The sequence below is a fragment of the Paenibacillus naphthalenovorans genome (assembly GCF_001465255.1).
Taxonomy (GTDB): Bacteria; Bacillota; Bacilli; order Paenibacillales; family NBRC-103111; genus Paenibacillus_G; species Paenibacillus_G naphthalenovorans.
Map to the genome: position 1 here is coordinate 1,950,615 of NZ_CP013652.1, position 56,634 is coordinate 2,007,248.

The 56,634-nt window shown below is 48.4% G+C and carries 59 protein-coding genes and 2 pseudogenes (1 of these 61 cut by a window edge); 11 read left to right on the forward strand and 50 right to left on the reverse strand.

Annotated elements, in window-relative coordinates; all coding sequences use genetic code 11:
• From IJ22_RS09705 to IJ22_RS09770, 15 genes and pseudogenes are all read right to left on the reverse strand, one after another.
• Window positions 1–769, reverse strand: partial view of a Ger(x)C family spore germination protein gene (locus tag IJ22_RS09705; protein ID WP_082660755.1) — the 5' portion only. 485 nt of this gene lie to the left of the window's left edge; only the first 769 of its 1,254 coding nucleotides appear in the window; its start codon is at window positions 767–769; its stop codon lies off the left edge, out of view.
• Complete coding sequence (locus IJ22_RS09710) at window positions 676–2,172, reverse strand: spore germination protein (protein WP_145862526.1); 1,497 nt, start codon at window positions 2,170–2,172, stop codon at window positions 676–678. The genes IJ22_RS09705 and IJ22_RS09710 overlap by 94 nt, the downstream gene beginning before the upstream one ends.
• Window positions 2,173–2,304: 132 nt before the next feature.
• Window positions 2,305–2,457, reverse strand: a complete 153-nt coding sequence (locus tag IJ22_RS26335; protein WP_160327370.1) for a hypothetical protein — start codon at window positions 2,455–2,457, stop codon at window positions 2,305–2,307.
• Between the two features lie 18 nt (window positions 2,458–2,475).
• A pseudogene (locus IJ22_RS09715) lies at window positions 2,476–2,940 on the reverse strand (5'-nucleotidase); the annotation flags it as partial.
• 188 nt (window positions 2,941–3,128) lie between these two features.
• Complete coding sequence (locus IJ22_RS09720) at window positions 3,129–3,323, reverse strand: hypothetical protein (protein ID WP_062408667.1); 195 nt, start codon at window positions 3,321–3,323, stop codon at window positions 3,129–3,131.
• A gap of 104 nt (window positions 3,324–3,427) precedes the next feature.
• Window positions 3,428–5,083, reverse strand: coding sequence for a chemotaxis protein CheW (locus IJ22_RS09725; protein ID WP_217634691.1), 1,656 nt, complete (start codon window positions 5,081–5,083; stop codon window positions 3,428–3,430).
• 28 nt (window positions 5,084–5,111) lie between these two features.
• Window positions 5,112–5,891, reverse strand: coding sequence for a ParA family protein (locus IJ22_RS09730; protein WP_201023610.1), 780 nt, complete (start codon window positions 5,889–5,891; stop codon window positions 5,112–5,114).
• Window positions 5,892–5,929: 38 nt separating this feature from the next.
• Window positions 5,930–8,176, reverse strand: coding sequence for a chemotaxis protein CheA (locus IJ22_RS09735; RefSeq protein WP_082660757.1), 2,247 nt, complete (start codon window positions 8,174–8,176; stop codon window positions 5,930–5,932).
• A gap of 61 nt (window positions 8,177–8,237) precedes the next feature.
• On the reverse strand, window positions 8,238–9,068 hold the full coding sequence (locus IJ22_RS09740) for a CheR family methyltransferase (RefSeq protein WP_062410930.1): 831 nt from the start codon (window positions 9,066–9,068) through the stop codon (window positions 8,238–8,240).
• Window positions 9,069–9,084: 16 nt separating this feature from the next.
• A complete protein-coding gene (locus tag IJ22_RS09745; protein ID WP_160327372.1) occupies window positions 9,085–9,483 on the reverse strand; it encodes a response regulator in 399 nt (132 codons plus the stop codon).
• A gap of 14 nt (window positions 9,484–9,497) precedes the next feature.
• Window positions 9,498–10,949: an Hpt domain-containing protein gene (locus tag IJ22_RS09750; protein ID WP_062408671.1), complete on the reverse strand. Its 1,452-nt coding sequence runs from the start codon at window positions 10,947–10,949 to the stop codon at window positions 9,498–9,500.
• A 55-nt stretch (window positions 10,950–11,004) separates the two neighbouring features.
• On the reverse strand, window positions 11,005–12,114 hold the full coding sequence (locus tag IJ22_RS09755) for a protein-glutamate methylesterase/protein-glutamine glutaminase (RefSeq protein ID WP_082660759.1): 1,110 nt from the start codon (window positions 12,112–12,114) through the stop codon (window positions 11,005–11,007).
• 47 nt (window positions 12,115–12,161) lie between these two features.
• Window positions 12,162–13,649 carry a chemotaxis protein CheW gene (locus tag IJ22_RS09760; protein WP_062408672.1) on the reverse strand — a complete coding sequence of 496 codons (1,488 nt, stop codon included), beginning with the start codon at window positions 13,647–13,649 and terminating at the stop codon, window positions 12,162–12,164.
• Between the two features lie 18 nt (window positions 13,650–13,667).
• Window positions 13,668–15,608 (reverse strand): methyl-accepting chemotaxis protein, encoded by a 1,941-nt coding sequence (locus IJ22_RS09765; RefSeq protein ID WP_062408673.1) that lies wholly within the window; start codon window positions 15,606–15,608, stop codon window positions 13,668–13,670.
• A gap of 119 nt (window positions 15,609–15,727) precedes the next feature.
• Window positions 15,728–15,955, reverse strand: a complete 228-nt coding sequence (locus tag IJ22_RS09770; RefSeq protein WP_054819425.1) for a hypothetical protein — start codon at window positions 15,953–15,955, stop codon at window positions 15,728–15,730.
• Window positions 15,956–16,582: 627 nt separating this feature from the next.
• Here IJ22_RS09770 and IJ22_RS09780 point away from each other — a divergent pair.
• On the forward strand, window positions 16,583–17,146 hold the full coding sequence (locus tag IJ22_RS09780; protein WP_062408675.1) for a site-specific integrase: 564 nt from the start codon (window positions 16,583–16,585) through the stop codon (window positions 17,144–17,146).
• Between the two features lie 437 nt (window positions 17,147–17,583).
• Here IJ22_RS09780 and IJ22_RS26035 read toward each other — a convergent pair.
• The 6 genes and pseudogenes from IJ22_RS26035 to IJ22_RS09810 all read right to left on the reverse strand — a co-directional run.
• Window positions 17,584–17,679 (reverse strand): annotated as a pseudogene (locus IJ22_RS26035) (IS6 family transposase); the annotation flags it as partial.
• The gene (locus IJ22_RS09785; RefSeq protein WP_137669695.1) at window positions 17,645–18,457 is read right to left on the reverse strand and encodes a diguanylate cyclase; all 813 of its coding nucleotides are present in this window, start codon (window positions 18,455–18,457) and stop codon (window positions 17,645–17,647) included. The pseudogene IJ22_RS26035 and the gene IJ22_RS09785, both read right to left, overlap by 35 nt.
• Window positions 18,458–18,471: 14 nt before the next feature.
• A complete protein-coding gene (locus IJ22_RS09790) occupies window positions 18,472–18,822 on the reverse strand; it encodes a hypothetical protein (RefSeq protein WP_235594294.1) in 351 nt (116 codons plus the stop codon).
• A 276-nt stretch (window positions 18,823–19,098) separates the two neighbouring features.
• Window positions 19,099–20,094 (reverse strand): 2-hydroxyacid dehydrogenase, encoded by a 996-nt coding sequence (locus IJ22_RS09795; RefSeq protein ID WP_054819421.1) that lies wholly within the window; start codon window positions 20,092–20,094, stop codon window positions 19,099–19,101.
• Between the two features lie 14 nt (window positions 20,095–20,108).
• A complete protein-coding gene (gene larE, locus IJ22_RS09800) occupies window positions 20,109–20,951 on the reverse strand; it encodes an ATP-dependent sacrificial sulfur transferase LarE (protein ID WP_062408677.1) in 843 nt (280 codons plus the stop codon).
• Between the two features lie 230 nt (window positions 20,952–21,181).
• Window positions 21,182–21,664, reverse strand: coding sequence for a glutathione peroxidase (locus IJ22_RS09810; RefSeq protein WP_054819420.1), 483 nt, complete (start codon window positions 21,662–21,664; stop codon window positions 21,182–21,184).
• A gap of 157 nt (window positions 21,665–21,821) precedes the next feature.
• Here IJ22_RS09810 and IJ22_RS09815 point away from each other — a divergent pair, with 157 nt between their 5' ends.
• Window positions 21,822–23,123 (forward strand): AAA family ATPase, encoded by a 1,302-nt coding sequence (locus tag IJ22_RS09815; protein WP_062408679.1) that lies wholly within the window; start codon window positions 21,822–21,824, stop codon window positions 23,121–23,123.
• A gap of 21 nt (window positions 23,124–23,144) precedes the next feature.
• The gene (locus tag IJ22_RS09820; RefSeq protein WP_062408680.1) at window positions 23,145–24,851 is read left to right on the forward strand and encodes a vWA domain-containing protein; all 1,707 of its coding nucleotides are present in this window, start codon (window positions 23,145–23,147) and stop codon (window positions 24,849–24,851) included.
• A gap of 184 nt (window positions 24,852–25,035) precedes the next feature.
• On the opposite strand, the gene IJ22_RS26700 is transcribed toward IJ22_RS09820, so the two are convergent.
• The 6 genes from IJ22_RS26700 to IJ22_RS09845 form a co-directional block, all read right to left on the reverse strand.
• Complete coding sequence (locus IJ22_RS26700; RefSeq protein WP_335338484.1) at window positions 25,036–25,131, reverse strand: putative holin-like toxin; 96 nt, start codon at window positions 25,129–25,131, stop codon at window positions 25,036–25,038.
• 129 nt (window positions 25,132–25,260) lie between these two features.
• Window positions 25,261–26,358 carry a DUF3900 domain-containing protein gene (locus IJ22_RS09825; RefSeq protein ID WP_062408681.1) on the reverse strand — a complete coding sequence of 366 codons (1,098 nt, stop codon included), beginning with the start codon at window positions 26,356–26,358 and terminating at the stop codon, window positions 25,261–25,263.
• Window positions 26,359–26,492: 134 nt separating this feature from the next.
• Window positions 26,493–26,660, reverse strand: a complete 168-nt coding sequence (locus IJ22_RS09830; RefSeq protein ID WP_062408682.1) for a XapX domain-containing protein — start codon at window positions 26,658–26,660, stop codon at window positions 26,493–26,495.
• Between the two features lie 227 nt (window positions 26,661–26,887).
• Window positions 26,888–28,372, reverse strand: coding sequence for a tripartite tricarboxylate transporter permease (locus IJ22_RS09835; protein ID WP_062408683.1), 1,485 nt, complete (start codon window positions 28,370–28,372; stop codon window positions 26,888–26,890).
• 9 nt (window positions 28,373–28,381) lie between these two features.
• Entirely contained in the window at window positions 28,382–28,831 is a 450-nt protein-coding gene (locus tag IJ22_RS09840) for a tripartite tricarboxylate transporter TctB family protein (RefSeq protein WP_062408684.1), read from the reverse strand.
• Window positions 28,832–28,901: 70 nt separating this feature from the next.
• Window positions 28,902–29,981 (reverse strand): Bug family tripartite tricarboxylate transporter substrate binding protein, encoded by a 1,080-nt coding sequence (locus IJ22_RS09845; RefSeq protein WP_062408685.1) that lies wholly within the window; start codon window positions 29,979–29,981, stop codon window positions 28,902–28,904.
• Between the two features lie 445 nt (window positions 29,982–30,426).
• Between IJ22_RS09845 and IJ22_RS09850 the strand changes: the two genes are divergently transcribed.
• A complete protein-coding gene (locus tag IJ22_RS09850) occupies window positions 30,427–31,026 on the forward strand; it encodes a YitT family protein (protein WP_062408686.1) in 600 nt (199 codons plus the stop codon).
• Between the two features lie 91 nt (window positions 31,027–31,117).
• On the opposite strand, the gene IJ22_RS09855 is transcribed toward IJ22_RS09850, so the two are convergent.
• Entirely contained in the window at window positions 31,118–31,717 is a 600-nt protein-coding gene (locus tag IJ22_RS09855; protein WP_062408687.1) for a biotin transporter BioY, read from the reverse strand.
• A gap of 124 nt (window positions 31,718–31,841) precedes the next feature.
• Here IJ22_RS09855 and IJ22_RS09860 point away from each other — a divergent pair, with 124 nt between their 5' ends.
• The 4 genes from IJ22_RS09860 (at window position 31,842) to IJ22_RS09875 (ending at window position 35,286) form a co-directional block, all read left to right on the forward strand.
• Window positions 31,842–32,675, forward strand: a complete 834-nt coding sequence (locus tag IJ22_RS09860) for an energy-coupling factor ABC transporter ATP-binding protein (protein ID WP_062408688.1) — start codon at window positions 31,842–31,844, stop codon at window positions 32,673–32,675.
• A complete protein-coding gene (locus IJ22_RS09865) occupies window positions 32,666–34,360 on the forward strand; it encodes an ATP-binding cassette domain-containing protein (protein ID WP_062408689.1) in 1,695 nt (564 codons plus the stop codon). Before IJ22_RS09860 ends, IJ22_RS09865 begins: the two co-directional genes overlap by 10 nt.
• Window positions 34,361–34,374: 14 nt before the next feature.
• Window positions 34,375–34,827, forward strand: coding sequence for a DUF1284 domain-containing protein (locus tag IJ22_RS09870; RefSeq protein ID WP_062408690.1), 453 nt, complete (start codon window positions 34,375–34,377; stop codon window positions 34,825–34,827).
• Window positions 34,828–34,974: 147 nt separating this feature from the next.
• The gene (locus IJ22_RS09875; protein WP_062408691.1) at window positions 34,975–35,286 is read left to right on the forward strand and encodes a hypothetical protein; all 312 of its coding nucleotides are present in this window, start codon (window positions 34,975–34,977) and stop codon (window positions 35,284–35,286) included.
• A 95-nt stretch (window positions 35,287–35,381) separates the two neighbouring features.
• Here IJ22_RS09875 and IJ22_RS09880 read toward each other — a convergent pair whose 3' ends face one another.
• The 11 genes from IJ22_RS09880 to IJ22_RS09930 all read right to left on the reverse strand — a co-directional run bounded on the left by IJ22_RS09880 (window position 35,382) and on the right by IJ22_RS09930 (window position 44,832).
• A complete protein-coding gene (locus tag IJ22_RS09880) occupies window positions 35,382–36,539 on the reverse strand; it encodes a DUF418 domain-containing protein (protein ID WP_062408692.1) in 1,158 nt (385 codons plus the stop codon).
• A gap of 170 nt (window positions 36,540–36,709) precedes the next feature.
• Complete coding sequence (locus tag IJ22_RS09885) at window positions 36,710–36,937, reverse strand: hypothetical protein (RefSeq protein ID WP_062408693.1); 228 nt, start codon at window positions 36,935–36,937, stop codon at window positions 36,710–36,712.
• Between the two features lie 122 nt (window positions 36,938–37,059).
• A complete protein-coding gene (locus IJ22_RS09890; protein ID WP_062408694.1) occupies window positions 37,060–37,701 on the reverse strand; it encodes a TVP38/TMEM64 family protein in 642 nt (213 codons plus the stop codon).
• Window positions 37,702–37,848: 147 nt separating this feature from the next.
• Window positions 37,849–38,313: a hypothetical protein gene (locus tag IJ22_RS09895; protein WP_062408695.1), complete on the reverse strand. Its 465-nt coding sequence runs from the start codon at window positions 38,311–38,313 to the stop codon at window positions 37,849–37,851.
• Between the two features lie 156 nt (window positions 38,314–38,469).
• Complete coding sequence (locus IJ22_RS09900) at window positions 38,470–39,033, reverse strand: SLOG family protein (RefSeq protein WP_062408696.1); 564 nt, start codon at window positions 39,031–39,033, stop codon at window positions 38,470–38,472.
• Entirely contained in the window at window positions 39,030–40,295 is a 1,266-nt protein-coding gene (larA, locus tag IJ22_RS09905) for a nickel-dependent lactate racemase (protein WP_062410932.1), read from the reverse strand. The genes IJ22_RS09900 and larA overlap by 4 nt, the downstream gene beginning before the upstream one ends.
• A 101-nt stretch (window positions 40,296–40,396) precedes the next feature.
• The gene (locus IJ22_RS09910; RefSeq protein WP_062408697.1) at window positions 40,397–41,476 is read right to left on the reverse strand and encodes a 2-keto-3-deoxygluconate permease; all 1,080 of its coding nucleotides are present in this window, start codon (window positions 41,474–41,476) and stop codon (window positions 40,397–40,399) included.
• A gap of 408 nt (window positions 41,477–41,884) precedes the next feature.
• A complete protein-coding gene (locus tag IJ22_RS09915) occupies window positions 41,885–42,493 on the reverse strand; it encodes a superoxide dismutase family protein (RefSeq protein ID WP_235594295.1) in 609 nt (202 codons plus the stop codon).
• 69 nt (window positions 42,494–42,562) lie between these two features.
• On the reverse strand, window positions 42,563–43,243 hold the full coding sequence (locus IJ22_RS09920; RefSeq protein ID WP_062408698.1) for a GNAT family N-acetyltransferase: 681 nt from the start codon (window positions 43,241–43,243) through the stop codon (window positions 42,563–42,565).
• A gap of 21 nt (window positions 43,244–43,264) precedes the next feature.
• Window positions 43,265–44,125 (reverse strand): carbon-nitrogen hydrolase family protein, encoded by an 861-nt coding sequence (locus IJ22_RS09925; protein ID WP_062408699.1) that lies wholly within the window; start codon window positions 44,123–44,125, stop codon window positions 43,265–43,267.
• Window positions 44,122–44,832 carry a class I SAM-dependent methyltransferase gene (locus IJ22_RS09930; RefSeq protein WP_062408700.1) on the reverse strand — a complete coding sequence of 237 codons (711 nt, stop codon included), beginning with the start codon at window positions 44,830–44,832 and terminating at the stop codon, window positions 44,122–44,124. Before IJ22_RS09930 ends, IJ22_RS09925 begins: the two co-directional genes overlap by 4 nt.
• Before the next feature lie 279 nt (window positions 44,833–45,111).
• Here IJ22_RS09930 and IJ22_RS09935 point away from each other — a divergent pair, with 279 nt between their 5' ends.
• Window positions 45,112–47,262 carry a DNA topoisomerase III gene (locus tag IJ22_RS09935; protein WP_062408701.1) on the forward strand — a complete coding sequence of 717 codons (2,151 nt, stop codon included), beginning with the start codon at window positions 45,112–45,114 and terminating at the stop codon, window positions 47,260–47,262.
• Window positions 47,263–47,364: 102 nt separating this feature from the next.
• On the opposite strand, the gene IJ22_RS09940 is transcribed toward IJ22_RS09935, so the two are convergent.
• Together IJ22_RS09940 and IJ22_RS09945 are read right to left on the reverse strand one after the other, a co-directional pair.
• A complete protein-coding gene (locus IJ22_RS09940) occupies window positions 47,365–47,664 on the reverse strand; it encodes a hypothetical protein (protein WP_062408702.1) in 300 nt (99 codons plus the stop codon).
• Between the two features lie 6 nt (window positions 47,665–47,670).
• Window positions 47,671–48,579 carry a TIGR01777 family oxidoreductase gene (locus IJ22_RS09945; RefSeq protein WP_062408703.1) on the reverse strand — a complete coding sequence of 303 codons (909 nt, stop codon included), beginning with the start codon at window positions 48,577–48,579 and terminating at the stop codon, window positions 47,671–47,673.
• 139 nt (window positions 48,580–48,718) lie between these two features.
• On the opposite strand from IJ22_RS09945, the gene IJ22_RS26540 reads away from it, so the two are divergent.
• On the forward strand, window positions 48,719–48,868 hold the full coding sequence (locus IJ22_RS26540) for a hypothetical protein (RefSeq protein WP_201023611.1): 150 nt from the start codon (window positions 48,719–48,721) through the stop codon (window positions 48,866–48,868).
• A 457-nt stretch (window positions 48,869–49,325) separates the two neighbouring features.
• Here IJ22_RS26540 and IJ22_RS09955 read toward each other — a convergent pair whose 3' ends face one another.
• The 5 genes from IJ22_RS09955 to purT all read right to left on the reverse strand — a co-directional run bounded on the left by IJ22_RS09955 (window position 49,326) and on the right by purT (window position 52,823).
• Window positions 49,326–50,129 (reverse strand): alpha/beta hydrolase, encoded by an 804-nt coding sequence (locus IJ22_RS09955; RefSeq protein ID WP_054818249.1) that lies wholly within the window; start codon window positions 50,127–50,129, stop codon window positions 49,326–49,328.
• 33 nt (window positions 50,130–50,162) lie between these two features.
• Window positions 50,163–50,504, reverse strand: a complete 342-nt coding sequence (gene ytxJ / locus IJ22_RS09960; protein WP_062408704.1) for a bacillithiol system redox-active protein YtxJ — start codon at window positions 50,502–50,504, stop codon at window positions 50,163–50,165.
• Window positions 50,505–50,527: 23 nt separating this feature from the next.
• Entirely contained in the window at window positions 50,528–51,031 is a 504-nt protein-coding gene (locus IJ22_RS09965) for a metallophosphoesterase family protein (protein ID WP_062408705.1), read from the reverse strand.
• A 226-nt stretch (window positions 51,032–51,257) separates the two neighbouring features.
• Window positions 51,258–51,527: a hypothetical protein gene (locus IJ22_RS09970; protein ID WP_054818248.1), complete on the reverse strand. Its 270-nt coding sequence runs from the start codon at window positions 51,525–51,527 to the stop codon at window positions 51,258–51,260.
• Between the two features lie 117 nt (window positions 51,528–51,644).
• The gene (gene purT / locus IJ22_RS09975; protein WP_062408706.1) at window positions 51,645–52,823 is read right to left on the reverse strand and encodes a formate-dependent phosphoribosylglycinamide formyltransferase; all 1,179 of its coding nucleotides are present in this window, start codon (window positions 52,821–52,823) and stop codon (window positions 51,645–51,647) included.
• A 178-nt stretch (window positions 52,824–53,001) separates the two neighbouring features.
• On the opposite strand from purT, the gene IJ22_RS09980 reads away from it, so the two are divergent.
• Window positions 53,002–53,337, forward strand: a complete 336-nt coding sequence (locus IJ22_RS09980; protein ID WP_054818247.1) for a winged helix-turn-helix transcriptional regulator — start codon at window positions 53,002–53,004, stop codon at window positions 53,335–53,337.
• Window positions 53,338–53,452: 115 nt separating this feature from the next.
• On the opposite strand, the gene IJ22_RS09985 is transcribed toward IJ22_RS09980, so the two are convergent.
• The 4 genes from IJ22_RS09985 to IJ22_RS10000 form a co-directional block, all read right to left on the reverse strand.
• On the reverse strand, window positions 53,453–54,190 hold the full coding sequence (locus IJ22_RS09985) for a YhcN/YlaJ family sporulation lipoprotein (protein ID WP_054818246.1): 738 nt from the start codon (window positions 54,188–54,190) through the stop codon (window positions 53,453–53,455).
• A gap of 76 nt (window positions 54,191–54,266) precedes the next feature.
• On the reverse strand, window positions 54,267–54,767 hold the full coding sequence (locus tag IJ22_RS09990; RefSeq protein WP_062408707.1) for a hypothetical protein: 501 nt from the start codon (window positions 54,765–54,767) through the stop codon (window positions 54,267–54,269).
• 24 nt (window positions 54,768–54,791) lie between these two features.
• Complete coding sequence (locus IJ22_RS09995; RefSeq protein ID WP_062408708.1) at window positions 54,792–55,442, reverse strand: trimeric intracellular cation channel family protein; 651 nt, start codon at window positions 55,440–55,442, stop codon at window positions 54,792–54,794.
• Window positions 55,443–55,448: 6 nt separating this feature from the next.
• Complete coding sequence (locus IJ22_RS10000) at window positions 55,449–56,528, reverse strand: Gfo/Idh/MocA family protein (RefSeq protein ID WP_062408709.1); 1,080 nt, start codon at window positions 56,526–56,528, stop codon at window positions 55,449–55,451.
• Window positions 56,529–56,634: the final 106 nt, after the last annotated feature.

The window sequence follows — 56,634 nt, forward strand, 5'->3', positions numbered from 1 at the left end:
CTTCTTTATAACTCAAATATCCGATCAAGTTTAGTTTTTCATCAAAAATAGCTCTGCCGCCAAGCCGAATGGCTGAGCTGTCTTTATTCCGGACAATTTCAACCGTCGGTACTGTCGGACTTTCCTCATCGCCACTTGCTGCCATAAGAAAATCCGCTAAGGTTGTGGTTGCGGAAACGGCTTCCAGACGAATTTTATGTGCAGCGATGGCAGGTACCTTCTCAAACGGGTAAGAAACGTTTAAAAAATGGTTAGCCGTCTCCCCTTTAACAACAAATATATCGCTTCTAAGTCTGACATCCGGATTTCTGCTGTATTCATCAATCAGTTTTGAGATCCCATGCCTGGCCAATTTTTCTCCGATAAAAATCGACCTTCGGTGACCGCCGAAGACGGTTCGGGAAAGCTTGTTTTGAATTCTTCGAGATACATCCATTAAATTTTTTCCCTTTGCCGTTTCAATAAAATAGGCTTTTTCCGGTCCGCTTTTTCCGTCACTGCTTAACTTAGAAGGCAAAATAAACTGAGCGCTTCCGAAATAAGTTCCATCGTCGGATAAATCCATGCCCCATCCAAGTAAAATGGCAAGATCGTTTAATTCCTTACGGTCCCAGCATCCTGTTATCACAATGGAAAGCAAGCTTAATAGAATCAACAGCTTCTTTTTCATTCTACTTATTCCTCTGTTCCTGAGCCTGGTTTTTGATTCTCTGGAATTCGTTTTTTGTTGCGTCCGCTCACTAAAGAAGGGCGATATTGCAGACTCCATCGCGGCGCACGTATTAATACATCCTTCATGTTTGCCGGGATCTGCGGAGCTAACGGACTCATATAAGGAACTCCAAACGAACTCAGACAAACTAGATGGATTAATATGCAAACCGCTCCAATCATTACGCCAAACAGTCCAAGGGTCCCCCCCAAGATGAGCATCGGAAAGCGAAGCAGCCGATAAGCTGTTCCAAGATTGTATCGCGGGATAGCAAACGATGCTATCCCTGTCGTTGCCACGACGATAACCATAGGTGCAGAAATAATCCCTGCTTCTACGGCAGCTTGTCCAATAACAAGCGCACCTACAATGCTTACAGCTGAACCTATCGGTTTGGGAAGTCGAATGCCCGCTTCGCGCAATCCTTCAAACATAAATTCCATCATCAGCGCTTCAACAGCAGCAGGAAATGGTACCCCATCTCTGGCAGCGGCAATGCTGATTAACAAATTGGTTGGAATGAGCTGTGGATGAAATGTAGTGGTTGCTACGTATAGCGAGGGAAGAAATAAAGCAATGTTTAACAATAAATAACGAAGCCAACGAACGAAGGTAGTATATATAAACCGCTCGTAATAATCCTCCGACGCTTGAAGTCCAGCCCAAAACGTCATGGGAACAAGCAATGTAAATGGAGTGTTATCTATGATGATGGCCACTTTTCCTTCGAGAAGTCCCGCGCATACAATATCAGGCCGCTCGGTATTTTGCACCTGAGGGAAGGGGGAATAAGGAAGATCTTCAATAAAATCCTCGATATAACCGGAATCCACTACCCCATCGATTTGTATGCGTTTGATTCTCTTGCGGACTTCCTCGAGCACGACATCCTGCACGATCCCCTCGATATAGGCAATGACAATATCCGTCTTTGAGAATTTTCCAACCGAATAGGTTTCCATCTTGAGTTTTGAACTTCGAATTCTCCTGCGTATAAGCATCGTATTGGTCCGAAGCGTTTCAGTAAAGCCGTCCCGCGGCCCACGAACAGTGCTTTCTGTAGTCGGCTCTTCAATACCCCGCTTATCGAATCCTTTCAAATCAGCTATAATGGCCTGGTTTTCTCCATCCACAAGAATAGCCGCATCGCCTTTTAAAACATGATCCACCAGATCGTTCAAACATGAAGCCATTTGAACTTGAGCAACGGCAATAAGCCTCTCATCGATGACAAACCTAACATCTTGAAGAATCCCTTCAAGGAGCGGTTTTAAAACAACTTCTTCCAGTGTTTTGGTATCACATAACCCATCGACATAAATCAGCAATAGATGTTTATTGTCGTTTAATCTTATCGGACGAAATATAACGTCAGTACAATTCCGAAATATTTCTTTCAAGCTTTTTTCATTGACGGACAGATCTTCGGACAACATCTGGCTTGGGATATCGGATTTCATTTCGACCACCTTGATTTGAACGCTTTTTTTTAAAAACAGGTGATACCAACCATGCTTTGTTTTCTTGCATAATTTACCCATTTATATGGCAATTATTCACCTGAAAGCGCCGGTGAGCATGAACCCGTATTCTCACAAAACATCCTCAAAAATGGCGGTTACCCTGCTCTCGGGCAAATACTTCAGCAGGAAGGGTTTCATCTGCCGGAAGCTTTCGATCGTTTCTCTGCGGTAGTCCCGTCCTTGGGAACTGTTTGTCGACGCCTCCCAGAAAGAACGCCTCATCCACTCTTATATCCAATGATCTTCATCATCATCAATAAAGTCCGTCGGATAAATGCAGCCTGCCGGAAACCCGCGTTCAACCGCTTCTTTCACATCCGCCGGATTTCCGGATAAAAACAGCGAGGCATTAAATGCCTCCATATATTGAAACGGATTTCTTCCTGCAACAAATACGGCTCTGCTGATGGGAAGCTTGTAATGCTCTATCGACTTGAATACACGCAGCCCGGTATCCGGATCATTTCGCGATAGCAGCACGACTTCCACGGGCTGGTCTTCGGCAGTCGCACCATTCATGCTTAAAAGCCTTTTGATTAACGGGAATGCGACTCCTGTGTTTAGAACATCCGTTTCGTGTTCTCTTTGATATTGTCTATATTCATCTTCGCCCCTGGTTCTAAATACGCTGTCCGATTCGGTTAAATCAAACAGCGCACTGGAAGCTACGGCGGTAACGAATTTATCTTCGATTTGATATGGCATAGGGTTCTCCTATACTGGATTTAATCTTTCACTGATATTGCGTAGCCCGATCCGATATCCTTAAAATAATAAAAACATCAAGTTATTTAAACCTGATGTCTTAGAATCCATTGTTCTATGTCCACTTCTTAATATACGCCTTCAGCTGTCTTTAGTCCCGGATATTTTGGAGTTCAATCATTGTGCTCTCACTTTTCCGATGTTTCGGTTTGTTCGGGTTTTACCCACTCCGGATATTCAACCTCCAATTTACGGAGGATTTCCTCAATTTCTTCCGCTGTGAGGATTTCCTCAATTTCTTCCGCTGTGAGGATTTCCTCGATTTCTTTCCGTTGAAGAGTTTCCTCGAATTTTTCCGGTTTAAGAGTTTCTTTTTTTTCCATATTAAAGCCTCCCTGCAATTAATCATAGACTTGGATACCGAACCATAAAGACATCCGCAGATCGAGTAAGCGGCTGCTTTGAAAAAACAAGAAATTCTTTACTCTTATCCGATGGCAAAATCAAGGACCGCCGCCAGATCAATAATCAGAATGCTTCTTTGCCCTTCGTTCAATTTCGCAATTTCATGGATATACTTCTTTTTATTCCCGGCATCTAACGCTCCGGTACAATTTTCAAGAAGCTCCCTATGAACCATAATGACTTCTGTAACGGAATCGATAATGATACCTATACGTTCTTTTTGGTATTCAACAACCAAAAGCTTGGAACTCTTTCTTATTGAAGTTATCCCAAAAAATGTTCTCAAATTTAAAACAGGCATGATATCCCCTTTTCGGTTTACCATTCCGTCGATGAAGTCGGGAGCCCCGGGGAAGCTGTAAATTTCATCAATATTGATCACTTCACATACAAAATCGATGTTTATGCCATATTCTTCGTTATCTATTCTAAAAGCTACAATCTGCTCCTGATCCAAATATAAATTCCGCGGCCTTGCTTGGTTAGAAACGTTTCCGCTTTCTCCGCATACCTGATTCTCAAAGCGAAATGCTTTCAAATCGTTACAGGGTACTATCTTGTATGGGTCAAGAGCCATAACAACCTGTTTCCCATCATTGATATGGGCAAATTCACGTATAAACTGCATTTCGGCATATGGAATCACATGATGAGGTTGGTAAAAAAGATTATTGGGAACTCGCGCCACTTCCGACACTTTATCGACAATCATCCCATAGGAAATATCGCCGGCATCAACAACAATAATTCTGGTCGATTCATCAACCCCGCAATGCCCGGTCCCCAAGAGCTTGGCGAGATTAATTACCGCAAGAAGATGGTTCCTTACAGAAATAACGCCTTCCACATAGGACGGAGAATGGGGAACGTTTATAAGCTCAACATATCGCAGGATTTCTTTGACGTTTCTGACGTCGAGGGCATATTGCTCTCCGCCGATAAGGAAAATGACCAACTCTACTTCGTCTACATGATGTGAGCCCGGAGAAAAAGACTCCGCACGATCCAATGCGTTGCCGCTCATCAAATCTTTATTCAACTGTTCGAATTTCACAACGTTCTCCGCATCTAAAACCATAATGATGCTTTTTCCGTTATCTCCCAAGACAATTCCGCCAATTTCCCGGCTTTGATTATTCTTTAGGTTGGCCGGCGGCTCCAAAATAGATGAAGCCTTAAGGCTAATCACTTCGGAAATCCTATCAGTTACAACTCCTACATTTCTGCCATGAATGTCAGTAACGATAATCTTGCTGTCATCGTTGAATTCCTTCTCTGGCAAATATAAACACCTGCGAATGTCGACAACGGGCAGAATGCTGCCCCTTAGGCTACACAAGCCTGCGACATGCGCAGGGGCATGGGGAACCTTCCTTATGCCGTCAACCTTTATGATTTCTCTTACATGCTTCAGCCTGAACGCAAACTGTTCGGCTCCCACCCGGAAAACAACTAACTCAACATCGCCAACCTCTACGTTATGTAAGACTTCACCGCTTGCCTGATTTTGAAAATCCCCTTCAGCAAACGCCAAAAGCGCTTCTTCCGGACGGGATGGCAGCGTCCCCCCTATATCTTGTAGTTGCAGCATATCCGTCGGCTCGTCAATCCGAGCGGCGACTGGATCTTTATCCGCTTTTTCCGCCTTTTCCTTTTTTCTTCTCATTTCATTTTTCATCTTTTCCAAATTCGATTGGTCCTTTTTACTATGGCTCTTCCCGGGCATTTCTGCTTATCACCTTTTTAACGATGCTCAGAAACTGCTGTGCAGATTCATCATCATATTCAAAAACAGTTTTCCCCAGTTTCCCTGCCTCTGCGATCTTTACCCTGCGAGGGATGGGTTCGGTCAGCAAATGATCGTTCGAAACAAATTCCTTCAATAACGCTAAGTTTTCTTTGGAATCATTGGTTCTCTGATCAAACATGTTGGGCACAATAAGCTTTATCCTATCGGTGTTCAGCCTCATATCCGAAAGATATTCGTAAATGTTCCCGACAGCTCTCACAGATGCGGCTTGCAGTTGGACGGGGATGATGAGTCCGTCCGCATAACACAAGACTGCGTCATTCACCTTGCTTCGCTGGGGCCCGCAGTCCATGATCACGAAATCGTAGCCAAAACTTTCAACATCTTTCAATTTTTCTTCCAATACCAAATTTATACTCGGCAATCTGAACAACTCCGTATTGATCCTGTCAACATAACTGGAGGGCAATAAATCCAGATTGTCCCTGGCATGGATCAGGCATTCTTCAAGCAGCCTGGTCTTGTTTCTTCCAACAATAAGATCGTAAAATGTTTTTTTATAATCCTGCGATGTAAAACCAAGAAAAAGGCTCGCATCGTTCTGCCCGTCCATGTCAATCAACAATACCTTATATCCGTCAAGAGCCAGACCATGAGCAATATGTACAGCAATCGTACTCTTGCCTACTCCCCCTTTGTTGTTAAAGACAGCAAATTTGGTCATCTTTTTACTCATTTTTTCCTCCCGCAAAAGAATAGCGGATTTGTTTTATTCTAATGTTTTGCAAGCTGCATCATTTCGATCGGATTTACAATTAATACAACCTGTCCGTTGCCGAGCAAGGTCGAGCCGGAAATACCGGGTATGCCAGCCAGCTGCCCACCCAGCGTTTTCATGACAAATTCCTGTTCATTTTTTAGCTTATCCACGACAAAACCGAATTTTTCCATCCCATTGGAAATGATAACCGTATTGAACTCTTCATGATTCATGTCCCTTTCACCCAGCAAAAACAGCTTGCTCAGCCATTCAATTCCAATGACATCCCCTCTGAGGTGTACAAAATACTTGTCATTGAATTCATGGATATCATTGTTATGGATCTTTACGGTCTCGATAATATAATCGATGGGAATGATGTACGTTTCGTTTAATACATGGACCGTCAACCCCCTTGAAACAGCAAGGGTAAGCGGAAGCTGAATCACCATTTTTGTACCCTTATCAACTTCGCTGTCGATCATAATAGTTCCGTTGACTTTCTCGATATTGCTCTTCACAATATCCATGCCGACCCCACGGCCTGACACCTCGGTAATTTGACCGGCGGTACTGAACCCCGGCAGAAAGATCAGGTTGATCAGCTGGCCTTCCGTCATTTTTTCCGCGTCTTCTATTGCTATTAAGCCTTTATCAATAGCTTTCTGCTTCAGCAACCGGGGGTCCATTCCCTTCCCGTCATCCTCAATCTCAATATAGACATGCTTGTTTTTATTGTATGCCCTTAACGTAATCTTTCCTGCTTCGCTTTTCCCCTTCCTCCTTCTGTCCTCCGGATTCTCAATACCATGATCAGCCGCGTTTCTAATCAAATGAACAATCGGATCACTGATCTGCTCGACAATCATTTTATCAATCTCTGTACTTTCACCTTCCATGAACAATGCCATCTTCTTGCCGGTACTTTGTGAAATATCGCGAATGATTCTGGGCATTTTTTGAAATACCGTCTTTACTTCGATCATTCTCATAGACATGATGGCATTTTGTAATTCATCCGATATCCTGTTGATGGAAGCCCCTGCCCCTTTAACTTCCTTTGACATTTCCGGAAGGTTATACTCTGCATTTAATTTGGCGGCAATATGCATAAAGGCGTTTTTCGCTATCAGCAGCTCGGATATCATATTCATCATCTTATCCAGTTTGTCCTGGCTTACTCTGATACTCTGCATGCTTTGCGCCAAAGCGGCTTTCTGCATTTGATCCTGACGAAGAACTTGTTTTACGGAATTGGCTCCCGAATCCATACCGACCTTCCGATCGGGCAGAGACTTTATGTAGGATATGCAATTGTCAATTTTACTCCATATTTCTGCATGAGGTATGGAAACCCGATTGTCCAGCGCCATAGATTCCAATGAAGCTTTCAAATAGTCCACGGTCTCGTAACACAAGGATAATAAGTTTTCATCAAAATGGATTTCCCGATCTCGAATGACTCCAAGCAGGTTTTCAAACGTATGCACAACATCGGAAAAATCCTTGACGACGGCAAATTGCGGACTCTCTTTCTGCCCCGCTGCGACAAACAGGCCTGTTCCGGCTTTTATGCTCTGAACAGCCCTAAACAGTTCGTTTATGGCGTCCCGGTTGTTTTCTTCTTTCTCCAACTTGATCAAACATTGATTTTCAATCCTGTCGATATGTTCATAGGCCTCGAACAGAAACTGTTCCTTTGCATCCCTGGATAATTTTCTCGTAAACTGTTGGGCTTGCAATATCTCCGTTTTTGCGGCTCCATACTCACCCGCTTCATTCGTTTCATTCACTGTTTGTTCTTGCTGCTTTTGTTTTTCAAATATTACATTTATTTTTTCTACAAATTCATCTATACTTTTTTCATCTTCAAAGTCTATAACCAGTTCAGCTTCTTCATTTGACGAATCATACGATTCGACTTTCCGGATCAACCGGGAAATGTGATTGCTTAATAAGTCAACGCCGGCCAGCAGATGATCAATAAGCTCGGAATCAACCTTAATGTTCTTCTCAAGGGCTGCATCAATTGCACGTTCAATTTCGTGGCTTAGCTTTGTTATGAATGCCAACCCTACAAAGGAGGAACCTCTTTTGATACAGTGAACCCTTTGAATGAGGTCATTTGCTAATTCAACGTCATCAGGAAACACCTCGAGCTTGAGAATCAGTTTTTGAAGATCTTCCTGGCATCCCTTCCATTCATCCAGAAGCATCTTCAAGAGACCGACATCCTCGGGACTAAAAGTATTGCCCATCATATACACTCCTCATTCGCCCCAAAAAGCCTCGCGCATCCTCAATTCCATAACGGCATCCTCTTTATTTCGGTTTTGAATAGACGATGGTGTCTCCAATCCTCTGCATGCAATATGCCGAGGATATCCTTCCGACAGACTCGGAATGACCCAAATAGATGATGCCTCCAGGGTTTAAGCTTCTGTAGAAATCGGATAAAACCGTCTTTCTCGATTCGTCATCAAAGTAAATGAGGCAGTTTCTGCAAAATATAAAATCACAGCCCGTTATATCGCTTACGGCGACCGAATCCATGAGATTGATTTTCATAAAGTGAACTAGCTTTTTAACACCGAGTTTCACTAAATACGATTCATGCTTTTTCGTAAAGTACTTTTCCAAATATTCAGGGGGCACATCTCGGACAGACCTGTATTCATACAAGCCGTTCTTTGCCGTGTGAAGCACATCTGTATTGATATCCGAGGCAACAATTCGCAAATTCCATTTTTCAGGTTCATCCAGCATTTCCTGAAGAATGATGGATAAGGTGTACGGCTCCTCTCCTGTCGAACATGCAGCGCTCCAGATTTTGATAGTTCTATCGTTGTTCATATTCTTTCTTCTTACAACCATAGGAAGCACTTCTTCAGCGAAATTCCTAAGCTGTGGATAATCCCGAAAAAAATAAGTTTCATTTACGGTAAGATCATTGATCAACTTGTCAAATTCGGTCGAATCTTTGGAAAACTTTAGTATGCGATAATAATCATGAATACTGTCTATTCCCAGCTTTTCGGCGCGTTTTTCGATCCGTTTCTGGACGTAATACTTTTTATTGTGCTCATAATAGATACCCGTTGCTTTATAAACCATTTTCACAAATTTAGCGTATAATTCATCGGACAGAACCATTTCATCACCAATTTCTTCAGGAGGCTGCAATCAACCCTTTAATCGCTTCTCTCCATCTTTCCAATTTTTTTATCGAATAATCGATTACTTCCCATACATAATCTTCGCTTTTGAAAGGTTTTAAAATATAATCATTCGCACCAAGCTCCAGACAAGTCAAGATCCTGTCCAAGGTAGAATGGCCAGTGATGATAATCACTTGCGCCAGGGGATCATATTCCCTAATGTTCTTCAGAAATTCTATGCCGTCGATCCCCGGTAACATAATATCCGCAAGAACGATGTGATATTTTCTCTTTTTAAACATTTCCAATGCAATTGCAGGCTCGGTGTAGATCTCGACTTGGTTATAGCCTGCCATTTCAAAGCCTCTTTTAAGAAGGTCCAGTATCGCCCTTTCATTATCCAGAATCATGATGCGGTATCCGCTCATTTCATAAAATCCTCCATACATCGCTTTTCATTGACCAAAACAGAAATGTGGTCACCCAGTGCCGCGTCCACTTCCGTATCGAACAACGCAAAATGTTCAATCGTCTGAATGGAATCGAAAATATTGATCAGTCTTTTTCGCAAGCGACTATCTATAACGACACTCATCACGATCCCCATGTCATGAAGACGCCTTTTCAGCTCGATCAAACTTTTGAGTTCATGCTCATGAATCATCTCAAGCCGACTTAAGTCTAATAACAATTTGCGCGTGCATGATTTATTCATTCGTTCAATAAAACCTTTGAGATGATCTATAAAATGGCTCCCTTTTACTTTGAAGATTTTATAGAAGAACTTCCCTTTAACATCAGCGTAAGCCATTTCGAACAGTTCAAGGTACTTTTGGCAGAGAAGCTCTATGGTCTCAACTTGTAAGGCACTTTTCCCGCTCGTTGCATGCAGACACAGATCATAGAATGTTTCTATTTCCTGCTTCAGTTTTTTTTCCACTGCGCTTACCGGGATTTTATCGACTTTTTCCAGGATTTTTTGAAATGGCTCATGGATGAGTTCAGTATATTCAGCCTTACTCAAGTCCTTTCGGTTTTGAAACAAAACCGGATACAGTTTGGGGAACGCTAAAAAAAAATTTTCAAAGAACCTTCGGCTATCCTGATCCAACGATGTCGCTTGCTTCAGCATTTGATGCTCCGAGATGTCTGCAATGGCTACCTTCTCGACATACAACACATCAAAATACGTATATAATTCGGCTTCCTCCCAATCCGATTCCACGATCATCACCAGAGAAGGAATCTGCGTGTTTGCAGAAGCTTCGTAAATATCCTCATCGGATACATTGGTATATACAAGCGAACCAATGTCTTTGATATTGTTAAAAATCATAAAAAGAATGGGAGAAAGCATCGGAATATCATCGCTGAAAGAAATACAGATGCAGTAACGGTTTGTCCCCGTTCGCTCCATTCCCTTTAATGTACTGACAATGCTGTCACCCTGAAACGCAGCCTTCCTGTGGTTTTCCGTTTCGGAATTTGCTTTTAGGATTTTAACAATTTTTCCTTCCAAAATCTCAACAGCATGAGTAAACACTTCGTTGTTGCCATCGTCGTTCTGATTTTTTTTTGACTCAAACATGAGTTTGACATGATCCAACCCGCTGAAACACAATTGCAGGATTTGACCGTCCAGATCAATTCGGCCCTTTCTAACGATGTCCAGCATGTCTTCCAGCTTGTGCGTCAGATTGCCTATATCGTCATGTCCGATCATTTGCGAAGAACCCTTGATGGAATGAAATATTCTGAACAATGCGTTTATATCGTCGCTTGAGTAGTCTGTCTCCAGCCTGATCAGACATTCTTCCGCTTTCTGAAGCAATTCTTCCGTTTCCTCAAGATATGTAACATATAATTGATCCATCATTTTACCGCCCTCATGAAGCTGCCAATTGCAGTTTTGTGAATGTGCGCTGTATTCCTTAAATATGATTAACAGCCCTAACAATTTCGTCGGCTATCCGGTATGAAGGAACTACGATCTCGGCTCCGCCCCTTTCTATTGCCGCCCTTGGCATCCCAAAGACGATAGCCGTGGATTCATCTTCTGCAATAGTAACTCCTCCAGCCTCTCTGATTTTAACCATGGCGTCAGCCCCGTCATCCCCCATGCCTGTCATAAGGACACCTACTACATTTTTCCCGCCATATGCCCTCAACACGGATTCCATGGTAACATTCACACTGGGCATAAACTGTGTCACAGGGCTAGTCGATAGCCGCAACATTCGGCCGGCCTTGTGAACAAGCAACTGATACCCTCCGGGGGCAAGATAGCCTCTTCCGTTAGTCAACACATCGCCAGCTTCTGCTTCTTTAAATGGAAAAGGACAAACTTTCCCCAGCCTTTTGGCAAAAGAGGATGTAAATGACGGCGGCATATGCTGTACGACGATAAGTGCAGCCTTCAGATCGGATTGCAGCATGGGCAGAACTTCCGTCAAAGTTCCCGGCCCACCTGTGGACACGCCAATCACCACGACTTTGGACAATTCATTGTTCCGGGCCGCGACAGATTTTTCCCGGGATTCAGAAGCCTTTGTTTCTGAAAAAGAGCTTCTGGTTCTGACCCTTTTCTTCAGACTCTTTCGATTGGCGTGCTTGTGGGCAAGTTTTATCTTTTCAATAATCTCTCTTCCGACAATATATAGATTTGAAGATACAGTTCCGGAAGGCTTGGCCACAAAATCAAAGGCCCCCAGCGCCAAAGCCTCAAAGGTCGTAAGAGCTCCATCCTGCGTTAATGAACTGATGATAATCACCGGTATTTCAGGGTTATCGTCCAGTATATACTGCATCGAGGTTAATCCGTCCATTTCAGGCATATTGATGTCCATGGTGATCACATCCGGCTTTAATTCCTTGACTTTTTCAATGGCATCCTTCCCGTCCCTGGCCACACCAACGACATCAAAAGCCTCATCAGTCATGATCATTTCCCTCAATGCTTTTCTCATCAATGCAGAATCATCTACAATTAATACTTTTATCCTGTACTTCACAACAATCACCTGCACGAATACAAGAAACATAGGACTGCCCCCGGGACCAAAAACACTTTACCTAGGGCAACATCACATTATGCTGACATTTTCTCAAAATCCAGTACTTTATCAAGACGCAGGATCAAAACCATCCTTTTCCCGTCATCGAGTTTGCCGACACCCTCTACATAACTGCTGTCAATACCGTTACTGAATAGTTCCGGCGGCGACTCAATTAACGCCTTTTCAAATCTCAGTACTTCCGATACTGAATCCACAATGATTCCCGTTTTTACGCCGGCTGAATCCACAATGATGATCCTTGTGGCATCCGTCATTCCCTTTTTAGAAAGTCCGAAAAACTTTCTTAAATCCAGAACAGGGATGATGTTGCCCCGCAAGTTCACTATACCGTTAATGTAGTGAGGAGCCCGTGGAATTTGGGTTACTTCCGTCATTCGATTGATTTCTTGCACTTCCTTAATTTTTATCCCATATTCTTCATTATCCATTTTGAAAGCAACCAACTGTTCCTCATCCATAATCTGTCTTTCAATACTTTTAACCCCATCGCTCTCCATTGAAACGCCATTTAATTCGCTGATTTTCCTATATGTATCGGCAGATATGATTTTGGAAGGCTCAAGCATCATAATCAGGCGCTTGCCGTTGTCCAGCTTGGCCACCCCTTTAAGCTGCTCTCCGCTTTGCGCAGAAAACTTTGGAGGGGGCTGAATCATGCCGGCGGGAACCCTTAAAACCTCGGATACCTTGTCCACGATCATTCCAGCCGTAAAGCCTCCCATATCCACAACCAGAACTCTTGTATGGTCGGTTGTTTCCTTAGAGTCCAGGCCAAAATAACTTCTCAAATTAATAATGGGAAGAAGATGGTTTCGAATGGATACAACACCATCCACATAGGCTTCACAGCTCGGGACCTTCATCATTTCAGGTAAACGTATGATTTCTTTTACCTGCATGATCCCGATCGAATACTCCTCATTACCAAGTAAAAATGATACCAATTGCTCATCGCTGGCGGCATCCGACGTTGAATCATCCCTGGATTTCACAACGGGTTCTCCTTTGTTGTCCTTCTCATTCGTTTGAGTCTTTGCCTCCGCATCGCCATTGACCACAGGGACAATATCAAGAAGCATGATCAATCTGTTCCCGTTTTCCAGCTTAACAATCCCATGCAAATAGTCTGCATCCACATTTTTTACGATTTGCGGGGGTTCTTCAATATCCGAAGTACTGACACGGATGACTTCGGACACTCTATCCACAATGACTCCGGTTGCCTTGCCGTTTACATCAATGACCAATACCCTGCTGTTCTCATCCTTTTCTTTCCTCTCCATATTGAATCTGGCTCTTCCATCGATGACGGGCAAGACATTGCCTCTCAAGTTGCAGGCTCCCTCGATGTAATCCAGAGCATACGGCACTCTGGTGATTTCGGGAACTCTCACGATTTCTTTCACATGCATGATGTCCGCCCCGAATTCATCATCTCCGAGATGGAAGGTAACCAATTGGCGCTCGTTAAAGCTTGTTATTTTTCCGGAAGACGCCATAACTTCTCCTCCCGCCCGCTATATATTTTGAAGTTCATCCGCAAGTCCGGATATTTCCTCAATCGCTTCAGCCAGTTCTTGCATTCCTTTCGCCTGTTCGGATGCGGCATTTGCCGCCTCCTGCGTAGCCCTGCTGGCCTCCTGGGCGGCAATAGCAATCTGCTCTACAGCTTTTTTCGCCTGTTCCAAAGCAACCAGCGATTCTTCCGAGCCCTTCTCGATTTCTTTCGCACCCGTATTAATCTTCATCATGCTTTCTTCAATCACATTCAGGTTGTGGGTAATATTCTTTGCTTTCTCTGCTTCGGTAAACGAAGTCTTGCTGGAAACATCGATATCCGTTGCAACTCTTTGGATTTGACTCTGAATGCCTCTTACCAGATCCTTTATTTTATCCGTATTCTCGGCGGATTCATTGGCAAGGGCCCGTATGTCGCCAGCTACTACAGAAAATCCTCGTCCAAACTCTCCTGCCCTGGCCGCTTCAATAGACCCGTTTACTGCCAGCATATTGGTCTGAATGGTCACATTCACAATGGCATCCACAATCTTATCAATTTTACGGATGGTTTCTTCCAGATTTTTGATGTTTCTGGCAGCAACCAAGCTTGCATCAGCCGAGGCTGAAATTCCCGCGATCATATCGTCAACCGCGATCTTATTGCTTTCAATCAATTTTTGCATATCGGCCACCTTGACTGTAGAGGCTGATGCCCTTTCATTCATTTGTCTTGCTGCCACAACAAGCTTTTCACCAAACAGGGAGGACTTTTCTGTGAGTTCCGCTTGCATCTCGGCACCTGAAGAAATTTGCTCCATAGCCTTCATAATCTCACTGGATGTTGAATTCGCCTCCTCCACGTTGGCCGCTAATTCCTGTGCCGCAGCAGCAAGAGCCTCGGATGATTTTTGAGCGTCTGTAGATACCTTCAGATCTTCAGCCATCTGGGCTAATTCGGACGCAGCCGCATTCAACTCGTCAAAAGCTCTATTTTGCAATTGCAGGGATTTTTCTACTTCCTCGGTAGCGCTGCTTTGCTGTTCGGCTGCTGCCGCAATTTGTTCGACAATGTTAAGAAATTCAGAAGCACCCTTGTTGGCATCGATGGCATTTTGTGATATTTCAGCAATAGCTTTCTGTACAACCACGATTTCCTCGTTGATTTTCACAAGATCGGCAGTCGTTTTCTTTGCTTTCTCCGCTTCTGCATTAGCGGCTTTCCCGGCGTTTTCGATATCACTAACGACAATTTTCACATTGTTTTGAATTTCAGTAACCAATTCTCTGATGTTTCTTGCAGACTTCTCAGATATTTCGGCAAGATTTCTGACCTCATCGGCAACCACGGCAAATCCCCTGCCATGTTCGCCAGCTCTTGCAGCCTCAATCGCGGCATTTAAGGCCAACAGATTGGTCTGATCGGCGATTCTCACGACGGCCTGCACGATATTCCCGATCTCATCCGACTGCTTTTCCAAATCTCCCACCAGTTTGCCCGACTCAATATTGGCATCAGCGGCGGTCTGTATTCCTTTGATCATGGTTTCAATATGATTGGAAGTATTTTCTATGAGTTCTTTCGCAGCATCCACGCGATGGAGCGATTCCTTGGCGTTTGTGTCCGCAACAACAGACGACTTTTCGATCTGGTTAATGGCCGCCCTCGATTCTTCTGCCGCCGAGGAAGTTTCGCTGGCGCCCTTTGCAATTTGGCCTACGCTAGCGCTGAGCTCTTCTGCCGCACTGCTGGCTTCTTCTATCCCTGCGGCAAGCTGCTCGGTTGCAGTTGCGATCCTCTCAGCCAACTGCTGCTGCTTGGCCAATGTTCTTGCCCTCACCTTGTCCAGGGCCTGCTTTCTTGCAAATTCTCTCTTTTTTTCGAACTGATCAACCTGAACAGATAGTTGTGCGCCTCCTTTGCCTTGAGAGCCGGCGGGTTTTGCAAGTTTCTTTTCCATAACGGTGCCTCCTGGTTTTATATTTGCTGTTATGTAATATCCAAACCGTTTGTAATCCAATTGCTGATATCCGTTCTTATCTGTTTTTCATTAGCTAAGCCTTCTGATTGCTACAAACATCATGGCTCCGGGCAATAAACGATGTAGTATACATGAACTCCATCTCCGGTCGGTTCATTTCCCAAATACCCATCACGAAATAATGAATAAACTCTTTTGCGCAGCTCGTGTATGGTCGTTTGGATATTGCTTTGAATTAATGTTTTATGAATTTCGGCTAATGTATACAATTCGCTTTCACTGTTCTTTAATAATTTTAGTAATTCTTCATCGGTAATCTGCTGCATTCGTAGCCCTCGTTTATGATTTTATGAAAAAAAACTTCAAGCTATCTTGATACCCAAACGTACTTGCCGAAGCAAATCACCTCCAACAGGATATCATACCCGTGAAATTCTCCTCCTCTTAGATAACTTCCTTTACAAGTATTGTAAAACTCCTGGATCTTCTTGACAGGGGAAGCTACGGTATGATTTCTATAAAGTGACATCAATCATCTTTAGAAGGAGGATCAAATAGAATGTCATTTTTTGAGCTATGGTGCATATCTGGTACTGACGTAGATTTGAACATCCGCGTCGGTATACACAGATGCTCTGACATGATCGGATATTTCCGAGTCGAGAATCTATCATCCGAGAGATCGATCCTTTTGATCGAGCGGCAGGATGAAGGACGGTCACACACCGGTACTATCAAACGATAGGAATCGATTTTACTCCGTTTGACAGAACGCTATCTCCCTTTTGAATTTAACAAAAGTATCATTTTGTTATATTAAAATAAGTTCTCAAAAGAAATAAAAAACCGATAGTAAAGCCTATATTCCGTGCCTTCATGAAAAAAAAGGAATTTCAATCAAACTTATTGAATTTAACATTATATTAAATCATAATATTGGGGTGTTCGAAACAATGGCAACCAGATCTGGGGCAAATGCAGTTGAACCCATACGTGATTTGGAAAAAATTCAAGAAATAAAAAATTATTTACTGGCACGATCTTATCGTGATTATTTTCTATTTGTTTTCGGGATTAATTCCGGTCTTAGAATAAGTGACATACTCCCTCTAAAGGTATTGGATGTGAGATATACGAAACATTTGAAGGTAAGAGAGAAGAAGACCAAAAATGTTAGGAAAATCATCATTACGAATGCACTAAGAAAGGAAATAGAAAAATACACAAAAAATCTTGCCGATTCCGATTATTTGTTTCGATCCAGAAAAGGGGGGAAACCGATACATCGTGTACAGGCATGGCAAATCATCCATGAAGCTGCAAAAACGTGTAATGTTGAAGGGGCTATTGGAACTCATACACTACGTAAAACATTCGGTTATCATTTTTATCAACGCTTTAAAGACGTAGCGATGTTGCAATATATTTTTGGACATTCAAGCCCATCTGTTACATTAAGATATATAGGAATTAACGATGACATGGTAGACGAAGCCTTGGAGTCATTTTCTCTATAGTTCTTTTTATCTAATTTTGTTAAAATTCATTGATAAAATAACTGGAATTATTAGTCTCAATGGTCTATAATTATCGTGATGATACCGGTTCATTTTTCACAAAATATAACAAAATGATACTTTTGTTTTGTAGTTCGAAATCATTTTTCTTATCATAGGACAATTTTTTTATTTTTTTTATTATTAAGACTTCGTTTAAATGAAAAAAACAAACTTAGTTGTAAAAGTGTTTCGAGAAAAGTCTCAAAAACAAAAGCCAATCTTACAAAGCGTTTATTTTGTAAGATTGGCTTTATTTTTTAAGCAAGGGTGAGCGATGAATCGTTTTGCTTTAGAAAGGGCAGACGAATGATGGCATTCAACCTGCCCTTTTCTTATCATATGTATGACTTCAATTCCAGCAATGAATACTAATTCCGGCCCAAACGGATAATCTATCGCATGATTGTTGTATGGGCGATATGTATTTCATTTTCTGCTAAATCACGATAACTTAGGTTATATTTCAAATACCGTCTTACGGTTAGCAGAATCCGGGGAGCATCGTTTTTTAATCTCCGTACAAAATAAGCTTGCTCGAGTAATCATTTCTCGGAAGGAGAGCGAAAACAGTTTCTCCCTATCTTTGCTTCCAAGAAAGACCCCTACGGAGGCACTTACTTTAATATGTCCAATCCTTATTTCTTCGGATAAATTCTCCGCCAATAATAATGCCCTTTCTTCATCTCGAAGAGATACGACAACAAATTCATCTCCTGCATACCTGCATAGATAGTCGGTTTCTTCCAAGGTTTCCTTTAGCCTTCTGGCATAGTAAACCAGCAAATCGTCTCCGACGGGATGACCATACTGTTTATTGATATCTCCGAATCTATCCAAATCGATGAATAGTACCTGGAACGCCTGTTTGTTTTCAATGAAATGTTCAGCCACGGCATGTATGTATGCTTGACGGTACAAACCGGTTAATGGGTCGATAAGCTGACTTAAAGCGCTTTTGAGCGCTTCGCGTGTCACCATTCCGCAAACCTCACTTCCGTCTTTGACAACCAGACGTTCAATTCGATGTGTATCCATAAGCTGGATGGCATCCCAAATAAAACACGTTCGGGGAACTGTGATCAGTTCGGTGGACATGGCGTCTGCAACGATCCGGTTGGGATGCGCGGATCGGACATCAAGTGAAGTGATAATACCTACCGTAATCCCGTGATCGATGACAAGAAAAGAACCTACTCGATGCTCATTCATCCGTTCCGCAACGTAAGCAAGACTTTTGTCGGAAGAAATCGTCATGACTGAAACATTCATTATTTCCTCCACTCTCAATGAAGCTCCACCTCCCGTTGAACAGAAATAGCCACCTTGAGTTCCGAGCGAAGCACCATCGTTTCGTTAATGAGGCCTTCCGCTTCCTCCAAAACGATTGACATCAGAAGGTCTTTGTCCAACATTTCAAATAATGTCTTACGAACCAGTACCGCCTCAATTTTAGGGTGTTCAACCTTTATAATGACAAACTGATCCGGTGACAACGCTTCGGCCATACGGCGGACGGCTTCAGGCCCAACCGGAGCTTTTCTGCCGATAATCAGCAAGTCCTGCATGGGTGGCACTTCAAATTCAGTTATTTTCATGGACAGCGTTGCTTTCCGGGAATAGAGCGACCGATTCATCCTCATTTACCTCGTTACTTAAAAATTCAATAATTCTATTGTAACTTTAGACATCGCACTTGACAATGTATCTAGGTTTTGTTATACATCAGCATCCCAGCGCTTTTCACAAAAATGTAAATAGAGATTCAATAAAACGAATTGATCGATATATCCACCAAACACACATGCTGGAAATGCTGAATCTTTGTCGTATTTAGTAGAGCAACAAAAAATCCTGATTTCTCAGGATTTTCCAAAACATGGTAATTAATTCCGCCAAACCGTTTCCTACAACTACGCCTTCACCAGTTCCCGCAGCTCCTTCACCACATTCGAAGGAGAATCACTGGTCAGCGCCGACACCAGATTCTTCGCGGCCAGCATGGCCATGTCAAATCGAGTAACGGCTGTGGCCGAGCCGATATGCGGAAGCGTCACGACGTTAGGCATCTTCAGCAGAGGGTTATCCGGTGAAGGCGGCTCCGGATCGAATACATCAAGGCCGGCCCCGCGAATCCGGCCGGTTTGAAGCGCCTCGATCAATGCCTGTTCGTCCACGGTTTGGCCGCGGGAAGCATTGATAAAGAAGGCCGTCGGCTTCATCATTTCAAAATGCTCTTTACGAATATAATGAACCGTCTCCGGCGTCAATGGCGTCATCAATACGACGAAATCAGACTGCTTCAGCAGATCTTCCAGGCTGCTGTATTTTGCACCGTAAAGCTCCTCGGCCTCCGGACGGCGGCTGCGGTTGTAGTATAACAGCTCCATATCGAAGCCGTTGACAGCCCGCTTGGCGACGGCCTCGCCAATGCGGCCCATGCCGATGATTCCGAGCTTGCGGTGGTGGACGTCCATACCGAAGAAGATGTCATCGGTAAGTCCTTTGCCCCGCTGCCATTTTCCTTGCTTCACGAACGCATCCAGCTCAGGGACCCGGCGCGCGGCGGATAACATGAGCGCCAGCACGAGATCGGCAACCGTATCGTCAAGCACGGTCGGCGTGTGCATGCCGAGAACGCCCCGTGCTTTCATGGCCTCAATATCATAGTGGTTATATCCGACCGATATGCTGCTCACGGCTCTCAGCTTGGGAGCATGATCCAGCAGCTCCTGATTGATCGGAACGCCGGTGGCCAGAAGTCCTTCCACGTCCGAAAGCTCGGCCAGCAAGGCCTGGCGCGAAGCCGTGCCTTGCCCGTCCCACATTCTGCAATCGCAGTGCTGCTCCAGATATGCCAATACTTCCGGCTGCACCGGTTTAGCTATATATATTTTCGGTTTCCCCATGATCACTTAGCCTCCTATTGCGCCGCTGCTTGAACGGCTTGCTGCTCCTGCGGCAGCACTTCGTTCAAGCTGCCCGAGCGGTAGCCTTTCAAATCCAAGGTGACGTAAGCGTAGCCGATTTCCTTAAGCTTGGCATGCACCGTCTCCGCGACGGCCAGTACCTCAGCCAGCTCGGAGGCCGGCACTTCAATCCGTGCCAGCGTGTCATGCTGACGCACGCGTACTTGACGGAAGCCCAGCTGAATAAGAAAATCCTCCGCCTGATCGATCATGGAAAGCTTCTGAGCCGTAATCAGCTCGCCGTAAGGTATTCTCGAGGACAAGCAGGCGAAGGACGGCTTATCCCATGTTTTCAATCCGAATTTGCGGGACAAATGGCGGATCTCCGATTTCTTGATCCCCGCCTCAAGCAGCGGCGCGCGGACGCCTCGTTCATGTGCGGCCTGCAGTCCAGGGCGGTGTTCGCCCAAGTCGTCCGCAATGGCGCCGAATACGACATGCTTGTAGCCGCGCGCCTCTGCAATCGGAATCAAATGATCGAACAGCGAGTTTTTGCAAAAATAACAGCGGTTTGTCGGATTCTCCGCATATCCGGGTATGTTCAGTTCACTTGTATGAATCACTTCATGCGACGCTCCCAGCTCGCTTGCCAGCGCGATCGCTTCATGCTTTTCCCGTTCGGGATACGTTTCGGAATCGGCCGTAATGGCAAGCACACGGTCTTTACCCAAAAATTCCAATGCCGCCTTCAACAAAAAAGCGCTATCAACACCGCCGGAAAATGCGACTACGACTTTGTCCATAGAACGGAGAATGTCCCCAAGTTTTTCATATTTTTGCTCTATTTGCTGCTCCATGACTGCCAGTTCCAGCCTCCTTTCATCATGCAGGGAAATCCATCGGATTCTCCCTGTCGCACACGTTTGCAGAGTATGAGCTGGTATATCCACTCTTGCTTATTATAGACCCTTTTGAAGCTGAGAAAAAGGTATTTTTTTAGATCTCCCTTCATCATTATGAAAAATGTGTTAAAAAACAGCCCGCCCTGCAATCGCAGCAAGACAGACTGTTCCTCCAGGAAGTAAATTTACTTGCTCAACAGCGCTTTAATGTCCTCTTCAAGCGCCTCAGGCTCGGTACGGGCCGAGAACTGTTTGACCGGCTCTCCGTCACGATTCACCAGAAACTTGACGAAATTCCACTCAATATCCCCGGTGCGGCTATCTGCAGGAACGTTATTTACCAAATAAGTGTAAAGCGGATGAGCGTTCTCCCCTTTGACGTCGATTTTGGCGAACATCGGGAACGTGACCTGATATTTCAACTCGCAAAACGATTTAATCTCTTCTTCCGTGCCTGGCTCCTGGCCGCCAAACTGGTTGCATGGAAACCCGAGAACAACAAGTCCCTGATCCTTGTACTTGTCATAAAGCGCCTGAAGCCCTTTATAATGGGGGGTTAATCCGCAAGCGCTGGCCGTATTGACGATCAATAGCACCTTGCCTTTGTAATCCGCGAGAGACTTTTCTGTTCCGTCAATAGTTTTGGCTGAGAAATCGTAGACTGACATGTTATCCTCTCCTTATCGGCATGGAATCTGACTTCTCTATTGTACCATGAACCCCATTGGAATAAAAATCCTTGGCCGATTAGAGAAAAATGGTCCGCTCTGATACAATAATGAAGAAATACCGGGTGACAAGGCCGAAGGAGGTACTACGCTGATTATGAATGAAATGCAGACGATTCAAAATAAATTGGAAGAAGCCATCGGCCAATTAGAGTCTCGTTTTCTCGAGCGGGAGGAGCTGATCCGCTTGCTGCTGCTGGGACTCATGGCCGGCGAGAACGCGCTCTTGGTCGGTCCGCCGGGTACAGCCAAATCCCAGCTGGCGCGGGCGGTTTCCCAGTTGTTCGGCAGCGGGCGGTGGTTCGAATATTTGCTCACCCGCTTTACGACGCCGGACGAGATATTTGGGCCGGTCTCCTTGAGACAGCTGAAGCAGGACCAATATGTAAGGCAGACCGACGGGTATTTGCCTGCGGCGGATTTTGCCTTTTTGGATGAAATATTTAAAGCGAACAGCGCGATACTGAATGCGCTTCTGTCGATTTTGAACGAACGCATCTTTTTTAACGGCCAGACCAAAGAGCAGGTGCCCCTGCTGTTCCTCATGGCGGCCTCCAACGAGCTTCCGGAGGAAAACGATCAGCTTGCGGCGCTGTACGACCGGTTCCTGATCCGGTATGAGGTCGGGTATTTAAAGCAAATGTCCAGTTACGAACGTATGTTCCAGATCCCGAATGATCCCCTGCCCCCGCTGCTTTCCCTGCGCGATATTGAAACCGTACGGAGAGCGGCAGCAGAAGTAACCATACCGGAACCGCTGATTTACATGCTGTATCAGCTGAAGAGCGGGATGGAAGAAAAGGAATTCGTACTGTCCGACCGGCGCTGGAGGAAAATAGGCCATGTCTGGAAAACGTCGGCCGCGCTGAACGGACGCACGGAGGTCGGCGTTTGGGATACGGTCTATACCCCTCATATGCTCTGGGACCTCCCGGAGGATTACGGGACATTGCGGGAGCTTTTTCAGAAGGTATTCCAGGACGCCTTGAAGCAGGAGACGGAGAGGGAGCTGCCGCTTAAGCGTTACGATCAGATTGCGAAGCATTGGCTCGCCAAAGAGGAAGAACTCCATGCTTTCCAATTCAAGAAAGAAGTCGGCGGCCGTTTGAGTAAAGAGGATCAAGAGAAAGCGAATGCCAATCTGGAGGAATGCCGGATGGAGCTGGAGGAAACGGCCCGCGAGCTTCGCGGCAAGCTGGTGCAGTGGCTGCAGCGGGAAAAGGATTTGCCGGGTTATATCCGAAACCGGAATTTCCTGCTGGTTCAAACCGCCCAATACGCCGTGAAATACACGCACCTCCGGATTCAGGGCGAGCGCACGCTGCAGACGCTGCAAGGACTCTACCGCACGCTCTTTGACCGGGAGATTCCGGGCGTCGAATATGATTACACGCTTTAACTTTGTCGAGGTGGTGGCATCATGATCATACGCTGCGCGCGGATCGACCGCTTTGTGTTTGACGGATACGTTCACTCCTCCAGAACGGCGCAGGAGTGGATTCGTGAAGCCGAATCGCGGACGCCGTGGTTTACCATTGAGCTGTTCGCCGATTTCTTCTTATGCTTTTATCTGGCGAATCCGCAGGCCGACTACAGCGGCGAGGCTACCCCGTTTCACCGCTGGCTGGTCGGAGAGCTGCAGAAGCAATTTTTTTACCGGACTATCCATCCCCGGACGATTGGCGAAGTGAACGCTTCCTTCAAAACGGCGCTCAAATCGCTCATGTGGCTGACAGAAAGCTTCGAACAGGAAGTCAAGCGGAGAAAACACGAGGAACAGCAGCTCAGGACGATCGGAATGAATGAGCAAAAACGGCAGCAGGGCCAGGAGCAGTCGCAGGTTCAAGAGCACCTTACCGAGAAACAATTGGAGCAGCTTCGGCTTGTCGGGTACACCCTGCAGCGAGGCAAGCGGAATGTCGAGGAAAAGCAGGCGGCACTGGACAGCCGTCCTTTGGTCCATGCGGAAATCGACGCATTAAAGGAGCGGATCCGCTCACTTCAGAAGGAGATGAAGACCGACTTCATTCGCCGTGACAAGCTGCGGCAGAAGCTTGCAAAAGCGGAGGCCGAGCTTGGCGAGCGCGAAAAGCAGCTGGAGCGTATCAGCCGGCGGGAGCGGGAAACTGTCCGTCAGCTGGAAGAGCAGCTCGGAGGCTGGTTGAACCGGGCGCTGCAGGAATCGCTTGGACGCGAAGATGCCGAAAGCCTGGACGTGTTCGAGCTGCTGCAGGCCAGTCAACGGATTGCGAACCGCCGCTGGGGCAGCGATCTGGGGCGTCTGCATCGGCAGCAGTTTACGCATTACATGCAGTGGGTTGAAAGGCTGAAACGGCATCCGGAGCTGATCGCCTTCCTGCAGGAGGTCGGCCGGCAATTGCAGCATTTGAAGGCCCGGCGCCGCAAGCTGCGCTCCCCTCGCATCCCTGAAAGCTATGACGACCTGCGGCAGTCCGGAGATATCTCGCATATGCTTGCCAGTGAGGCCAGTCTGCTGGCCGATGAAGATTACGAAGCATATTTTATGGTCAAATGGCTGGAAAGCAAGCTGCTGACCTATAACATCTCCGGCTGGACCGAGGAGCCTCAGAGAGGTCCCGTCATCTGCATGCTGGACACCTCCCATTCCATGCGGGGCAGCAAACTCCGGCTTGCGCAGATTTTCATCGCCACCTTCGCGGCCTTCAGCATGCTGGAAAAACGCGATTTTCATCTGCTCCTGTTCGGCGCCCGCGGCGAGCTGATCGAGCATCCGCTCTATTGGCGGAAGCCTGACTGGCCGGCGTTCTACGCCTTGGCGCAGATGGCCTTCGGCGGCGGTACGCACTTCGACGCCCCGCTTCGCCGGGGCATCGAGCTGGTGCGCGCGGAGCCCCGCTATCATGACGCCGATTTCATCATGGTCACCGACGGTGTCGGCTCCGTCTCCCCGCCCGTGCGGGATGCGCTGGCCGAGCTGGGCAAGACAAAGCTCGTGCGCCTGCACTCGCTCATTATCGGCACGGCGCGGCAGCACCTCGCCCAGTGCTACGATATTTTGGGCGTTTCGCATCAAGTGCGCTTCGCCGCCTCCTGGGAGACACAGCGCAGCGGCGATCTGCTGCTCGACGTATTCAAGGGTCATTAATGGATGCCTTGCAGTCCATCCGGGAGGAGTGTCTCGTTGTCAATCGGTGTCGTTCGTGTTATGATATAGACAACAAAGACCAAGTGCTGGTAACACTTGGTCCGCACAATTGGCTTGGATGGGTTTTCCCTTCCCGGTCATAACGGAAAAGAACCCACCTGGGCGCTAACCTTAGGGTGGGTTCTCATTTTTTCTTGTAGTTATTATTAATGTATGTTAGCAGTGCAATGAGAAATGAGCCGAATAACAACATCATCGTTATGGCATCATTGATTTCCATGGCCTCACCTCCTCCCTGCTTCGGCTGTTACACCTTACAGTCGAGAAAGGACACCATGCCCACCCAAGATTCAATTGTAATTTCCATTTTATCACACGAGATCAATCCGAACAAGCGTTCTTCCAATCCCTAGTAAGGCAATGCCGCTGCCGCCAGCTCTTCGTCCCTAGCCTTGGCCTTGAGCCGGCCTACAAGCGAATCCAGGGGCTCCGGCATCAGCAGCTCCACCGGCGAGATCCCGCGGTCAAACTCCAGTCCGTCTCCTTCCAGCACAACGACGTATCGATCCCCCAGCTTGGCGATATGCAGCCGGTCGCCAAAATCGGCGAGCAGCGCCTTCACGGTCATATTTCCCAGCTTCAGCTTCATCTCGAGGTCCGGCTTTTGCTCGACCATCATCGAAGCGGCTTCGATCACCTGGCTTTGATCCCATTTTTCCTGAAGCTCCCGCTTCTCGCTATGAGCCCACAGCTCCATTTCTTCGAGCTCGCGCTCCTTTTCTTCCGGATGATCCTCGTATACCTGCTCAACGTACTGCTGCACGAAGCCGAGCACCTGATCGCTCATCAGCTCGGGCACCGATTTCTCGTATTCGACGAACTTCAAGAAGTCTTCAAAATATCGGGCATGCGAGGATTGGTGAATCTTAAGCTCCCATACCTCCATCATTCCCGGCTCCGGCATGTGCGGGTACATTATGGATTTCATATTTTTGGCGTTGATCGCCATCTCCACTTTATTCAATAGACTGCGCTCGTCCGTAATCCGGGCAATTTTTTGTTCGAAATCGCATTTGAACACGAACAGAAACGGCTCGTCAAAATATTGATTTGCCTTGGCCCGCACAATGAACATCGCGCCGCCCCGAATTGCACTCGCATTCATATAGGTGGTCACCAGCTCATCGGCATGGCCCATAAACGAATCGATCGTCTCCGCCGTGCGCAGCCGGGCAAACATATTATAGTTCGGGTTGCTGTCCAGATCATATCCGGGCTCAACAACGAATCGGCCGATCTTCGTCGGCACCTGTTCCGACTTCGGGTTGCGTTCGGCCTTGCGTTTGGCGGTTTTGGCGAACTCTCCGTCCAAAAACGCGCTGAGCTCGCTTGCGGAGTAGTCATCCCCGTCCATTGTCTGGTAATGCTTGCTTTGCTTGCCGCCTTGTCCGTCCTCTCCCTCCACCTGGATTACGAAAAAAGAAATATACTCGACGTCAAACTTCATCTAAGCGTCCCCTTCATCAGTACATTGTTAAGCCGCCGGTCAGAAGACCGACTACTAGTATACTACAAGGCGCCGATGGGTTCATAGAGACAAAAGTTCGAACATCCGATCGCGGCAGGGCCCGCGGTCGCCTTTTATTTCAACCATTCAAGCAATCGCTGCATAAGCATACCGCCAAGGTATATACCCACGATACCCAGTACTCCGGGCAGGACCGGCGGAGCGGGAAGCGGCAATTTTATCCATTTAAAAACAACCCCGACGATAAGCCCGGCGATGAATGCCAATACGGATTCTTTCATTTAGGCAACACTCCATGATCAAAGGTTTGGAATTTCGATATCTTAAATATCCTTATACGAATAAAGCGAATGAAAAAACTCCCTTTTAGGGGAGTCAATTCGATCGGCCATCACCAGGTAACAGACAAGCGATGTGATTATTCTTTGTTGAAACATGGATGCTTATGTATTCGTTTAATGCAAGCAATAATGGCCTGCCCATTAATAGAAGCTGATGTACGCCGGCTTCAACGCCGCTTGAGCAGCAGCTTTTTTGCCATCGGAAACACAAGTATGATGACTGTGAGGATCAGTAAAGAAAGCGAGATCGGACGGTCGATAAAGATCATTAGACTTCCGTTGGAAGCGGTCATCGATTGGCGGAACGATTGCTCCATCATTTCTCCCAAAATAAAAGACAGAATGAACGGAGCTGCAGGAAATGAGTATAAGTACATGAAATACCCGATCATCCCGAAGAGGACCAGCATATACAAATCAAATACATTGCTTCCGATCACATAGACCCCGATAAAGCAAAACGTAATAATGAGCGGAATCAGCATGGCTCTGGGTATATACATCAACCGTGAAATGTACGGGATTAAAGGGAGATTCAAGATCAGCAGGAAGATGTTTCCCACGTACATGCTTGCAATGACGCCCCAGAAAATATCGGGATGGTCCTGGAACAGCAATGGCCCCGGCTGGATGCCCATCACCAAAAAAGCTCCCAGCAGAACGGCCGTCGTCCCCGAACCGGGGATTCCAAGACTCAGTAAAGGGACGAAAGCGCCGCCAGACGCCGCGTTATTGGACGTTTCCGGTGCAGCTACGCCAACCAAGGAGCCTTTCCCGAATGCAGCCGGATTTTTGGACAAGCGTTTTTCGGTAATATAGGCGAGAAACGAGGAGATGGACGCCCCCGCACCGGGCAAAACACCGATCACAAAGCCAAAAAAGGACTGCCGCAGCGTGGGGCCGGTGATCTCCTTGATCTCTTTTTTGCTCAACAGCAGACTTCCGATGGCCTTTCTGTCATGGAGGGCTTCATTCCGGTGGATGATAAGGGAGCTCACTTCAGCTAACGCAAAAAGTCCCAGAGCAATGATCAAGAAATCAAACCCTTCCAACAGGAACACGGAATCAAAAGTAAACCGCGGTGTTCCGGTCTGGGCATCGATTCCGACGGTAGCAACCATAAATCCGGCGACGACGGAGATCATCGCCTTTATCTTGGAGCCGTCAAACAAACTGGACACCGTAATGAGCCCCAGGAAAACAAGCGAAAAATATTCAGGAGGACCAAACGACAAAGCGATTTCCGCCAGATAGGGCGCAAATAACATGAGCAGAACGACACTGATCGTTCCGCCTGTGAACGAACCGATGGCCGCAACGGCAAGCGCCTTGCCGGCCTTCCCCTGTTTTGCAAGCTGGTAGCCGTCAAGCGTCGTCACGACGGAGGAGGATTCGCCCGGGGTGTTAATCAGGATCGATGTGGTGGAGCCGCCGTACATCGCTCCATAATAAACGCCGGCCATCATGATCAGTGCAAGCGTAGGATTCATCCCGTAGCTGACAGGAATCATCACGGATATCGCGGTGATCGGCCCGAGTCCCGGAAGCATGCCGATTAATGTGCCGACAGAAACGCCAATCCATACGTACAATAACGATTCCCAGCTCGTCGCAATTTGAAAGCCATGCAGCAGTTGTTGAAAAGTATCCACGGCTACCTCCTATAAGGGCAATATCCCGGCAGGCAATTCGATATCCAGCAAATAGTTAAAGCTGAAGTAAATGGCCAACGAATAAATAAGCGAGACGCTGATATTGACTTTCCAATTCTTATAGCCCAAAAATTTCGTGCAAACGATTAAAAACAAGGCGTTCACAATGACAAACCCCACGGCTTCAAGCAGCAAAATGTACAGAAGCGCCATACCCAGCACGGATAACAGCACGCGCAAATCGGCGGGGCTGTGCTTTTCTTTGGCTGCTTCATCCGTTTTATTGAAGTACAAAGCGATCGATAGAGCGAACAGCAAAAATCCCAGCAATTTGGGCACGACATCAGAATCTACGTTGACATAGGGGAATTTAGGCAATTTAAAGCTGTAATAAAGAAAGACAATGGACACGATCAGCAAAACGGAAGCGATTTTTTGATTGGCTGTCTTGAACAACAATCATTCACCATCCCTTTTTAAAACGAAGTCAATGTAAGGGTAGGTAACCCGAACATTGACTTCCACCAATTTATTTTTTTCTCAGGCCAAGCTCATCCAGCAGTTGTTTAAGTGCTGCTTCTTCCTTCTCCAGGTATGCTTTATACTCTTCGCCGGTTAAGAACAGTTCGTTCCAGCCGTATTTCTGGCGTATTTCCACCCAGGCGGAGTTCGTGTTTAATTCCTTGAATTTCGCTTCATAGTATGCGAGTGCATTGGGGTCCATTCCGGGAGGACCGAAAAAACCGCGCCAATTTTCGAATGTCGCATCGATTCCCTGCTCCTTCGCTGTTTTAAATTCGGATATGCCATCACCCGAAAGCCTTTTCTCCGATGTAATTCCAAGCACTTTTACTTTTCCTGCCCGTACCTGCTCCACCGATTCCGCAATGCCGGTAGAGTAAATGTCAACGCTTCCATTCAAGAGAGCAGGCAGTGCACCCCCGTCTTGTATCGAAACATACTTGATTTTTCTAATATCCACACCGGCTGCTTTCGCTACCTTAATGAACTGCATATGGTCCATACTGCCGGGTGCCGATGCGCCGACAACGGTAATTTTAGCGGGGTCCTTCTTCATATCGTCAAACAATTCGTTTAAATTGTTCCACTTGGCGTCCGCTCTGGCGACAAATGAACCGTAATCGGTAATCAGGTTGGCAATCGGAGTGAAATCGCGAAAACTAAATTGCGATTGACCGTTCAGATGCACGAAAATAATCGGCGGGGATGTAACAAATAACGTATGATTATCTCCTTTTTTCGCATGCACGCCGGCCCAGGCCACCGCACCGCCGCCGCCGGCCTTGTTGACAGCGCCCATGCTTTGCCCGATGATGTTTTGTTCCTCCAGCACCTTCGCCGCCATACGCGCGGTCGTATCCCACCCTCCGCCTGCTCCGGCAGGCACGACAACCTCAATCGATTTGGCGGGAGACCAGGCAGCCGCCGTCCCCGTTGGATTGGCATTTGCATTGCCGTTAGCCTGCTTGTGATCGGCGGGATGATTCGAGGCTCCTCCATTCGTGCCCGATGTTTGCGTGGAGGAACTGCATGCGGCTATTGTAAAAGCCAGAACCGCAGCCAAACCAAGTGTGATCATTTTTTTCATCCTGTGTACCCCTTCTCGCTTAAAATGGTTAAACGTACGCGGGCCAGCCGGAAAGACTCCGCCTGAACCTTACCATATCCATATGCCGGATCCGGCTGCGCAATTCTTGAACCGCTTCAATTACCGAATTTTTTATACATAGGACAAAGCCACTCCGGCATATGCTTTTAAATAACCATTTACGGGGTGATCACATGAGTAAAGAATCAATGACGCTTGGACAGTTCATGGATAGACCGCATAAAAGCCGGCCTCATCGTTCCGTGCTGCTGATAAGGATACCTGGCGGAAAAAGAACGTCACGGATCATTCGCTCGATCTTCAACAGCAAAAAAGCTTAGTCGGACCGGGGAACGGTGTTCCGGCTAAGCTTTTTCAACAAATGTGAACCATAATATGCTACAATAGCACATAAAACCTATTTCATATCCCGGATGGTGTATTTATGCGCAATGTACTATTAATCGTGGCAATCCTCATTTTTGCCATAGGAAATCTGCTTTTTGCCGTTCCTAACTACATTATGAACGGTGGAATCACCGGTTTAAGCCAATTATCCTACTATATTTTTCATACAAATATCGGTTTAAGCCTACTGCTGTTCAATTTACCGCTTTTCATTTACGCCTTTTTTAAATACCGTGATTTATTTTACAAATCGGTGGCAAGCATGATCGTGTTTTCCCTGGCCGTCGGATTATTGCAGGATTTTATCATCCCTTTTGGAATCCAGAATATCTGGATCGGCAGTATCGTCGGCGGCTTTTGGATGGGAATTTCCCTGGGCATTCTCGCGAAGCTGAACGCCAGCTTGGGAGGCGGATCTTTGCTTGGCAAGATGCTCAACCTGCGTTACGGATTCTCGCTTAGCAAATCCATTTTTTTCATCGATGCTTCAGTATATCCGTTGAGCCTTTTTATCATCGGAGGAAGAGAGACCTTATTTTCCTTGATCTTAACCGCTTTTAGCGCTTTTGGCGTTTACGTGGTCGGCTTGTTATCCAACAGGATACCTGCTAAGGATAACAAGCCGTCTTTTCAGTAATAGGCTTTGATTTGACGAAACAAGCATTCCGATTCCTGCAGCCAGGTTCTCCGTAATCGGGAAAAGCTGCCCAAGAAGGGCAGCTTTGTGTTTATTTCGGCAGGCTTTGACGGACAGCACCATGGCCATGGCCGGTCAAGCGGGCCTGAGGGAATACCTGCCGCAGGGAAACGGTGATTGCGGTTGCGGCAAGGGCTTTAATTACATCGCCGATAAGATAAGGATAAAATCCTAACGCTATCGCTTTATTCATGGAAAACCCTGCGGCATGGGCAAGCCATGGAACCCCTGTCACATACAAGAGCAAAGAGCCGAAGCCTTCCATAATCAGAAAGACGAGCACATATCCGGGCCACCCGCTGCTGCGTACTTTACTGACCAAAAGCCCAATAAGAAGCGCAGCGAACGGCCACATGATCACGTAGCCTCCTGTAGGTCCGAGAATTGCCGGCAGGCCTCCTTTGCCTTGAAGCAAAGGAAACCCGAGCGCGGCCAGGACAACGACGATCATCATGCTGAAAAAGCCGTAGCGTGCACCAAGTAATCCTCCGGCCAGCATAACCGCCAATGTTTGCAGCGTGATCGGCACCGGGGTAAACCCGAGCGGAATGCTGACATAACCGAAAACAACGACTAGAGCTGCGAATATGGCGCTGAAAGCAACGCCTCTTAAAGTTAACGTTTTTGCCAATTGTGTTACTTCCCTTCATTATGATAAAGTATTAGATAATTTGATTGTCAACCCCATCAACATAGGTTAGGTTAACAATATGCAATACGCATTATAGCATGCTGATAAAGGAATGGATAGACCGATGACTGCAATTTCTCAACCTGTGATTCAACTGGAGCGAGTGACCGTCGATTATCTCGGCGGCGCTTCAGAACGGCCGGCCCTGGACCAGATTTCCCTGGAGCTGGCTAAAGGCTCATGGACAGCCGTCATTGGAAACAACGGAAGCGGTAAAAGCACGCTTTCCAAAGTAATGGCCGGATTGAGCCCCATATCGGAAGGGCGGCTGATCGTCGCGCAAGGTCATTCGGTACATATGGTGCTGCAAAATCCGGAAACACAAATCCTGGGTGAAACCATTGATGAAGAAATGCATTTAAGTATGCGGGATACCCAAGATCGCACCCTTGCCGAACGGGAATCGAACATGCTCCGTCTGCTGAACGAGGTCGGTTTATCGTTACCGCCCGACGCTCCGGTCAAATCCCTCTCAGGCGGACAAAAGCAGCTTTTGAACATGGCCTGCTGTCTGGCCGCCGGCGCAGACGTCATTCTTTTTGATGAGGCTACCTCGATGCTGGACCCCAACTCCCGCGAGGCCGTGCTGGAGGCAACCGCCAAGCTCCAAAGGTCAGGGCATACGATCGTTTGGGTCACCCATCGCATGGAGGAGCTTTGCTTTGTGCAGAGGGTGCTGCTGCTCGATCAGGGGCGCATCGCTTTTGATGGAACATGTGAACAGTTTTTTTACGGGAAAGGCCTATCCGATGAACCGAGCCCATGCGAGCGGTTCGGCTTCGAGCCGCCTTATGTTGTGCAAGTTGCCCGCGCTTTGCACAGGCTCGGGCATGAGCTGCCTGTCAGGCCCTTATTCCCCCAGCAATTAAGTCAGGCCGTGGTGAGCTTATGCCGATAAAAGTAAGCGGACTTACGGTATTTACGGATCACGGGCGGACCGGCACTATTTTGAATAACATTCATTGTACCGTTCAAGACCGGACGATGACGCTTGTCATCGGCAAGGCGGGTTCAGGTAAATCGACTTTGCTGCGCTCGCTGGCCGGCTTGACGGAAAACATCGAAGGCAACGTATTTTATGATGATCTCCCTTTATGGAAGCAAGGACGGATTGATCGTCAGCTTTTGCTTCGCAGCGTCCTGGCTTTTCAGTTTCCCGAGCATCAGCTGTTCGCCCGTACCGTTCAAGGCGAGTTTGATTACTCTTTAAGAGCTTACCGTCTCCCGAAGCCGGAAAAGCTTCGCCGCACCGCCGCCGCCATGGAAGGACAACGGCTCCCCGCTTCATATCTGTCCCTCTCCCCTTTTATTCTTAGCGGAGGACAAAAACGGCGGGTGGCTCTCGCTACCATCATGGCGCCCGAAACCCCATGGCTGCTGCTGGACGAGCCGTCGGCAGGCTTGGACGGAAGCTCGCTGGCCCGGCTGAAGGAGGAGCTTGCTCAGTGGAAGCGGCGAAGGGGCATCGTGCTCGCTACTCACGATTTGGACGCATTTTTGCCGATCGCTGACCGGGTTCTCCTGATGGAGCACGGACAAGTAGTCGCAGACCTGACGCCCAAGGAGCTGTATACGAACCCGCAGCTGCTGGTTCAAACCGGTATCGGCCTTACCGACGCGATGAAGGTTGCCGAATCGCTGCGCGAGGCAGGGCTTCCCATTCCGTCCGGTGCCTTAACGCCGCAGCAGGTAGCGGGCACACTTGCCCGTGAGATATGCGGCATGCCGCAGCAGCCGCAGGTGCGTTCGACACAGAATACCCCGCCGACAGGTTATCAGCCTGCCCAACCTCGGAGCCAGGCAGCGGACCGGCCGGTCAAAAGCTTTATATACAGCATGGATGCCAAGTTAAAGTGGATGATCTATATGCTGATCTCAGTGGGGATCATACTTCAGCAGCAGTGGAAAGGCTTATGGGTTGCCCTGCTGTTCGCCGCCTTATGCCTGTCGCTGCTCCTTCCGGAGGATCGCCGGAAGCTGAAGCGAATGTCCAAGCCTCTACTGTGGTTCATGGCCATAGCGGTTTTGACCTCAGGCATCCAGATCAGTTTTGGACAAGGAATTCCTTGGACGGACAGGCTCGGTTTTTCCGTTGAATCCGCCCGGGAAACCTTGCGCAGATTGTTCACCTTTTTTGAAATTACTTTAATCGGCCTTGTTTTCACGCTGTCCACCAGCACTTCCCATATGAAGCAAGGGCTCGAGATCGCGCTGCGCCCGCTGAAACGAATCAAGGCGCCCACCGAAATGCTGGCATTGGCCGCTTCTCTTGTGCTGCGCTTCATCCCTCTTATCATTGAAGAAACGGAGCGGTTTGCCATGATCGCCAAAGCGCGCGGCAAACGGACCTCCAGACGTGGACCGATCGGTATGAGAGAGATCCCGGTGTTCGTTATTCCGCTGCTGATCTCGTTATTTCAAGCCGTAGAAGAACTCATTCTGGCCATGGAGATGAAAGGATATATGACCGGATCTCCACAGCATGTGCCGGCGGTTAAAGCGGAAGGACGATGGGACAAGATGGCTGTGCTCATCAGCACGATCTTTTTCTTCATACTCATAGGGATACGTTTGTCAGGTTAAAAGGAGGATGACGAATGGTTCTTCGATTACGCGGCCATCATTTACTTTGCTTGCTGGGATTTCGGGGAATGGGATATTCTCCAGAATTCACAAGCAATATGACAAAAATCTACGAGAAGCTTCGAACAGAACCGGCAACGATGGTAACAATCATGCGCGGCAGCGACGATCTCTGCAGCTGCTATCCGGATGACAAGCCCAATCACTGTGAGACGACCAGTGTGCATGATCGGGATGACACGGTGTTAGAGCGGCTCGGATTAGCGCCGGGCGTAGAGATCGCGTGGCAGGATATCCTTCAGCTTCTGGAAAAGCGCATGATGCCCGGGGACATCCCGCGCATATGCGCATCATGCCCTTGGATGCCTTACGGAGTTTGCGAAGAAGGGGTCGCCCGTGTCGCTGCAGGAAGCGGCCTGGCTCCGTTGCCAAGCGTTGGATCGGGAGGCGCATCCCCGAAGGGATAAACCCCGGCTCAAAGTCCGGTCGAAGCGCCTTATTGATGTCCTCTTTCATAAGGACCCGCTCCTTGGAATACTTAAAAACTGGTAACACGAGCTATGTATTATATAATGTAGAATGATGAACGGTTATGTCTTTTCAGGAGGTATGGGATGGACGCAAAAGTGAAACAGGCGTTAGACGTTACTTTAAGAAACTGGAACGCCATGTCGAGGTCGAGGCATGAGGATGCCGAGGAAACCGCCAATGAATTTGAATCTTCTTTTTATCTTTTTATCGATGCCTTAAGCGACTGGACTTATGAATTGGATCCACAGCCGCAAACGCTGGAGGAATTTTTGGAGCTGCCCATGATCCAGGAGATTCTCGACCTGCTTCCCGCACCGCTGCATTTAAATTTTGAGACCGAAGCCGAACTCATTGTCGACCATAAAACCAGAATAGAAGATGCCAAGTACGATTAGGCTGTTGACACGATATCTTAGAATCAAAGGCAGTCCCTGGGCCCGATGAGCATAGGAGCCGCCTCTGATTCGCTTATAAAACCGATATAAAACAATTATTCGGCCTGCTTCAACTCCGCCGGCTTCTCCCGAAGGCACGGGAAATACCCATAGGTACCTGCACGCCATGCCCATTCCAGCGGCCCCATGCGGTAGCGGCGAAGCCAGGCCCGGCTCCACCAGGCTTGAAGCCAAAATAGAAGTACGGAGTAAATAAAACAAATCCACAGAGGCCATGAACCGTCCTGCCTCAAAAACACATAAAGAATAAGCATCGTTATAACAGACTGCGTCAGGTAATTCGTGAAAGCCATTCGGCCGACCGCGCCCAACCCTTTGAATCTTTGTTCGCCGGGATGACGAATCAGACGCATCAGCGTACAAAAATAAAATACGGCCATGGATTTGCCGGACAAGAACGTATAATGGTAAACATAGTTCGGATTATAAATGGATCCTGAAACATAGTAATATACCATCGGAATAAAGAAGAGGATCGATAAGGAGAGCGAGATCCACTGCATCCATTTCAGCCTGTCCGCCGAAAGCCCATTGCCCTCGAACCAGCCCTTCTTGCCGGCATATAGACCCAGCAGGAACAAGCCTGCGATCTCAGGGCCTTTCAGGAATATATTCAACGTGCTGTAGGTAAGCAAAAAGCCGATGCGCTGTGCCAGGTCCGGAACGGTCTGAAAAATAGGCTTGCTCAGCTCATCCGGAACAAATAAAATGGCGAGCAAGGTGGTTGCGACAGTGATGAGCCCGGAGAGAACAAGCAGACTCAGGCTCCAGATCAGAACGGTCTTCTCCTTCCTTCTATAGAAAAGCAGAAGGATGAACCCCAGTATGGCGTAGACATGCAGCACATCCCCGAACCATATCAAGACCCCATGGACAATACCGACGATAAGAAGGAGCAGCAGTCTCCTGGTCATCATTTTCTTGGCAGCGAAGCCCCGCCGCTCTGCACTGCGCATGAACAAATAAAAGCTCAACCCGAATAAAAAAGCAAATAGCGTATAAAACTTGGTCTGGATAAACATATCGTAGAGGAGCCGGAATAAGGCATTGGAGCCGGTATACTCCGATTCAAAAGCGACCCCATTGCCGAGCATCTCCGGTATATTGACCACGCAGATGCCCAATACGGCAAATCCGCGCACAATATCTACCTCCTTTAGTCTTTCTTTGCTGTCACCCTGCAGATTGTGCATATTCAAGTTCTCCCCATCGGTTTATAGAATGTGATCACTGTTTAGCAAGCACTATGAGATATAAGATAAGACACTTCCGCGGAAAAATAAATAAGGATATCCGACTGCCGCCGGGCGGCTTGGAGTATCCTTAATCCATTCTTGTAGTCCATATCATCGATCATGTCTGGTTAATTGAATTTTTCCGGCAGAGCTTTAATGATCTCTTCATATTGGAGAGCTACCGCCACTTCCAGAATATGAACAGGATTTTGATGGGCGTAGGCCAGCAGCAGTTCTTTATTAAACTCATCATCATTCATCTTCAAGCTTCGTTTGATTAATTCCATCATCGCTCTTTGATTACGAATATTAAGCTGCTCGATTTTTTCTACAGCCAATTGAATTTCATTCTCCATAGTGCCACTCCTAAGTTCGTTTTGCGTTATGTATGGAACATCAACAGCCATGTCCAGTTCATATCGTATCAAAAATTTTGAATGCAGCCCAGTTTTTTTCTCTGGGACTGCTGCTCTTGAAGCTATGTCATTTCCTGATCAGGCATCTCCGGCGCCCTGTTCTTTCTCCATCGTTGATGGACAGATAAAGTAACCGCAAGAAAAATACTATACACCGCAATCGTGACTACGATATTTTCGGGCTCCGTCATCAAGCTGTCTCCAATCCATGCAAATAACAGCATGGACGGTATTTTGCCTAATGACGAAGCTGTAGCATAAGCGGCAAACGATACACGGCTTAAAGCCGAATAGGCATTTACAATGATCGAGGGTATAAAAGGAATCAACCGGGTAAACAGGATCGTCACAAACGCATTTTTTTCAAAAAGCACTGTGATTTTGCCCAGGCTGTTATGGCGATGCAGCACCCTTTCCCCCCATTCCTGATATCCGTAGCGGATAAACAAGAACATCAGAATAGAAGCGGAAACAGAGCCTATCCACGTTACGACCCCTCCAAGAACAGGGCCAAAAGCAGCACCGATCACTCCTCCGACTATGGGATACGGAATAACGGGAAATAAAGCCATGATAGTGGCGATGAGCATTATCAATGCGATATTCGTAGAATGCTGAAACCATGCTAGAATGACTTCCCCGTAAATATAAATCAGATAAGCAATCCCCAGATAGAGAACCGCTAAGCCCAGTTTTTTAACCATTCACTTTCTCCCGGAGTGTTATAGCCTCTATCATACCACATCATGCCTCTTTTCGAAAATTCACCCTTTTTCTCCCCGCGGCAACAAAATAAGACGCCTGTGGCCAGACGTCTTGATTGTTTTTACGTGTATGCGAATGGATTACCGTTAGATCGCCTCTTTTAAATCGGCTATCAAAGCCTCGTTCTCTTCGTCAATATAACCGTACCGTCTCAGGTTCTCCAATTCTTGACGGATCGCTTCTTTATCATTCGCGGAGATGTCCATTAGCTCCTGCAGGGTTGCCCGCGGGTGATCCTGGAGGTAGAGCAGCAAGCCTTTTGCCGCCCATGACAACCGATTGTCGCCAAAATCCCCTACGATGTCCCGGAATACTTTATGCGGCAGCACCTTCAGCTCAGCTAACTGCTGCAGAGCGGTGGTCGCCTCCTTGGTACTCATTCGCCCTTGAGCGGCAATCTCTTCAACCGAAGGAATGCCCGAGGCGGCCATATTGACATAAGTGCTTAATACCACACAGACCATCTGCTGATAAATATCCAGTCCGGGTACCTTCAAAATCTCTTGTATGGAAAAATGACGCGGCGGATGCGCTTGCTGCAGGGTTGTCATCAGTCGATGCCTCCTTTAAGTGTCATATGCTGCTCATTGTACACAAAAATTATGACAGGAGTATGACCCATCTGTTAAAATTTGTCCATAAGCAAGCCAATCCCCTTATTCCCGGCAAAAGGAGGAATCGGACATGACCAGCCGTCCATTCCGGCTTTAATAGGTATCGAGCAGGCTCCGCTGTTCTTCATCCGCGATACTTTGAACATCTTCGGCGGTGATGCTCAAATAACGATACCCCTCTTCTTCCTGCTTTCTAAGCGCTTTTTGTTTGAAGTATTTCGGGCTTGCCTCTCCGGCGTCTTCATCATAGAAAAGAAGAATACCGTCCGATTTTCTGAGCAGCAGGTCGTCTCTGGCCTTTAACTGCCATACGCCATGATAAGGCTGCTTACTTACCGCGCCATAGTAATCAACGTCTTTTAGAATGTCACGGTAGTAATTTTGTTTATCCTCTTTCCACTTCTCCTCGGGATGAAGATACGCCGATACGATGGAAAGCTTTAAATGCGGATACCTTTTTTTCAGTCCGATGATGACTTCGCATGCCCACAAATCTACGCCGTACTGCCCCGGAGTAAGCACCCACTCCAATCCCTCTTCCACAAGAGGGACAATCCTGGCCTCAATCGCTTTTTTAATATATACGATCCCTTTATGCTTCTGGTCGAAGATGCCGAGCTCATGCGCACGGTACCCCGTTACGAGAAGAGTTTTCATCCTTCCTCCACATAAGGGATCGTCAATGGACCTAAAGGCAGGACAGCCACCGTCATGTTTGGCCCGTATTTTTGCTTCAGCTCTTCAAGCGTTTGCTCAATATCAGCGGTCGGTTTAAACATCGCTTTTCGAACATCTTCATCCGGCAGCGTGGAATACACATATACATCGGCCCATACCTGGATTACAGCCTGTTTTTGGACTTGCCACTGGTCGAACATTTGGAAGCTGTCATCGTTAATCATCTCTAAAATTTCTTGCGGCGTTTTACGCATTTGCAGGATAGCCGCATAATTTCCGTGGTTTGGCAATCCGTCCCGGCATTCGGCGGCAGAGATGATCGTACCGCCCTTTTTAACGATTTTATGAGCCGCGCTCATCCCTTTGACAGCCTGGTATAAGTTCTGATCCAGAGGATATCCCGAATTCGAAGTGATGACCACATCAAATCGCTCATGACAACGAATCATCGCATGTTCTTTGGCGAAAGCGCATCCCTGATCATGGGCCTCGAAAAGTTCTCCAGCAAAGACATTGGTTATCTCTTTCTTTCCGTTCAGGGTAACATTGAGCATGAAATGAGGCTTGCACAACCGGTTCACTTCTCTGGTCATATCCTGCAGCGGGTTATTCTTCATATTCCCCCATGTGGCTAACGGGTCACCGATCATTCGGGCATTGTGAAAGGTTTGAATCGTTTCAATCCCGGCAATCCCCGGCATGATCCCTTTCGGCCCGCCCGAAAAACCGGCGAAAAAGTGGGGCTCGATAAAACCCGTCACGATGCGAAAATCGGCATGTACATAATCCTTGTTCAGGTATACATCGCACCCAAATTGGCTTCTTCCTACATTCACTAAGGCATCTTTATCATGACAGCGATTGTTCACAATGCGGATATTTTCTACGACCCACTCGCCTAACATCTGTACAAACTCTTCTCTCGTCTGATCCCTATGCGTACCTGTCCCGTTAATAATGACAAAATTTCGGTGAGGGACATGCGATAGCTCCTCTATCAGCCACGGAACCAGCTTGTGATTCGGTGTAGGTCTTGTGATGTCACTGATGACAATCGCTACCGTATCGGTTTCTTTCACCATTTCCCGAAGGGGAGGTGTTCCGATCGGATGCCTCAATGCGTCCTGAACGGCCTTCTTTTCATCCTTCAATCCATCTAAATGCTTAGGCTCTACAATCACCGAATGATCCGGTACCTCAATCGTTAAGCCTTCCGTCCCATACAAAAGAGTTGTCTTCATCAAGTCGTCCTCGCTTTCGAACATCTGTCTATTTCATTTTAACAGGGATGGATGGAATAAAGAAACCCTTGGTTCGCCAAGGGGCTCTGTAGATCTGCCTATTAAATATCGTCGAGACGTCCGTCGATTCCCCTGCTTTTTTGATATTTATCCCACAAAATGACCGCAAGCGGACACATTAAAGCCGTAGACAGCGTTGCTATTGAAATTTGAGCCGTAGCAATGGGAACAAGGTCGGCATAGGCTTTAGCCATTTCCGGAGCCATCGCCCCCGTGGATGCGGATACGGCTGCTGCGGCTGCGATTGCGGCTGGTGTTCCTGCAGCATTACCGGCCGTACTTGCTTCTGCCCAACCGGAGATAGTGCTTTTCTCCCGGAATAGTTTCAACGCCAGAACCATTCCTGCACCTGTTAACACGGTTGTCATTATTCCCAAAAGCAGCCCCGCGCCAACAACTTCCGGATTAAAGAAGTTCGCTAAATTCATTCCTGCCCCTAACGCAAAAGCAAAAAACGGAACAGGGAGGGTTTCTCCCGGCTTCAAGAATTCCCTGATGTCCGGATCGAGATTACCGAGAATCATACCGATCGCAATCGGCAGCAAAACCGCAATAAAAGCGATCACAGGGAAGTTCGCCCCCATTAACCCCAGGGCCATCAAAGTGAAGAACGGACCGTCGTTAAGGGAAAGAACAGATACCGCACCGACATCTGAACGATTCCCGTATTGCCCGGTCAAAGCGACATACATGCCCCCGTTTCCATTAGTCATGGCCCCGATAATTGCTACCGTTGAAAGCCCCAGTAATCCGGACATCGGATCAAACATGGAGCCTAATGCAAAACCGACAGCGACTCCGACAGCGTACTTCGTTAGCGTTAGAATGATTCCTTTTTTAAGAGATCTCCCGCCCACTTTCAGATTCATCTGGCTGCCTGCGCAAAATAAGAACAAAGCAATTAGCGTCAAAGCTCCAGTCGTGAACAGCGCTTCCGAAAATCCCCCGATTCTCATAAACTCGTAGTATCCTTTAGCATTGGGGGCCACCCCCAGTGCTTTAAGCGCATTCATAATCCATGGAATGTGCATTTGATCAATGGTATTTAACAAAGCTCCGAACAGCAGCGGGACAACCATCAGTCCGCCGGGTACCTTTTCAATTGTCTTTTTGATCTGCATATTGATCCCTCCGTTAAAAATAACCTGCTTAAATAAATGGGTTTTATGAACGCGCTTACAAATCGATAGGGAAAATTGACATCACACAAACGATGCACCCGCACCGTTTTGTGCCATTTTTAAACTCAACGATCGAAAGAAAGAGAGCCTTTCTATTCGGATTATACTACTAAATCAATAATAAATACCATTAAATGAATGAAATAGTTTAATTTTACAACACCCCGCTGATGAGAGAAGATCCAATAAAAAAGCCTGCCGCAGCAGTTTTTTGTCTAATCCACACGAAAAAAGACTGCTTTATGAGCAGCCCCTTTCAATCCGTATATCCGTTTAGTCCAAGATTTCCCGTACCTTAGTCCGGATCCCGCTCCGCCTTCGTCATTGCCCCCGATTGTTCTGCCGGTGCTATCGGATAACGCCGCAAGCAATCCGGGCGCCTGCATTTCCAGCCGGTTCAGTCCTATTGTCGTCCGCCTTTTCATGAATGATCAAGGAAGTCCCTCCGGATTTCAGCAGCGAGTTCGGCTGATCCCGCACCAGCGTCAGCTGCTTTGCGACATATTCGAATTTCACCTTGCCTTCCGGATTCGCTTCCAGATTCGGAAGATCACCGGCATGCGAGCCTTGAGCGTTTCCCATACCGTGCTGGTGTCCTTGCGGGTTGAAATGACCTCCTGCCGATTTGAAATCCGGCGCCTCGCATTTGCCGTTCTCATGAACGTGAAAGCCGTGCTGGCCCGGTGTCAAATGCTCCGATTCCAGCTCAATACGAACCCCTTCGCTCACCTGAGTAAGCCTGGCTTGGCCAATCGGTTTGCCTTCAAGACCGATCAGCTGCACATGGACCTCATCCTTGGTTTCTTGAGCCATGACCGCCTCGCTGTCATTCATTTCGTGTTGTTGATCCTTTGGTTCGCCGCCTGCGCCGAACCATGCACGAGGATCTGCTTGACAGCCGACCAGCAGCAATAGCAGTGCTATGGCCGCTGCGGCAATATACGCTTTAAAATTCAAAAAAGCTCCCTCCTAACGGTTACTTGTACAATTGATCATTGTAACCAATTTGGGGAGCTCTAAACCTCATTATCCGCGTTGCTGTATAAACGGATTCCGCCATTCCATCAGCATCGCATAATTATGGGACTCTTTGTCTTCCAGATAGTTTTCCACCAGCTTGACCGGCGTACGGCCGCAGCGCAGCAGAAATGTCATCACCGGGTCCTTCAGCTTCCCGTCAAGCACATGGCGCACATACACCTCTGCCGGCATCGTATCCGCATACTTGTGATAGCCGGGAAGACGGCCGCCGCCAAGCAGCCGTACCAGCTTGAGCTGCACGACAACCTCGTACATCGACATCATCAACCATTTGCCAAGTCCCAGCTTCCTGTATGCAGGCCGGGCCGAAATATCGACGATATACAATGTGTTTCCATTGGGATCATGATTGCGGATATAACCGCCGTCCGTCATTTCCTCCCATGTATGGTCCGCGTGAGCGGGATCGAAATTCACCCGCAGCCCGGTTATCGAAGCGGCCAATTCCCCCTCGATTTCCACACAAAGCGCACCCTCGGGAAATAACCTCACGTGGTTGCTCAACTGTTCTTCGTTCCACCACAGCTCCGAAGGAAAAGGCGGCGGGAAGCTTTCCTGTTGAATCCGGATCAAGCCTTCAAAATCATTCTCCGTATAGGAGCGGATCGTTGCCTTGACGGAACGATCCTGTTCAAACACGTAAAGTTCCTTACGGTAAAAAGCCATCTTACCGCTCCTCCCTAGCCTTTAACTCCAATCCGTATACAAGTCCGTCCGGCGGTCTCTCCACGTCGTAACGGAACCTTTCTCCCGAACCTCGTACAATAATGTCAGATCGAGATCTCCGGTAATGACCATATCAGCATTGATTTCACCAGCCGTCATGATGCCGCCCGGCGGAAAAGGAACGTCGTTAGGCGTAATGATCGCCGCCTGTCCGTAATTGCCGCGCATAAAATCAACCGTCGGCAGCGACCCGACAGTACCCGTTGTGACAACGTACACTTGATTCTCAATCGTACGCGCATGACAAGTATACCGCACCCGGTGAAAGCCGTGCCGGTCATCCGTGCAGGAAGGACAGAACAGAACGTCCGCTCCGCGCGCTTTGGCCATCCGGACAATTTCCGGGAACTCCATATCATAGCAAATCAGCATCGCGATGCGGCCTTTATCGGTATCAAAAACGTGAATTCCATCTCCGGCCTGCATATTCCATTCTTTCACTTCTGTAGGGGTAATATGCAGTTTCCGCTGCTCCCCTACCTTGCCATCGGGATAAAATAGAAACGCCGTATTGAACAGCTTGCCCTGCTCTTCGATGATATGCGTTCCCCCGATGATATGCATCCCGGTTTCCGCCGCTAAAGACTTGAACAATTCCATGTACTTCTCCGTATATGAAGGCAGCTCTTCGATCGAAAGCGCCTTTTTGCTTCCGTCTTTGCCGATCGACATCAATTGCGTTGTGAACAGCTCGGGGAACAATACGAAATCCGATTCGAATTCCTCTGCGGTTTTGACATAATGAGTCACTTGGGAGGCAAACTCCTCAAAGCTGTTAATGGTATGCAGGTGATATTGAACTGCCGATACTCTTAATTTCATGTTGTTCTCCTTTCCGTTATGTCCATTATGGACCCGTCTGAACCGGGCTCCTCTTCTGTTGTTCCTTCAAGAATATCCTGAATCGGGTCGAAAAACAATATGTGCGGTTTTTTCATGCACCAGACGGTCATGGATCGCTGCCCTTCCACCTGTACGGTCTTGATCGGATCCACGAACTGGCCGTGCAATTTCTCCGCCATGCGGTGAAGCGCTCCGGCGTCTACCAGATACCTTTCGCTGCCGTCGGGCAGCTCAAAGCGATTCCCACCGAGCGGACGGACCTGATTCTCCATTCCAATCGTGGAGGCCAGACGCGCAAAAAATAAACCGCCCGGTTTGAGCACACGCCACATCTCCGAGACCATCCGCTGGAAGTGACGTTCGTCTTCCGCAAAATGCAGCACGGCACAGGAAATCACGACATCAAACGTACCGTTGGCGAAACTCAGCTTCTCTACCGATTCCACACGAAACTGATCCGCCGGCAGCTCGTTATTCAGTTCCAGGGCTAGCTCGCGAACCTTGCGAATCGCCTGCTCCGACCGGTCCACGGCGAATACGTCATAGTCTTCCTGCAGGAAATAGACCAGATTGCGTCCCTCTCCGCAGCCCGCATCAAGAATGCGCATGCCCGGGACGATCCGGCCTTTGAGCAGCTGGTCGAACAAATGAATGTCCATATTTCCGAATAGTTCCTTCACATTCATGCAGCCGGATTCACTCACTTCCAGATGGTGGCGTTTGTTCGATCATTATACCATCATCAGCGGCAGAAAACTACGATGTGTCTCAAGTGAACTCTCATTTCCAGGGAGTACCGCCACAACTGTTCGAAAATCCAAGCGTCAGCTATTTCATCCATGGTTCATGAACAGTTTGACATGATCCGACGAAATTCCGCAGGCTTTATCGGAGGGAACAACTGTTGTATACTGAGGATTCGAGGAAGGCAGTTTTTTGTGAGCGGATAACGGAAAGGAGCATTTATGAAATCATTAGTTCTTGCGGAGAAGCCGAGCGTGGCCAAAGAAATCGCCCGTGTGCTCGGCTGTACACAGAAGCATAAGCACTATATAGAAGGTCCCTCCTATGTGGTCACTTGGGCATTGGGACATTTGGTCACGCTTGCCGAGCCGGAGGAATACGACCCAAAGTACAAAAGCTGGAACCTTGAAGATCTTCCGCTGCTTCCGAAGCGCATGAAGCTGAAGGTCATTCGGGAGACGGCGCCTCAATTCAAAGCCATCGCCCAATTGGCCGGCCGCAGCGATCTGAAAGAGCTGATCATTGCTACAGACGCAGGACGCGAGGGCGAATTGGTGGCCCGATGGATCATGGAGATGATCCGCTGGAGAAAACCGTTCAAGCGGCTCTGGATCTCGTCGCAGACGGATAAGGCTATCCGCGAAGGATTCGCTTCGCTCAAGCCGGGTCCCTCCTACGATCCGCTCTACCGTTCTGCGGTATGCCGCGCGGAAGCCGATTGGCTGATCGGACTCAATATTACGCGCGCATTAACCTGCAAGCATAACGCACAGCTGGCCGCCGGACGGGTTCAAACGCCTACGCTGGCGGCTCTGATGGATCGCGAACGGCAGATTAAAGCGTTCCAGGCCAAAGATTATTGGATGCTGCGCGCACAGTTCGGCTCATTCCAAGCCGTGTGGCGAAGCCAATCGCAGCCGGACGGGCGCCTGTTCGACAAATCGGCGGCCGACGCGCTGCTGAATCGTCTGAACACCGTTCGTTCCGCCAAAATATCCCGGTTGAAGGTAACGGAGAAAACCGAGCCCCATCCGCTCGCTTACGATTTGACGGAACTGCAGCGTGATGCGAACAAGAGATTCGGATTTACGGCCAAGCAGACATCGAATGTGCTGCAGCGGCTGTACGAGCAGCACAAGCTGGTCACCTACCCGAGAACCGATTCCCGGTACCTTTCATCGGATATGGTATCCACGCTGCCGGATCGGCTTAAGGCGCTGCAGCTACCGCCTTACGCTGCCTGGGTCAAACCGCTGGGGAACAAGCCGCTGCCGGTAACGAAGCGCATAGTAGACGACAGCAAAGTATCCGACCACCATGCGATCATCCCCACCGACGAGCGCCCGCAGCTGCAAAGCTTGACCGCAGATGAGCGAAAGCTTTATGACATGATCGTACGCCGGTTTATCGCGCTGTTTTACCCTGCCTTCCGGTATGACGAAACGTCCGTTACCGTTGATATCGGCGGTGAAAGCTTTCATGCCAAGGGCCGGATTACACGTGAAGCGGGCTGGAAAACGCTGTATGAAGCCGATTCAATGGCTGCTGACGATGAAGTGGAAGATGCTGCGGAGGATGACACTTCTTCCCGCCAATCGCTTCCACCGCTTCAAGAAGGCCTGGAACTGAAAGAGATCCGGCTGAGCTTACAGAAGCAGACGACCAAACCGCCAAGCCGTTATACGGAAGCAGCTTTGCTGTCGCACATGGAGAAGCACAACCTCGGGACACCGGCCACACGGGCGGACATTATAGAGAAGCTTCTGCAGACCGATACGATCGAACGGCGGATGAACACGCTGCAGCCTACCGGCAAAGGCGTTCAATTGATCGAGCTTGTCGTGCCCGAGCTTCGCTCCCATGAGCTTACTGCCGCATGGGAGCAGGAACTGGAGCGGATATCCAAAGGAAAAGGCGACGCCGATGCCTTCATGGAAAGCATCCGTAAACAAACGCAAGCCATCGTGAATCAGGTTAAAGCAAGCGCAGCGGAATACAAGCCTCACAATTTGACGAGCTCCCGCTGTCCTGATTGCGGCAACCCGCTCCAGGAGATCAAGGGCAAACGCGGAAAGATGCTGGTTTGCAGCAGCCGGGAATGCTCTTACAAGCGCGCAGCCGAGGTGCCGTTATCCAATAAACGCTGCCCTCAATGCCGCAAAAAGATGGAAATTCATATGGGGAAAGCGGGCAAATATGCCCAGTGCCGTCCATGCAACGTTATAGAGATGCTTGGCGAATCGGGCAGCAAAGGCGGGCGCGCGGCGAAGCGCCAGCAAGCGCAGTTAGCCAAGCAGTATAGTGACAATGTGGAGCTGACCTCCAGCCTCGAAGAAGCGTTCAGGGCCGCACTGCAGAAAAAACAGGAATAGCGGCGGAGCACGAATTTCACTCCAATGCAGGATGAAAAAAAGGGTTGTCAGCTCAATGACAACCCTTTTTACTTGGTCCAAACGCCTTCATCCCCGATCCGCTTAACCGATCCGATGCCTTACCTCCCGCTCATAGAACGACCTAAGCTGCTGCTTCTCCGATTCCGTGAAGCGAAACTCGCAATCCCGCCCTTCGTCCTGCGGCACGATATCAAAGATCTCGCCGTCATGCGTACAAATGAGCAATGCGCTGAGCTCTTCAAATCCTTCCGGCGGCACTGATCCGTCGGCCAACCGGAAGCGCACCTCGACATCGATCCATTGCTCATCTCTCGGTTCGATGCGGGCTTCCATCCGCTCAAATCGCAGTTCTTTCAGCTCTGTACCCCCATAAGCAATCATAATCCTTTACTTCACCGCCTTGATCTCTGGATCCAACAGATCCTTTAACGCCATCTCAAGCACCGGGAAATGAAATTGAAACCCTTGGTTAATCGCCACATCCGGAATAACCCTTTGTCCTTCCAGCAGCAGCATCGACATTTCTCCAAACATGAGCTTCAACACGAAGGAAGGAAGCGGAAATCCATACGGCTTATTCATGAATTTGGCCAGCTGTCTTCCGAACTCGTCATTGGTAACAGGCTGCGGCGCCGTGGCATTCACCGGTCCTTCGATGTCTTCCTTTTCAATACAGAATTCGATCAGTCGGACGAGATCACGAATATGAATCCAGGACAGCAGCTGCTTGCCGCTGCCGATACGGCCGCCTAAGCCGAACTTGAAAGGGAGGCTCATTTTCGGAAATGCCCCTCCGTCCTTGGCGAGCACCACTCCGATCCGCAGAAGAACAACGCGAATATCCGGAATCAACTCCGCCGCGGCTTCCCATTTATCCGCAACATTGGACAGGAAATCATTTACGTTAAGATCGCTGTCTTCCGTAAAGCTGGCACTTTCCGAACTGCCATAGATCCCTACGGCCGAGGCATTGATCAGCACCGGTTTGTTTTCCATACGTTCGATGATGCTTCGTACCCGCTCGACGGAATCCAACCGCGATTGCAGGATGCGCTCCTTGGCCTTTGGCGTCCACCGTTGGTTAATGGTTTCACCCGCCAAATTGACGATCGCATCGACCCCTTCGAGAGGTTTTATGCTTTTTTCCAGTTCTTCCCATGTGATATTGCGGATTAGCGGATGCTCGGATTTGTGCTTTTGCCTGGAGATGAGTAAGACGGTTGTCTTTTTATCTAAAAAATATTGGGTCAGGTGTTTTCCTATAAAGCCTGTTCCCCCTGCAATGGCCACTTTCATGCTTTTCCTCCGCTCAATCGTAAAATTTGCTATGAGACTCATTATATATCAAAATGTAAGCTCGAACAAAGAAAAGTCAAGACGAATCGTTCTTGCTGCATGATTTCGTTCCGCCATATCATACAGATGAGGTGAAAAGATGGAATCCAAAGAAGCGATCGAGCATTTTGTCATGTATTTGCAAACCATAAACCGCCATTTACGCTCCCAAACGTTCGATCAGCAGGAAACCTCCCTGACCCGTGTACAATGGCTGCTGATGCGAAATCTTTACCGGAACGGAGCCTAAACGATCGGGCAGTTGGCCGGTCATCTGGACGTTCGCTCCAGTACGATGTCGCAGTGGACCGTCTCGAATAAGCGGGTTTGGCCTACCGGGAAAGCAGCGAGCCGGATGCCCGCGTGAGATGGGTGAAGCTGACGGAGGAAGGCAAACGTGTGATTCGCCAAACCAAAGCGTTGTGGGCGCAAACCTTATCCGAACCGTTCGAGCAGTTCAGCGAAGCTGAAAGACAACAGTTCTTGGAGTTTATGCACCGTTTATCCGAAGCCCTCCCCGCCAAAAAAGCGTTAGTTTCTCAGGGCGGTATCCCGCCGGTTCTCCGATGGATCTCATCCCCTGGATCAAGAAGAACCCGAAGGGGCCTACCCGGTCCGGGAATCACACCTCGCTCAAAAAAACAAAAAAAGGCCCGCTTGCCTGGGAACCAGCCAGAGTTCCAGGCAGCGGGCTTTCTGTTTGAGGGTCAGGTTTGGGTTGAAGGAAAGCTTCGTTCGATGAAGCTCAGCGCTTCGGGCAAATGCCCTCCGAAATAGTCCCAATTGTGATCTCCCTCAAACTCCATATACTCATGCTCATATCCAAGCTGATCCAGCAGCGCCTTGTAAGCGGAGTTCAAAGGATATAAGTAATCGGAAAAGCCGCAGTTAAAATGCAGCGCCGGCCGATTTTTCTCCCGGACGCGCCGCGATGCAAGCACGTGCAGGTCAAGCTCCTTTACGTAGGACCCATGCACCGGACCGGTCATCCGGACAACCTCGGAACGAAGCATTTGCTCGGTCATCAAATTCGCAGACATGAGCGCCCCGGATATGCTGGCTGCCGCACCGAATACGTCCGGATTTCGCAGCGCGAGCACGAAAGCGCCGTAACCGCCCATGGATAATCCGCACACCGCTCTTTGCGTACGGTCAGCGATGGTCCGAAACTCCCGGTCGATGGCGGGAATCACGTCGTACAGTACATAATCCTCGAACCGTCCGCTGCCGTCATACCAGTTTACATAGAACGTTCCGTGCCCGTATCCACCGTCGCTAATCATCACTACGATGCTTTCCCGGAGCGCTCCGGAGGAGATCATATCATCAAGCGTAGCTTCCGCATTCCCCTTGACGATCCAGCTGGTTTCATCGCCATTCAGCCCATGAAGCAAATAAATAACGGGATACCGCGTTTCCTCGGACTGCTCGTAGCTTGCAGGAAGGTAGACATGACAAACTTTTCTCGAGTACAACGCGCCTGAAAAAAACGAAAACGGCTTCACACTCATTCGATCCCTCTCCTTTGCTTGTTTCGGTGCGCATTAATTCAGAACGGCACTCATATGCTGCTTGGTGATAGACCAATGGGAGGTGTTCCAGACCGTTACTTTATTTTTGATATATAAAATTTGCGGAGACGCATGCTTGATCCCCGTATCCTCAGCGATTTGATTGGATACCGGACGGGATTCAATCACTTTGACAAGGATGTAATCGACATCGGTATTCGGGTTTTTGCTCAGATAGCCTTCAAATTCCTCCAAAGCGTTGGCGCTGACCGGACAAGCCGTGCTATGCTTCAGCACCACAACCGGCTTCGAAGTGGTACCTTCAAAAATGGTGTTCCATTCCTCGTTCGTCGTAATCTCTTTCCAATGTGCCATGTGTTCCGCTTCCTTTCATTTCTTTATTTATGATCGTAATAATGATGTTCGGCTTCCACATCCGCGCCAAGGCGAAGAATGCCAAAGGAATAACGGGGCTGCCGGCGTTTATCGGTTGGCGAACCGGGATTGAACAGTAGTATTCCGTCTTTTCTTTCCAAATAGGGCGTATGCGAATGTCCGAACAGAATAATATCAACGGTCCCCTTACCATCCGAATCCCAAAAAGCTTGAAAAGCCGTATCCGGGGTTGAACGACCTCCATCGCCGTGAATCAAGCCAATCCGGTAACCCGCCAGCTCCAGCACCTTTCGGCGGCCGAATCTGCGGACGATTGCGGGTCCGTCATTGTTACCGGCAACGCCGTCTATCGGAGCCAGGTCGGCGAAGAGATCAACCACCTCTTCATCAATCCAGTCGCCCGTATGAAGGATCATGTCCACTCCCCGAAGACCTTCTACCAAATCTTGAGGCAGTGATTGGGACCTTCTGAACATGTGTGTGTCCGAGACGACGCCGATTCGCATCGAACCCCATCCTTCCTGATTTGTTTATCCCTTTATTTTACCATAATTGCTCTTAAAAGAAAAAGCTCTTTACCGACGTCTCAACGAGAAAAGCCGCCTTTCTCGTTGATGCGCAAGGCGGCTCAGACAACTAAAACCCATAAGCCTATGCGCTCATGGGTTTATACAGTCCGGTAATGGTTTGTACGGGTGCTGCCGCAAACGGTCTGCGGACGGCATGAAGTACTTATGGCATGCCTGTCAAATTCAACGCTTGCGAGGAAATATCCTCTTTAAAACGTCCCATGCAGTTGCACAAATAATCTTTACGGCAAATCGGGCAAGGCTCTTTGAGCAGACGGTTAATATGAGTAACCTTCGCGCCTCCGGAAACGTCTTGTTCGTAAATAAGACGGCAAACCGTCCGGTCCTTGAGTTGAGCTACGATTTCGAATAAACCGTTCTTCGAATTGTGACTGACGATTTTGGCATCAACGACTTGAGGATTATATGCCATCTTCAGCACCTCTTTCCTTTATGTATTAAAGCGGCAATCCGTTTGCAATATGAATCATATCGTTTTTTAACACTCTCCGTCAAGCGACCTGCCCTGTCATTCACATGAAAAGGCCCTTCACTGGTATTCGATCCTCAGGCTCGATGCCGACTCCTTAGCCTGCTTCCGCGCCTGTTCAACGGTATCGGCCGAACTGAGCGCCACGGCCATACGGCGGCCTTTCTTTGTCTCCGGTTTCCCAAATATCCGCACTTGCGAATTCGGAACCGCCAGGGCTTCCTCAAGCCCTCCGATCCGGAATGTTTCCGTCTCCCTATCCGCCTTCAAAGTATAGGAGGCTCCTGGCGTCAGAAGACGAATCGTCGGAACAGGAAAACCGAGAATCGCCCGGACGTGCAGCGCAAACTCAGACAAATCCTGCGTTACCATGGTAACCATCCCTGTATCGTGAGGACGCGGACTTACTTCACTGAAATAGACACGATCCGGAGCCAGGAACAGCTCGACACCATAAATCCCTGCCCCGCCCAGCGCATCGGTAATCGATTTTGCTATATGCTGCGCTTCCCGGATCTGCGCTTCGCTCATGGCATGCGGCTGCCAGGATTCGATGTAATCGCCGTCCTTTTGAATGTGCCCTATAGGCGCACAGTACGTCGTACCGGACACCGAACGAACCGTGAGCAGGGTAATCTCCGAATCAAAATGGATAAATTCCTCCACGATGACACGCGTTTTTTTGGCGCGTCCCCCTTCCATCGCGGCATTCCATGAGGCTTCTACATCATCCGGAGTGCGGCAAATGCTTTGTCCTTTCCCCGAGGAGCTCATGATCGGTTTAATGACGCATGGAGTGCCAATTTGAGTGACTGCGGCTCGCAGCTGTTCCAAACTGTCGGCAAAGGCAAATTTGGCCGTAGGCAGGCCAAGCTGTTCCGCTGCAAGTCTGCGGATTCCTTCGCGGTCCATCGTGAGTCTGGCCGCCGTTGCCGTTGGCACAACCTTGTATCCTTCCCGCTCCAAATCCACCAGCGTCGGGGTCGCGATCGCCTCGATCTCTGGAACGATCAGATCCGGCTTCTCCTGCTCGATGACCCGCCGCAGCTCTTCGCCGTCCAGCATGTTTATAACATAAGACCGATGAGCCGCCTGCATCGCCGGAGCATTGGCATACCGGTCCACGGCAATCGTTTCTACACCAAGCCGCTGCGCTTCGATCACTACCTCTTTCCCCAGCTCGCCCGAACCGAGCAGCAGCATTTTTTTGGCTTGTCCAGATAGCGGTGCACCATACATGTAAACGTTCCTCCCAAAATCTTATCATTTTAATGCCTAACGCAGTTATACTGTACTTGAAATGATTTTTCAAGAAAATTTTAGAAAGCCGGCACATAAAAGCTTAAGATTATATTTTAACAACCTTACAATTGTCAAGTTAATTATGTTAAAATAGAACCAAGAAGAGGTGAAGACGATGACAGAAAACTCGCAACCTGTATGTGCCAGGCAGCAGCTTTGCCCTAAATTCGAAGCTGCTTTCGAAATACTCGGTAAGCGCTGGAGCGGTCTGATTATCCGCGCTCTGCTCGAAGGACCATGCCGTTTCAAGGATATCTCCGAGATGATCCCCGGCATGAGCGACCGGATGCTTGCAGAGCGGTTCAAGGAGCTGGAGGCGGCCGGCCTGATCAGCCGAAATGTTTATCCGGAGACACCGGTAAGAATCGAATATCAGCTGACGGAAAAGGGAAAAGCGTTAGAGCCGGTAATGGATGCCGTGCAGAAGTGGGGAGAAACGTGGGTCAAGTGACCCCGTTTCCATCCTGTTGATATTAAAAGTTTTTTATGTATGCCAATCACATATCGCCATTCGGATATTAAAAACTCCTGGTACCGGTTGGATTACCCGACACAGGAGTTTTTTGTCATTTCCTTGTATTCGTATCGTCTGGAAATACATATTGAACCATCGTATTAAACTCGTTCATATAATCCGTAAACGTGCCGCGCTCTTGCTCCTCCTTGGCGTATAGGCGGATCCGCTGCACGAAATTCGGATTGGCCGACACGTATACCTGATCAATATTTGTCGGGGCATGCTGCAGCACCAGCTTTCGGATTTCATCCGACAAGCTTGTCGATAAGCCGCCGTTCTCCGTCCAGGAATACTGGTTCGGACCTCGCTCTGAAGCAAATATGCCTACGCCGCCTGCAGGTGTAATCCGGTATTTCATCATGTCGGGCGAAGCTTCTGAATCCGGATTATGGCCTTCCATGACGACCGCTACATAACCGTTCACTTCGGTAAGCAGCACCTGCGCTTCCTGAATTCCGGGCAAGCTTTTCACCCTCTCCGCCAACTGCGGGTCGAAACCGGCCGTATTCGTCAAATGAGGGTTGGTCATATCGAGCTGCTCACGTCCGCTGTACTCCGTACCCTTACGATTCTGCTGCTCATCCACCCAGCGCTGCTTTACACCGAGGGACGGGTCCTCGTTGTTTCGCGAATCCCGGTCAAAGAGCGCCTGCTGGCGGTAATCCTCCATGCCTCCTCCAGGACGGCTGGCCTCGGGCTTGTTTCCTGCACACGCGCCGAGAAGCAGCAAACAGACTGCCGCGGAGAAAAGGAATAACGGGCGCTTCCGGTTTATGCTTATGTTCATCCTTCGATCGTCCCTCCTGTTGCTTGTCTTGATCGACTCACGCTTAGGATGAATCACTGTCCGGAAAATATGCGCATTATTCCTTTTTTTCTCCGTCATCCTTATTCAGCTTGTCCAGAAGCTTCCGCACGCTGTCCTCGGAAAGATCCCCCTCCGCCTTGAATTTGGCGAGCTGCTGCGCGATCTCCAGTCCCAGCGCCTCATGCTCCTCTTCTTCCGCGGCATAAGAGGGATCAAACCAAACATAATCGCCCTCCGGTCCATTCCTCAAAAAAGGTTTATCCCAATGGTTGGGATAATCGTACGGCTGCTCTCCAAACAACAGACCGAGCACATCATCGCTGGTGAGAGGCATCAATTGATGAAAAACTTCTTCCTGCCCCGAATCCGGCCCGACGGCTTTGAAATTCCGGTGCAGATAAGCATAGTGCAAATAATGCTCTCCGGTTTCTATATCTTTTGCAATTTCATACATTTCATGTTCAAGCTCTTTTAAGGAACGAACGGTCTTCAAGCGCTCTCCAAGCACTTGGGAAGGCACACGTTTCCACTCCGTCCAAGATCCGCCCAATGTCATATTGAATCCAAGCTCCTTTACGCTTTATGAAATCTTATCATCCCATCGTTCCGGCGAAAGCCGCAGCGAGCGCCGGGGCAGCCGCCATTTGAAAGTCACCGAAAGCATGCGTAAGGTGACAATGAGCGCGAACAAAAATAACAAAGGCCAGGAGCCTTGAAACCATCCCATACCAATGACAAGACCGGCAAGCATGCCCCATACGGCATAGATCTCATCGCGCAGCACCAGCGGCTTCCGGCCGGCCAGCACATCGCGAATGATGCCCCCTCCGATTCCGGTCAGCATCGCAGCCACAATGACGGCGCTGAGAGGCACATTCATCTGCGTCGCATACAAAGCGCCCTGAATGGAAAACGCAGCCAAGCCGATGGCATCGAAAAGCGACTCCCAGGTTTTCCATCGCCGGATCCAGCTTACAGGCACGATAAAAACGAGAAATGCGGCAAATAACGCGATTTTTAAAAAGAAGCCCTGGTTCCATAACGTCGTAACCGGAATTCCGATCAGCACATTGCGGACGACGCCGCCGCCAAAAGCCGTCACAAAAGCCAAAACGAATACGCCAAGCATGTCGTACTCCTCTTCCATGGCTACTACCGCGCCAGAAATGGCAAACGCAATCGTACCGATCAGGCTGAATAGTTGTAAATGAAGCTCCATCAGTTCACTCATGAGTCATTAATCCAGATTCCAGTCCAAAGTAACGACATTGCCCGTGCGCGACGATTCATAGATGGCTTCCAGCACCAGGCTGTTCGTTAACCCCGACATCGCTGAGGCGATCGGCTCGCGGTTATTGCGGATGGATTCAATAAAATGACGGCTCATCCTGACTCTTGGACCTTCGTCATCCTGCGGCGCCGTCAGTTCGACATCGGCGGTACGGTCAAAGAGCTCGCTATGCAGTACACCCTTGCCGCCGCGCAGTGAGGCTCCGCCTTCCGAACCCATTAAATAAATGTACGGGCCGTTATCCTGGAAAGTCGTGTGCGCCGCCCAGCTTACGTCCAGTGTCAGCGTGCTGCCGTTGTCCAGCTTGATCAAGGCCGTAGCCAAGTCCTCCACATCATAGAAGCCGTCCCAGTCCGGCTTGCCCCAGGTGCCGATGCCTCTCTTCTTCGGTCCAAACTCCGCATAAGTCGTACCGAACACGGAGACCGGCTTCGGACTGCCCATGAAATGGAGCGAAAGATCCAGCATATGAACGCCCAAATCGATCAGCGGTCCGCCGCCTGCTTTGTGCATCCGGGTAAACCATGTGCCCCAGCCTGGAATACCTTTGCGGCGCATCCAGCCCGCTTTGACATTGTAGATGTTTCCCAATGCGCCCTTGTCAATTTGCTCTTTCACCTGCATATTTAACGAATCCCAACGCATTTGATGGGACATCATCAGCACTTTGCCGGACTTGAGGTACGTCTTCATGATTTCTTTAGCCGAAGCGGCGTTAATCGCCATAGGCTTCTCCAGCAGCACATGTTTGCCGGCTTGCAGGGCATCGATAGCTATCGGAGCATGAGACTCATTCGGTACGGCGATAATTACCGCATCGATGCTGGAATCCTGCAGCAGTTCCTGATATGTATTATAAATTTTCGGAATGTTGTATTGCTTGGCCCGTTCGACCGCCATAGGCTGGTAAGCGTCCGTGACCGCGACGATCTGCGCTTCGGAAACTTTACCGAATTCTTGAAGATGGACATTTCCGATTCCTCCGGCACCGATGATGCCGATTTGAATTTTATCATTTGTACTCATCACTTGCGTTTTCCTCCGTTTGCCGTGTTGTTGCATCCAAACTGTACCTACTATATCATATACCGGGCGGAAAAGGTAATTGAAAAAACGGCTTCCTCCGGGCTCT

Bases quoted from the DNA above. Each gene is read 5' to 3' on its own strand.
- IJ22_RS09710 (WP_145862526.1), bottom strand. From the start codon at position 2,172: ATGAAATCCGATATCCCAAGCCAGATGTTGTCCGAAGATCTGTCCGTC.
- IJ22_RS26335 (WP_160327370.1), bottom strand. From the start codon at position 2,457: ATGAGGCGTTCTTTCTGGGAGGCGTCGACAAACAGTTCCCAAGGACGG.
- IJ22_RS09720 (WP_062408667.1), bottom strand. From the start codon at position 3,323: ATGGAAAAAAAAGAAACTCTTAAACCGGAAAAATTCGAGGAAACTCTT.
- IJ22_RS09725 (WP_217634691.1), bottom strand. From the start codon at position 5,083: ATGAAAAATGAAATGAGAAGAAAAAAGGAAAAGGCGGAAAAAGCGGAT.
- IJ22_RS09730 (WP_201023610.1), bottom strand. From the start codon at position 5,891: ATGAGTAAAAAGATGACCAAATTTGCTGTCTTTAACAACAAAGGGGGA.
- IJ22_RS09735 (WP_082660757.1), bottom strand. From the start codon at position 8,176: ATGATGGGCAATACTTTTAGTCCCGAGGATGTCGGTCTCTTGAAGATG.
- IJ22_RS09740 (WP_062410930.1), bottom strand. From the start codon at position 9,068: ATGGTTCTGTCCGATGAATTATACGCTAAATTTGTGAAAATGGTTTAT.
- IJ22_RS09745 (WP_160327372.1), bottom strand. From the start codon at position 9,483: ATGATTCTGGATAATGAAAGGGCGATACTGGACCTTCTTAAAAGAGGC.
- IJ22_RS09750 (WP_062408671.1), bottom strand. From the start codon at position 10,949: ATGATGGATCAATTATATGTTACATATCTTGAGGAAACGGAAGAATTG.
- IJ22_RS09755 (WP_082660759.1), bottom strand. From the start codon at position 12,114: ATGTTTCTTGTATTCGTGCAGGTGATTGTTGTGAAGTACAGGATAAAA.
- IJ22_RS09760 (WP_062408672.1), bottom strand. From the start codon at position 13,649: ATGGCGTCTTCCGGAAAAATAACAAGCTTTAACGAGCGCCAATTGGTT.
- IJ22_RS09765 (WP_062408673.1), bottom strand. From the start codon at position 15,608: ATGGAAAAGAAACTTGCAAAACCCGCCGGCTCTCAAGGCAAAGGAGGC.
- IJ22_RS09770 (WP_054819425.1), bottom strand. From the start codon at position 15,955: ATGCAGCAGATTACCGATGAAGAATTACTAAAATTATTAAAGAACAGT.
- IJ22_RS09780 (WP_062408675.1), top strand. From the start codon at position 16,583: ATGGCAACCAGATCTGGGGCAAATGCAGTTGAACCCATACGTGATTTG.
- IJ22_RS09785 (WP_137669695.1), bottom strand. From the start codon at position 18,457: ATGAATGTTTCAGTCATGACGATTTCTTCCGACAAAAGTCTTGCTTAC.
- IJ22_RS09790 (WP_235594294.1), bottom strand. From the start codon at position 18,822: ATGAATCGGTCGCTCTATTCCCGGAAAGCAACGCTGTCCATGAAAATA.
- IJ22_RS09795 (WP_054819421.1), bottom strand. From the start codon at position 20,094: ATGGGGAAACCGAAAATATATATAGCTAAACCGGTGCAGCCGGAAGTA.
- larE (WP_062408677.1), bottom strand. From the start codon at position 20,951: ATGGAGCAGCAAATAGAGCAAAAATATGAAAAACTTGGGGACATTCTC.
- IJ22_RS09810 (WP_054819420.1), bottom strand. From the start codon at position 21,664: ATGTCAGTCTACGATTTCTCAGCCAAAACTATTGACGGAACAGAAAAG.
- IJ22_RS09815 (WP_062408679.1), top strand. From the start codon at position 21,822: ATGAATGAAATGCAGACGATTCAAAATAAATTGGAAGAAGCCATCGGC.
- IJ22_RS09820 (WP_062408680.1), top strand. From the start codon at position 23,145: ATGATCATACGCTGCGCGCGGATCGACCGCTTTGTGTTTGACGGATAC.
- IJ22_RS26700 (WP_335338484.1), bottom strand. From the start codon at position 25,131: ATGGAAATCAATGATGCCATAACGATGATGTTGTTATTCGGCTCATTT.
- IJ22_RS09825 (WP_062408681.1), bottom strand. From the start codon at position 26,358: ATGAAGTTTGACGTCGAGTATATTTCTTTTTTCGTAATCCAGGTGGAG.
- IJ22_RS09830 (WP_062408682.1), bottom strand. From the start codon at position 26,660: ATGAAAGAATCCGTATTGGCATTCATCGCCGGGCTTATCGTCGGGGTT.
- IJ22_RS09845 (WP_062408685.1), bottom strand. From the start codon at position 29,981: ATGAAAAAAATGATCACACTTGGTTTGGCTGCGGTTCTGGCTTTTACA.
- IJ22_RS09850 (WP_062408686.1), top strand. From the start codon at position 30,427: ATGCGCAATGTACTATTAATCGTGGCAATCCTCATTTTTGCCATAGGA.
- IJ22_RS09860 (WP_062408688.1), top strand. From the start codon at position 31,842: ATGACTGCAATTTCTCAACCTGTGATTCAACTGGAGCGAGTGACCGTC.
- IJ22_RS09865 (WP_062408689.1), top strand. From the start codon at position 32,666: ATGCCGATAAAAGTAAGCGGACTTACGGTATTTACGGATCACGGGCGG.
- IJ22_RS09870 (WP_062408690.1), top strand. From the start codon at position 34,375: ATGGTTCTTCGATTACGCGGCCATCATTTACTTTGCTTGCTGGGATTT.
- IJ22_RS09875 (WP_062408691.1), top strand. From the start codon at position 34,975: ATGGACGCAAAAGTGAAACAGGCGTTAGACGTTACTTTAAGAAACTGG.
- IJ22_RS09880 (WP_062408692.1), bottom strand. From the start codon at position 36,539: ATGCACAATCTGCAGGGTGACAGCAAAGAAAGACTAAAGGAGGTAGAT.
- IJ22_RS09885 (WP_062408693.1), bottom strand. From the start codon at position 36,937: ATGGAGAATGAAATTCAATTGGCTGTAGAAAAAATCGAGCAGCTTAAT.
- IJ22_RS09890 (WP_062408694.1), bottom strand. From the start codon at position 37,701: ATGGTTAAAAAACTGGGCTTAGCGGTTCTCTATCTGGGGATTGCTTAT.
- IJ22_RS09895 (WP_062408695.1), bottom strand. From the start codon at position 38,313: ATGACAACCCTGCAGCAAGCGCATCCGCCGCGTCATTTTTCCATACAA.
- IJ22_RS09900 (WP_062408696.1), bottom strand. From the start codon at position 39,033: ATGAAAACTCTTCTCGTAACGGGGTACCGTGCGCATGAGCTCGGCATC.
- larA (WP_062410932.1), bottom strand. From the start codon at position 40,295: ATGAAGACAACTCTTTTGTATGGGACGGAAGGCTTAACGATTGAGGTA.
- IJ22_RS09910 (WP_062408697.1), bottom strand. From the start codon at position 41,476: ATGCAGATCAAAAAGACAATTGAAAAGGTACCCGGCGGACTGATGGTT.
- IJ22_RS09920 (WP_062408698.1), bottom strand. From the start codon at position 43,243: ATGGCTTTTTACCGTAAGGAACTTTACGTGTTTGAACAGGATCGTTCC.
- IJ22_RS09925 (WP_062408699.1), bottom strand. From the start codon at position 44,125: ATGAAATTAAGAGTATCGGCAGTTCAATATCACCTGCATACCATTAAC.
- IJ22_RS09930 (WP_062408700.1), bottom strand. From the start codon at position 44,832: ATGAATGTGAAGGAACTATTCGGAAATATGGACATTCATTTGTTCGAC.
- IJ22_RS09935 (WP_062408701.1), top strand. From the start codon at position 45,112: ATGAAATCATTAGTTCTTGCGGAGAAGCCGAGCGTGGCCAAAGAAATC.
- IJ22_RS09940 (WP_062408702.1), bottom strand. From the start codon at position 47,664: ATGATTGCTTATGGGGGTACAGAGCTGAAAGAACTGCGATTTGAGCGG.
- IJ22_RS09945 (WP_062408703.1), bottom strand. From the start codon at position 48,579: ATGAAAGTGGCCATTGCAGGGGGAACAGGCTTTATAGGAAAACACCTG.
- IJ22_RS26540 (WP_201023611.1), top strand. From the start codon at position 48,719: ATGGAATCCAAAGAAGCGATCGAGCATTTTGTCATGTATTTGCAAACC.
- IJ22_RS09955 (WP_054818249.1), bottom strand. From the start codon at position 50,129: ATGAGTGTGAAGCCGTTTTCGTTTTTTTCAGGCGCGTTGTACTCGAGA.
- ytxJ (WP_062408704.1), bottom strand. From the start codon at position 50,504: ATGGCACATTGGAAAGAGATTACGACGAACGAGGAATGGAACACCATT.
- IJ22_RS09965 (WP_062408705.1), bottom strand. From the start codon at position 51,031: ATGCGAATCGGCGTCGTCTCGGACACACACATGTTCAGAAGGTCCCAA.
- IJ22_RS09970 (WP_054818248.1), bottom strand. From the start codon at position 51,527: ATGGCATATAATCCTCAAGTCGTTGATGCCAAAATCGTCAGTCACAAT.
- purT (WP_062408706.1), bottom strand. From the start codon at position 52,823: ATGTATGGTGCACCGCTATCTGGACAAGCCAAAAAAATGCTGCTGCTC.
- IJ22_RS09980 (WP_054818247.1), top strand. From the start codon at position 53,002: ATGACAGAAAACTCGCAACCTGTATGTGCCAGGCAGCAGCTTTGCCCT.
- IJ22_RS09985 (WP_054818246.1), bottom strand. From the start codon at position 54,190: ATGAACATAAGCATAAACCGGAAGCGCCCGTTATTCCTTTTCTCCGCG.
- IJ22_RS09990 (WP_062408707.1), bottom strand. From the start codon at position 54,767: ATGACATTGGGCGGATCTTGGACGGAGTGGAAACGTGTGCCTTCCCAA.
- IJ22_RS09995 (WP_062408708.1), bottom strand. From the start codon at position 55,442: ATGAGTGAACTGATGGAGCTTCATTTACAACTATTCAGCCTGATCGGT.
- IJ22_RS10000 (WP_062408709.1), bottom strand. From the start codon at position 56,528: ATGAGTACAAATGATAAAATTCAAATCGGCATCATCGGTGCCGGAGGA.